Annotated in this window: 51 protein-coding genes and 11 tRNA genes (1 of these 62 cut by a window edge); 60 read left to right on the top strand and 2 right to left on the bottom strand. The window is 53.8% G+C overall.

Translation table 11 applies throughout. From position 1 onward, the window contains the following. Positions 1-191: 191 nt before the first annotated feature. The 39 genes from yfcE (at position 192) to L2W48_RS10405 (ending at position 27,550) form a co-directional block, all read left to right on the top strand. Positions 192-716, top strand: coding sequence for a phosphodiesterase (yfcE, locus tag L2W48_RS10595; protein WP_236099720.1), 525 nt, complete (start codon positions 192-194; stop codon positions 714-716). A gap of 38 nt (positions 717-754) precedes the next feature. Beyond that, the gene (locus L2W48_RS10590; protein WP_236099721.1) at positions 755-1,279 is read left to right on the top strand and encodes a chemotaxis protein CheW; all 525 of its coding nucleotides are present in this window, start codon (positions 755-757) and stop codon (positions 1,277-1,279) included. A gap of 5 nt (positions 1,280-1,284) precedes the next feature. Beyond that, positions 1,285-2,112 (top strand): PHP domain-containing protein, encoded by an 828-nt coding sequence (locus tag L2W48_RS10585; protein ID WP_236099722.1) that lies wholly within the window; start codon positions 1,285-1,287, stop codon positions 2,110-2,112. Positions 2,113-2,213: 101 nt separating this feature from the next. Continuing rightward, positions 2,214-3,257: a threonine aldolase family protein gene (locus L2W48_RS10580; protein WP_236099723.1), complete on the top strand. Its 1,044-nt coding sequence runs from the start codon at positions 2,214-2,216 to the stop codon at positions 3,255-3,257. Then, positions 3,254-4,612, top strand: coding sequence for a TldD/PmbA family protein (locus L2W48_RS10575; protein WP_236099724.1), 1,359 nt, complete (start codon positions 3,254-3,256; stop codon positions 4,610-4,612). The genes L2W48_RS10580 and L2W48_RS10575 overlap by 4 nt, the downstream gene beginning before the upstream one ends. Next, positions 4,590-6,119 (top strand): N-acetylmuramoyl-L-alanine amidase family protein, encoded by a 1,530-nt coding sequence (locus L2W48_RS10570; protein ID WP_236099725.1) that lies wholly within the window; start codon positions 4,590-4,592, stop codon positions 6,117-6,119. Before L2W48_RS10575 ends, L2W48_RS10570 begins: the two co-directional genes overlap by 23 nt. A 14-nt stretch (positions 6,120-6,133) precedes the next feature. Continuing rightward, entirely contained in the window at positions 6,134-6,820 is a 687-nt protein-coding gene (locus tag L2W48_RS10565; RefSeq protein WP_236099726.1) for a GerMN domain-containing protein, read from the top strand. A gap of 29 nt (positions 6,821-6,849) precedes the next feature. Next, positions 6,850-7,623, top strand: coding sequence for a ribonuclease PH (gene rph, locus L2W48_RS10560; protein ID WP_268906549.1), 774 nt, complete (start codon positions 6,850-6,852; stop codon positions 7,621-7,623). Then, positions 7,610-8,203, top strand: a complete 594-nt coding sequence (rdgB, locus tag L2W48_RS10555) for an RdgB/HAM1 family non-canonical purine NTP pyrophosphatase (RefSeq protein ID WP_236099727.1) — start codon at positions 7,610-7,612, stop codon at positions 8,201-8,203. Before rph ends, rdgB begins: the two co-directional genes overlap by 14 nt. Before the next feature lie 45 nt (positions 8,204-8,248). Continuing rightward, the gene (gene secG / locus L2W48_RS10550; protein ID WP_236099728.1) at positions 8,249-8,473 is read left to right on the top strand and encodes a preprotein translocase subunit SecG; all 225 of its coding nucleotides are present in this window, start codon (positions 8,249-8,251) and stop codon (positions 8,471-8,473) included. A gap of 11 nt (positions 8,474-8,484) precedes the next feature. Beyond that, positions 8,485-9,525: a nicotinate phosphoribosyltransferase gene (locus L2W48_RS10545; protein WP_236099729.1), complete on the top strand. Its 1,041-nt coding sequence runs from the start codon at positions 8,485-8,487 to the stop codon at positions 9,523-9,525. A 227-nt stretch (positions 9,526-9,752) separates the two neighbouring features. Beyond that, on the top strand, positions 9,753-10,181 hold the full coding sequence (gene rplM, locus L2W48_RS10540) for a 50S ribosomal protein L13 (protein ID WP_236099730.1): 429 nt from the start codon (positions 9,753-9,755) through the stop codon (positions 10,179-10,181). Between the two features lie 25 nt (positions 10,182-10,206). Beyond that, positions 10,207-10,599: a 30S ribosomal protein S9 gene (gene rpsI, locus L2W48_RS10535; protein WP_005659233.1), complete on the top strand. Its 393-nt coding sequence runs from the start codon at positions 10,207-10,209 to the stop codon at positions 10,597-10,599. 124 nt (positions 10,600-10,723) lie between these two features. Next, positions 10,724-12,511, top strand: coding sequence for a GGDEF domain-containing protein (locus L2W48_RS10530; protein WP_236099731.1), 1,788 nt, complete (start codon positions 10,724-10,726; stop codon positions 12,509-12,511). 181 nt (positions 12,512-12,692) lie between these two features. Next, complete coding sequence (mgtE, locus tag L2W48_RS10525) at positions 12,693-14,051, top strand: magnesium transporter (protein ID WP_236099732.1); 1,359 nt, start codon at positions 12,693-12,695, stop codon at positions 14,049-14,051. Positions 14,052-14,077: 26 nt separating this feature from the next. Beyond that, the gene (locus L2W48_RS10520; RefSeq protein ID WP_236099733.1) at positions 14,078-15,466 is read left to right on the top strand and encodes a TolC family protein; all 1,389 of its coding nucleotides are present in this window, start codon (positions 14,078-14,080) and stop codon (positions 15,464-15,466) included. 39 nt (positions 15,467-15,505) lie between these two features. After that, positions 15,506-15,581: transfer RNA gene (locus L2W48_RS10515), tRNA-Thr, on the top strand. 14 nt (positions 15,582-15,595) lie between these two features. Next, positions 15,596-15,681 (top strand) — tRNA-Tyr (locus L2W48_RS10510). Positions 15,682-15,696: 15 nt separating this feature from the next. Next, a tRNA-Thr gene (locus L2W48_RS10505) sits at positions 15,697-15,772 on the top strand. A gap of 251 nt (positions 15,773-16,023) precedes the next feature. After that, positions 16,024-17,223: an elongation factor Tu gene (gene tuf, locus L2W48_RS10500; RefSeq protein ID WP_236099734.1), complete on the top strand. Its 1,200-nt coding sequence runs from the start codon at positions 16,024-16,026 to the stop codon at positions 17,221-17,223. 72 nt (positions 17,224-17,295) lie between these two features. Beyond that, entirely contained in the window at positions 17,296-17,445 is a 150-nt protein-coding gene (gene rpmG, locus L2W48_RS10495) for a 50S ribosomal protein L33 (protein WP_005659223.1), read from the top strand. Positions 17,446-17,466: 21 nt separating this feature from the next. After that, positions 17,467-17,543, top strand: a tRNA-Trp gene (locus L2W48_RS10490). A gap of 37 nt (positions 17,544-17,580) precedes the next feature. Beyond that, positions 17,581-17,763 carry a preprotein translocase subunit SecE gene (gene secE / locus L2W48_RS10485; RefSeq protein ID WP_005659221.1) on the top strand — a complete coding sequence of 61 codons (183 nt, stop codon included), beginning with the start codon at positions 17,581-17,583 and terminating at the stop codon, positions 17,761-17,763. Between the two features lie 89 nt (positions 17,764-17,852). Then, complete coding sequence (gene nusG, locus L2W48_RS10480; RefSeq protein ID WP_236099735.1) at positions 17,853-18,407, top strand: transcription termination/antitermination protein NusG; 555 nt, start codon at positions 17,853-17,855, stop codon at positions 18,405-18,407. Positions 18,408-18,464: 57 nt separating this feature from the next. Then, positions 18,465-18,890 carry a 50S ribosomal protein L11 gene (rplK, locus tag L2W48_RS10475; RefSeq protein ID WP_005659218.1) on the top strand — a complete coding sequence of 142 codons (426 nt, stop codon included), beginning with the start codon at positions 18,465-18,467 and terminating at the stop codon, positions 18,888-18,890. 69 nt (positions 18,891-18,959) lie between these two features. Continuing rightward, positions 18,960-19,667, top strand: coding sequence for a 50S ribosomal protein L1 (gene rplA, locus L2W48_RS10470; RefSeq protein ID WP_236099736.1), 708 nt, complete (start codon positions 18,960-18,962; stop codon positions 19,665-19,667). A gap of 195 nt (positions 19,668-19,862) precedes the next feature. Beyond that, positions 19,863-20,396, top strand: a complete 534-nt coding sequence (gene rplJ, locus L2W48_RS10465; RefSeq protein ID WP_236099737.1) for a 50S ribosomal protein L10 — start codon at positions 19,863-19,865, stop codon at positions 20,394-20,396. Positions 20,397-20,467: 71 nt separating this feature from the next. After that, the gene (rplL, locus tag L2W48_RS10460) at positions 20,468-20,842 is read left to right on the top strand and encodes a 50S ribosomal protein L7/L12 (protein WP_236099738.1); all 375 of its coding nucleotides are present in this window, start codon (positions 20,468-20,470) and stop codon (positions 20,840-20,842) included. A 172-nt stretch (positions 20,843-21,014) separates the two neighbouring features. Continuing rightward, entirely contained in the window at positions 21,015-21,389 is a 375-nt protein-coding gene (locus L2W48_RS10455; protein ID WP_236099739.1) for a rhodanese-like domain-containing protein, read from the top strand. 129 nt (positions 21,390-21,518) lie between these two features. Continuing rightward, entirely contained in the window at positions 21,519-22,361 is an 843-nt protein-coding gene (locus L2W48_RS10450) for an amidohydrolase family protein (RefSeq protein WP_236099740.1), read from the top strand. 54 nt (positions 22,362-22,415) lie between these two features. After that, positions 22,416-22,490 (top strand) — tRNA-Val (locus L2W48_RS10445). A gap of 19 nt (positions 22,491-22,509) precedes the next feature. Continuing rightward, positions 22,510-22,586 (top strand) — tRNA-Asp (locus L2W48_RS10440). 7 nt (positions 22,587-22,593) lie between these two features. After that, positions 22,594-22,669: transfer RNA gene (locus L2W48_RS10435), tRNA-Phe, on the top strand. Positions 22,670-22,680: 11 nt separating this feature from the next. Continuing rightward, positions 22,681-22,755, top strand: a tRNA-Gly gene (locus tag L2W48_RS10430). A gap of 4 nt (positions 22,756-22,759) precedes the next feature. After that, a tRNA-Cys gene (locus L2W48_RS10425) sits at positions 22,760-22,833 on the top strand. A gap of 6 nt (positions 22,834-22,839) precedes the next feature. Further along, positions 22,840-22,915 (top strand) — tRNA-Asn (locus tag L2W48_RS10420). 110 nt (positions 22,916-23,025) lie between these two features. Then, entirely contained in the window at positions 23,026-23,730 is a 705-nt protein-coding gene (locus L2W48_RS10415) for an aspartate/glutamate racemase family protein (RefSeq protein ID WP_236099741.1), read from the top strand. A gap of 180 nt (positions 23,731-23,910) precedes the next feature. Beyond that, positions 23,911-25,482 (top strand): flagellar assembly protein A, encoded by a 1,572-nt coding sequence (locus L2W48_RS10410; RefSeq protein WP_236099742.1) that lies wholly within the window; start codon positions 23,911-23,913, stop codon positions 25,480-25,482. 4 nt (positions 25,483-25,486) lie between these two features. Beyond that, the gene (locus tag L2W48_RS10405; protein ID WP_236099743.1) at positions 25,487-27,550 is read left to right on the top strand and encodes a hypothetical protein; all 2,064 of its coding nucleotides are present in this window, start codon (positions 25,487-25,489) and stop codon (positions 27,548-27,550) included. 12 nt (positions 27,551-27,562) lie between these two features. Here L2W48_RS10405 and phrB read toward each other — a convergent pair whose 3' ends face one another. Next, positions 27,563-28,909, bottom strand: coding sequence for a deoxyribodipyrimidine photo-lyase (gene phrB / locus L2W48_RS10400; protein ID WP_236099744.1), 1,347 nt, complete (start codon positions 28,907-28,909; stop codon positions 27,563-27,565). Positions 28,910-29,034: 125 nt separating this feature from the next. Between phrB and L2W48_RS10395 the strand changes: the two genes are divergently transcribed. From L2W48_RS10395 to L2W48_RS10385, 3 genes are read left to right on the top strand one after another with little or no spacing between them, the layout of a single operon-like run. Then, positions 29,035-29,877 (top strand): bifunctional methionine sulfoxide reductase B/A protein, encoded by an 843-nt coding sequence (locus tag L2W48_RS10395; protein ID WP_236099745.1) that lies wholly within the window; start codon positions 29,035-29,037, stop codon positions 29,875-29,877. A 34-nt stretch (positions 29,878-29,911) separates the two neighbouring features. Further along, positions 29,912-30,250, top strand: a complete 339-nt coding sequence (locus tag L2W48_RS10390) for a cupin domain-containing protein (RefSeq protein WP_236099746.1) — start codon at positions 29,912-29,914, stop codon at positions 30,248-30,250. A 2-nt stretch (positions 30,251-30,252) separates the two neighbouring features. Further along, positions 30,253-30,978 (top strand): acyl-[acyl-carrier-protein] thioesterase, encoded by a 726-nt coding sequence (locus L2W48_RS10385; protein WP_236099747.1) that lies wholly within the window; start codon positions 30,253-30,255, stop codon positions 30,976-30,978. On the opposite strand, the gene rarD is transcribed toward L2W48_RS10385, so the two are convergent. Then, positions 30,975-31,871 (bottom strand): EamA family transporter RarD, encoded by an 897-nt coding sequence (gene rarD / locus L2W48_RS10380; RefSeq protein ID WP_236099748.1) that lies wholly within the window; start codon positions 31,869-31,871, stop codon positions 30,975-30,977. The two genes, L2W48_RS10385 and rarD, sit on opposite strands and share 4 nt — an antisense overlap. A gap of 102 nt (positions 31,872-31,973) precedes the next feature. On the opposite strand from rarD, the gene tpx reads away from it, so the two are divergent. The 18 genes from tpx to ercA all read left to right on the top strand — a co-directional run. After that, complete coding sequence (gene tpx, locus L2W48_RS10375) at positions 31,974-32,492, top strand: thiol peroxidase (protein ID WP_236099749.1); 519 nt, start codon at positions 31,974-31,976, stop codon at positions 32,490-32,492. 119 nt (positions 32,493-32,611) lie between these two features. Continuing rightward, complete coding sequence (locus L2W48_RS10370; protein ID WP_005659196.1) at positions 32,612-32,770, top strand: tautomerase family protein; 159 nt, start codon at positions 32,612-32,614, stop codon at positions 32,768-32,770. 121 nt (positions 32,771-32,891) lie between these two features. Further along, complete coding sequence (locus tag L2W48_RS10365; RefSeq protein ID WP_236099750.1) at positions 32,892-34,598, top strand: PEP/pyruvate-binding domain-containing protein; 1,707 nt, start codon at positions 32,892-32,894, stop codon at positions 34,596-34,598. 22 nt (positions 34,599-34,620) lie between these two features. Next, positions 34,621-36,378 carry a PEP/pyruvate-binding domain-containing protein gene (locus L2W48_RS10360; RefSeq protein ID WP_236099751.1) on the top strand — a complete coding sequence of 586 codons (1,758 nt, stop codon included), beginning with the start codon at positions 34,621-34,623 and terminating at the stop codon, positions 36,376-36,378. A gap of 83 nt (positions 36,379-36,461) precedes the next feature. Further along, positions 36,462-36,537: transfer RNA gene (locus L2W48_RS10355), tRNA-Asn, on the top strand. Positions 36,538-36,674: 137 nt separating this feature from the next. Continuing rightward, positions 36,675-36,815 carry a hypothetical protein gene (locus L2W48_RS10350; RefSeq protein WP_005659192.1) on the top strand — a complete coding sequence of 47 codons (141 nt, stop codon included), beginning with the start codon at positions 36,675-36,677 and terminating at the stop codon, positions 36,813-36,815. Between the two features lie 96 nt (positions 36,816-36,911). Then, a complete protein-coding gene (locus L2W48_RS10345) occupies positions 36,912-38,105 on the top strand; it encodes a tRNA nucleotidyltransferase/poly(A) polymerase family protein (protein ID WP_236099752.1) in 1,194 nt (397 codons plus the stop codon). Between the two features lie 150 nt (positions 38,106-38,255). Then, positions 38,256-38,771 (top strand): Na+/H+ antiporter subunit E, encoded by a 516-nt coding sequence (locus tag L2W48_RS10340; RefSeq protein WP_236099753.1) that lies wholly within the window; start codon positions 38,256-38,258, stop codon positions 38,769-38,771. Next, the gene (locus L2W48_RS10335; RefSeq protein WP_005659187.1) at positions 38,768-39,025 is read left to right on the top strand and encodes an MrpF/PhaF family protein; all 258 of its coding nucleotides are present in this window, start codon (positions 38,768-38,770) and stop codon (positions 39,023-39,025) included. Before L2W48_RS10340 ends, L2W48_RS10335 begins: the two co-directional genes overlap by 4 nt. Then, positions 39,022-39,363 carry a monovalent cation/H(+) antiporter subunit G gene (gene mnhG, locus L2W48_RS10330; RefSeq protein WP_236099754.1) on the top strand — a complete coding sequence of 114 codons (342 nt, stop codon included), beginning with the start codon at positions 39,022-39,024 and terminating at the stop codon, positions 39,361-39,363. The genes L2W48_RS10335 and mnhG overlap by 4 nt, the downstream gene beginning before the upstream one ends. Then, positions 39,360-39,632 carry a Na(+)/H(+) antiporter subunit B gene (locus tag L2W48_RS10325; protein ID WP_236099755.1) on the top strand — a complete coding sequence of 91 codons (273 nt, stop codon included), beginning with the start codon at positions 39,360-39,362 and terminating at the stop codon, positions 39,630-39,632. The genes mnhG and L2W48_RS10325 overlap by 4 nt, the downstream gene beginning before the upstream one ends. After that, positions 39,629-40,363, top strand: a complete 735-nt coding sequence (gene mbhE, locus L2W48_RS10320; RefSeq protein WP_236099756.1) for a hydrogen gas-evolving membrane-bound hydrogenase subunit E — start codon at positions 39,629-39,631, stop codon at positions 40,361-40,363. Before L2W48_RS10325 ends, mbhE begins: the two co-directional genes overlap by 4 nt. Before the next feature lie 4 nt (positions 40,364-40,367). Beyond that, entirely contained in the window at positions 40,368-40,712 is a 345-nt protein-coding gene (locus tag L2W48_RS10315; protein ID WP_005659177.1) for a sodium:proton antiporter, read from the top strand. Next, positions 40,709-42,172 (top strand): complex I subunit 5 family protein, encoded by a 1,464-nt coding sequence (locus tag L2W48_RS10310; RefSeq protein ID WP_236099757.1) that lies wholly within the window; start codon positions 40,709-40,711, stop codon positions 42,170-42,172. Before L2W48_RS10315 ends, L2W48_RS10310 begins: the two co-directional genes overlap by 4 nt. Positions 42,173-42,201: 29 nt before the next feature. Continuing rightward, entirely contained in the window at positions 42,202-43,515 is a 1,314-nt protein-coding gene (locus tag L2W48_RS10305) for a complex I subunit 5 family protein (RefSeq protein ID WP_236099758.1), read from the top strand. 19 nt (positions 43,516-43,534) lie between these two features. Next, positions 43,535-44,929: a proton-conducting transporter transmembrane domain-containing protein gene (locus L2W48_RS10300; RefSeq protein ID WP_236099759.1), complete on the top strand. Its 1,395-nt coding sequence runs from the start codon at positions 43,535-43,537 to the stop codon at positions 44,927-44,929. Between the two features lie 75 nt (positions 44,930-45,004). Further along, the gene (locus L2W48_RS10295) at positions 45,005-45,259 is read left to right on the top strand and encodes a DUF5320 family protein (protein ID WP_236099760.1); all 255 of its coding nucleotides are present in this window, start codon (positions 45,005-45,007) and stop codon (positions 45,257-45,259) included. 120 nt (positions 45,260-45,379) lie between these two features. Further along, positions 45,380-45,569, top strand: partial view of an alcohol dehydrogenase-like regulatory protein ErcA gene (ercA, locus tag L2W48_RS10290; protein WP_236099761.1) — the beginning only. The gene runs 962 nt beyond the window's last position; 190 of the gene's 1,152 nt are visible here — the first part of the coding sequence; it begins with the start codon at positions 45,380-45,382; its stop codon lies beyond the right edge, outside the window.

Raw genomic sequence — 45,569 nt, 5'->3', positions numbered from 1 at the left:
GCAGTTAAGCCCTCCAGCGCCGATGGTACTGCGATTCGCTTCGTGGGAGAGTAGGTCGCTGCCAAGAGTCTTTTCCTTTTTTTCAACTACCAGCCCCGATCATCTTCCGATGGTCGGGGCTGGTCGCGTTATCACGCTTCCTAGATGGGCTTTCTTCCGTTAGAATAAAGCGGATAAGGAGGTGGATACAGATGGCCAAGATAGGCATAATATCGGATACCCACGGTGATCTTCACTCCTGGCAGAAAGCCTCCTCTCTTTGGGGCAAGGTGGAGTTGGTGTTGCATTGCGGCGATATCCTCACCCATCCCGAGACTTTGGCCAGTCGCCATCTCGCGGAGGAGATGAGCCTTTCTCAGGTTCCCGTCATGATCTCTCGCGGAAACTGTGACAGGGATTGCGATCAGAATCTTCTGGCGTGGCCGATTTCGTCTCCTTATGTCTCCCTGTTTTGGAAGGATCGATTTATCCTCATGGGACACGGACATCGATTTTCCGAGCTGAGAGATCTCTCCAGGAGGTGTCGACCTTCGATGGTGGTGACGGGGCATACTCACGTTGCCTCTTTGGTCAGGGAGGACGGCATAGTCTACCTGAACCCCGGATCGGCTAGTGCCCCGAGAGGGAGGGATCCGGCAAGCTTTGCGATAGTGAGCGAGGACGATATAGAGATCGTCACTCTGGAGGGTTTACAGCTATACAGGGAAAGATGGTAATATGGATCTATATAGGTTGTCAGAGGAGGTCCTGTTAAATGAGCCCAACTCAGGAGAAGCAGAAGATCAACGAAGCGGATATGTACGCAGAGGGTATCAATAAAGGAGAGGAAAAGATAATCCTGGTCTTTGGATTGAACGAGGAGAATTTCGGTCTGGATGTCCAGGATATCAGGGAGATCGTCAGGGTCCCTCCCATCGTCACCAGGGTTCCCAACGCTCCGTCTCATATCAAGGGAGTTATCAACCTAAGAGGGACCATCGTGCCGGTCTTGGATATATCCATGCGCATCGGGGAAGGCTCCAACGAGGAGACCTCCGAGTCCAGGATAATAGTGGTCGAATACTCGGACGTTTTGTTCGGCATATTGGTGGACGACGTCAAAGAGGTCAACACGATTTACGAGTCTCAGATCGAGCAGGTTTCCGATCTCGATTCCGCTGTGGATCAGGAGTTCATGAGGGGAGTCGCAAAGATGGAGGACGGTCGTCTGATAGTTCTTCTGGATCTTCCCGCTCTTTTCCAGATTGAGGGACTTGTAGAGGACGAAGGCAAGGAATAGATTTTATGATCCTCGTCGACCTTCACACCCATAGTAGCTGTTCGGATGGGACGGTCCCTCCGGATAAGCTGGCTAAACTGGCACATAGATCCGGCATTTCGGTTGTAAGTCTTACGGATCACGATACAGTCGATGGGGTCCCCGTTTTCACGAGGGAATGTCGTAGGCTGGGGGTAAAATCGCTCTCCGGGGTGGAGCTGTCTGCCGATTATCCGACTACCATGCATATCTTGGGATATGGTTTCGACCTAGCTTTTCCCGAGCTGGTGGAGGTATTGCAGGACCTGAGGGATCACAGGGAGAGGCGCAATCTGGAGATCATCGACAGGCTTCGCGACGTCGGAGTGGAGCTTACGTTGGACGATGTCCTTTCCGAGACTCACGGTAACGTCGTCACGAGGCCTCATGTGGCTAAGGCAATGATGAAAAAGGGCTATGCGTCTTCCATCTCCGAGTGTTTTCAACGTTATCTCAAAAGGGGGATGCCCGGTTACGTTTCCCGGAAGAGGCTTTCTCCCGAGATGTGTATCTCCTTGATAAAAAAGGCCGGCGGAGTGGCTTGTCTGGCCCATCCGATACAGACCTCCCAGGATCCGGTAGAGCTGAGGTCTATATTGAAGGAGCTGAAGGCACTGGGGCTGTGGGGGCTCGAGTGTATATCCAGACATCATAATTCGGAGCAGATATTCAACTATATGAGGTTGGCCTCCGAGCTTGAATTGCACTGTACCGCTGGTTCCGATTTTCACGGTTCCAATCGAGTAGGCGTCTCCATGGGCGTTCCCGTGGCCGAAGATTTTCTTCCTTGGGCACGTCTCGGAATCTCGCTTTAAATCAGTTCTCGGCTGTATAAAAAGGGGAGGGCCGTCGCCTTCCCCTTTCTCTATGCTATCATAGGGGACCGAGAGATAATGTCCTAGAGGGAGGATCACAGATGAAAATCGTCGATTTTAGAAGCGATACGGTAACCTGTCCTGGCGATGAGATGCGAAAAGTCATCTTCGAGGCGTCGGTCGGAGATGCCGGGTACGACGACGATCCGTCGGTCAACGAATTGGAGTCTTTGGCTGCGGAACTCGTAGGACAGGAGGCAGCTTTATTCGTGTCCTCCGGGATAATGGGAAATATTGTGTCCACCTTAACCCATTGTAGGAGGGGAGAGGCTATCCTAGTAGGAGACAAGGCCCATATTTACAGGTACGAAGGCGGCGGTTTTTCCGCCATAACCGGGGTGTTGCCCTACGTGTTGGACGACGAAACCGGAGTTCCCTCTCCGGAGAGCGTCAAAGACGCCTGTCCGATCAGAAACGTCCATTTTGCCCAGCCGTCCCTTCTGTGTCTGGAGAACACCCATAACGATAGAGGCGGTCTTGCGGTTTCACCAGTAGAGTTTCAGAAGACCGTCGAGATGGGCCGTGATATGGGACTCGCAGTTCATCTCGATGGAGCGAGAATCTTCAACGCAGCAGCGGCGTGGGACGTGGACGTGAAGGAGTATACTGCGTCGGTTGATTCGGTTCAGTTCTGTCTTTCCAAGGGTTTGGGAGCCCCTATGGGCGCTCTGCTTTGCGGATCGGAGGAGTTTATCTCGAGGGCCAAGTTCGCCAGAAAGATGGTGGGCGGAGAGCTTCGACAGGCTGGTTTCATGGCCGCCGCCGGGATCTATGCGTTAAAGAAAAACGTCGATCGTCTCGTAAAGGATCACGAGAATGCCTCGATAGCGGAGGGTCTTCTCTCTTCCGCCGATCTTATAGTGGAGTCCGTGCCGGAGGGAACCAGAGCGACCAACATGATATATTTCCATCTCCCCGAATCCGGCCCGGATAGCGAAGAACTTTCCCGAAGATGTCTCGATAAAGGCGTCCTCCTCAACGCTATGGAGCCCAGACGCATAAGGCTGGTCACCCATCTCGACATGGACGAAAAGGATCTCCGCCGTGGTGTGGAGGTAGTTCTGGAGGAGGTTAATAACTCTTGAGCCTGAAGAGGGAAGAGGTAGAGAGGATAGTTTTTTCCGTCGTCGAGAGGTCCATCGAAGGTGGAGCAGCCATGGCGGACGTGGTCTACGGCGATTCGGTCTCCCGTTCCGTCTCTCTCAGGGATGGGAATGTGGAGAATGTCAGAAGTTCCCAGTCCGGGGGCATAGGCCTCAGGGTGGTGGATTCGAGAGGTGCCCAGGGTCTTGCCAGCGTAAACTCTCTCGATCCCGACGGTATATCCCAGATGGTCTCGTGGGCTTTATCCAACTGCTCTCTGGGAGAGCCCAACGATTCGGTGGATATGTCCAGGAAACAGCCTGATTCTGACGAGTCCGATCTGGATCTATGGGACGATGAAATCCCCTCACTTGCCAGGGATGATCGTCTTCAGAGATGTCTGGAGATGCATAATAGGGCTTCCGATGCCGACGGAAGGATCCTGTCGATCCGTAGTTCGTCGTGGAGCGATGGATACGGCGAATCCTTTTACGCTAACTCCTTCGGTGTCTCTAGGTGGCACAGGGGAACCATCGTGTCCGCCGGTATGTCCCTCGTTACGGAGGACGGAGATTCCATGGAGATGGGTGGTTTCGGAGACGAGAGGAGATATCTTGAGGATCTGGATCACCTTCATATAGCCGATCGTGCCGTCGTTGAATCGGTTCGTACTCTCGGAGGAAAACCTCTTACGACGGGGGCATACGATCTCGTTCTGTCTCCCGATGCAGCCTCCTCCCTCCTATATGCCATTTCGGATATGTTTTTCGCGTCGTCGATACAGAAGAACCGCTCTCTCTTGAGAGGTCGACTTGGATCTAAGGTGGGAGCCTCTTGTCTCAATCTGGTGGACGACGGAAGACTGGTCAGAGGTATAGGATCGTCCGCGGCGGATGGAGAGGGTGTCCCCTGCGGGAAAACCTCTCTTTTGAGAGAGGGACGGTTGGAGTCTTTTCTCTACAGCTTGGAATACGCCAAGAAAGCGGGAGTTTCCTCTACGGGGAACGGTTTCCGAGGGGTGGCTACCGTTCCGGACGTGGATTTATCGAACATGTATCTGGAGCCGGACCTTTCCTCCCCCTCCTCCTTGATTCCCCTGGTCTCGAAAGGGCTTTATGTTTCCGATTTCATGGGACTTCATACCGTCAACTCCGTGACGGGGGAGTTCTCCCTCGGAGCAAAGGGCACCGCCATAGAGTCGGGGGGGCTGCAGGGGCCCGTCTCGGGAGTAACTGTAGCGGGCAATCTGATCGATCTCTTGATGAAGGTTTCCTCGGTAGGTAGGGATCTCACCTTTTTCGGAGATGTAGGTTCTCCTTCTCTGGTGGTCAGAGATGTTACGTTGGCCGGGTCCTAAAATACTGATCACGGCCCTGTGCGTCTTTCTTTTGGCTGGAAGTGCCTGGGCCGGGTGGCTTCTCTCCGAAAACGGAAATCCCGTAGGGGATATCCCCGTCAGAGAGCAGGGGAATGACGTGTTTGTATCCATAGGAGAGATGGCTCGCCAACTGGGTTGCTATCCTAAGACCCTAAACGACGGTTTGCTCATTAGAAAGGGTTCGGCCAGCATTCAGGTGGTTCCGAACGCCGCCGCCGTATGGCTCGGATACGAGATAATTCCGCTTCGTCGAAAGGCCTTCCTGGCTGACCAGAGATGGTGGATGGATTCAGAGTCGGCTCTTTTGGTGATGGAAAAGCTCCTGATAAAATCCGGCGAGAAGGCACGGCTTAAATGGAACGGCGTCGGAGACGGCGGCCCCGCTCCGTCCGAGGAGGAGCCTCGGCCTGTGGCGATAAAACCAGTCCTACCTGAGCCTAGTCCGTCCGATAAAGTCGTTGGCACCGCGGGAAACATCTCCGTGAGATGGGGTAACCACGAGGATCGGGTCAGGATGGTCTTGGAGTACTCTGGGAAACTCAACTATCGAAACGTTTCCGGAGGGGTTGAAATCGAGACCGACGGCAGGCTATCGACCGTTCCTCCCGACTCTTCAATATCGGTGAAAACCGTCAGCTTCGGAGGGCGATGGCGTCTGTCTGCCGTGGCCTCCGGATGGATCAGCAAGTCCTTCGAGCTGGAGTCTCCCAAGCGTTTGGTTGTCGATTTCATGCGCCCCTCCTCCTCAGTGACACCGGAGAAGCCGGTTCAGGCCGGTCCGAAACCGGCTCCGATTTCCCATAAAAAGCCGCCCCGTAAGGGGAAACCCTTGGTGGTCATCGATGCGGGGCACGGAGGGAAGGATCCAGGCGCAGTAGCAAACGGATACAGGGAAAAGATCGTTGCCCTTCAGATAGCGAAGAGGCTGGCCTCTCACGTCAGGGCATTGGGAATGGATGCCAGGCTGACAAGGGATGACGACAGATACCTGAAGCTCAATACCAGGACCACCCTTGCGAACCGATGGGACGCCGATGCCTTCGTCAGCGTGCATCTGAACGCTCTGCCTAAGGGCCGCCATGCCAAGGGGGTAGAGATATATATCATGGCCCTGCCCACCGATAAAGACGCAATGGCCCTGGCAAAGATAGAAAATGCGGAGATCGTCAACGGATCCAACGGTAACGGAGGGGACAAGACCGACATTTTGCTGAGCATTCTCGGCGATATGCAGCAGAACAACAAGATTCAGGAGAGCACCAGCTTCGCCGAGGCTCTTTTCGCTTCGGGGAAAGGCGGGGGATTGCCTATGAGACGGGTAGCTCAGGCTCCTTTTTACGTTCTCAGAGGTGCGGCTATGCCTGCCGTGTTGGTCGAAACTGGATTTATATCGGAAAAATCGGAAGCCAGGCTTTTGGCCAATCCCTCCTATCAGGAAAAGTTGGCCAAGGCTCTGGCCAAGGGAATAGCGGCATATCTGAAATGAAAGGAGTCGGTTTTATGAGAGACGACGATAGAGTTCGCCGCTCTAACCGAAGGAGTCGACTGGACAGGGACCGGGAAAGCTCCGGTGGAATCGTAAAATGGGTAGTCCGTCTTATAGCCTGGGGGGCCGTTGCCTCTATTTTCTTCTGCCTGGGCTATCTTTCCTCGGGGTGGCTCTTGAACTATCTTGACGGCCGGGGAATGGGAGGCCAGCCCGATGTGGTGGCCTCCAAGGAACAGGCGGAGCAGCTGCTGGATTCCTCTTCCGGAGATGGTATCCAGACCCTGGTCGATATGGGACGTCACGTGGCTTTTCCCATATATGTACCGGACGGCAAGGGCGGGTTGGCCAAAAGAGAGGTCAAAATAGTGTCTGGGCTCATGGAGGACGACCTGTCTAAGGTCGTAAATGCCCTTCTGGATGGACTGGTCGAGAAAAAGGTGTTGGCCTCGGACGTGGGGTTGCTTCACGTCTTTAGAGATGGAGAGACGCTTTTCATGGATTTTAATGACCCATTTGAGATAACTCTTTCCAAGATGTCCGCCTCTGAGGGAAACCTGCTCATGACCGGCATAGTCCGTTCGGTGGTAGAGAACTTCATGCCTGTTACGAGAGTTCAGTTCATGGTTGAGGGTAAGATCGAGAAATCCGCTGGAGAGGTCCCATTGTCTATGCCATGGGAGCTCAGACGGAAGGGTTGATTTCATAACGTGATCGAGAGGCTTTGAGAATGGCGAAAAACTGCGTTTTGGAAAGCAGGGCGGACGGAAGATCCGGCTACGATATGAGGGAGGTCTCCTTCCAGAGAGATTTTTCCTGTTACGCCGAGGGGTCCTGCCTGGTCTCTTTCGGAAAGACAAAGGTGCTGTGTACCGCTTCGGTCGAGGAAAAGGTCCCCCCTTTCCTGAGAGGGTCCGATAGGGGATGGGTCACAGCGGAATACTCTTTGCTGCCCAGATCGACCTCGACTCGGGTGTCAAGGGATATCTCCAGGGGAAGGTTGAACGGCAGAAGCAGCGAGATTCAGAGACTGGTGGGCCGGTCCCTGAGGGCTGCCGTAGATATGGAGTCGCTGGGAGAGAGGACTATCTGGATAGATTGCGACGTCCTCCAGGCCGACGGAGGAACGAGATCCGCCGCAGTCACCGGGGGGTTCGTGGCCTTGGTTGACGCTCTGCGTCATCTGTGGAGAATCGACAAGTTAAAGTCGATTCCTCTCAGATCCTACGTGGCTGCCGTAAGCGTAGGAAAGATCTCCGGAAAACTCCTGACCGATCTGTGTTACGACGAGGACAGCCGTGCAGAGGTCGATATGAACGTCGTTATGGACGGTCTAGGACGTCTTATAGAAATACAGGGCACAGGCGAGAAGGATACCTTTTCTCGGGATGAGATGAACGGCATGCTGGACCTGGCTTCTAAGTCGGTGGAAGAACTGATAGCCCTTCAGGAGAGGGCCCTGGAGATGGACGGAGAGGAGATGGAAGCGATTGCGTCTTCGTAAGATGGTAATAGCCAGTGGTAACAGAAATAAGTTCGAGGAGTTTCGGGATCTTCTGGCTCCTCTCGGAGTCGATCTGATTTTCGGTAGGGACATCTCGTCGCTTGACGTCGAGGAGACCGGCACTTCCTTTCTTGAGAACGCCTCGTTGAAGGCCAGATCGTGGGCTGAGGAAACCGGATTTCCCGCTCTTGCCGACGATAGTGGCATAGAGGTGAATGCCCTCGACGGTAGACCGGGCATATATTCCGCCAGGGTAGCCTCGGACGACGAAGGCTGTCGTAACTGGCTCTTGGAGTCCCTTCAGGGCAAATCCAACAGAGGTGCTAGATATACCGCTGCTCTAGTCTTGGCCTTCCCCGACGGGAAACTATGGTCGGTGGAGGGGCACTGTTATGGCACCGTAGCTCAGGAGCCCCGGGGGGCCAACGGTTTCGGCTACGATCCCATATTCGTGCCGGAAGGCTACGATATGACCTTCGGCGAGCTGGACCCGTCGATAAAGGCTCGCATATCTCATAGAGCGAAAGCGAGTGCGAGTTTTTTAAAGTGGCTTGCTTCGGCCGAAAATATGGTACAATAACCCGGCTATGACCTGGGATTTTCAACCTATCGGGAGGTGCAGAGGATGAAAACCACATTGGCTATCGTCCACATATTACTCTGCCTTGTGCTTATGGCGGTCGTTTTGATGCAGCACAGGAAACAGGGCGGATTTGGCGGGATCTTTGGAGGCGGCAGTCAGGCCGACATGGGGCCCAACCAGTGGCAACGTTTCACCGGATTAACTAAAATCACCGTGGTCGTCACCACTCTCTTCATGGTGACCTCGGTCGCTTTGGTTATACTCTAGGTCCCCGGGATATGGGCGATCGGGGCATATCCCGGCTCCGGGACGTAGCCGGTCTTTCCGTGAACAGGGATAGATTGGCCAGCGCGACCCACGAGGAGATACTAAAGGGAGAGACCACTGACATCTACTTCGTCAAAACCAGAGATGTCCTTGCGGCCGGAGGAATGTTGGAGACTCCGGTTGTCGCGGAGATCTTTACCAGAAAACCCGGTATCTTCGCCGGGCTTTCGGAGATGCTGCGGCTTCTGGAGGGGCAGAACCTGGAGATCTACGCTCTGGAAGAGGGGGATGCCTTCGATTCTAGGGAGGTTCTCGTTAGGGTTCACGGTTCCTATGGTTCTTTCGGGATGTTGGAGACGGTCTACCTCGGAATGTTGGCCAGCTCCACCGCCTGGGCGACCGCAGCCAGGGAATGCGTCGATGCTGCCGAGGGAAAACCGGTACTCTGTTTTGGAGCCAGGCATGTTCACCCGGCAGTTGCTCCGGTAATGGAGAAGGTCGCGGTCACGGTAGGGGGCTGTAAGGCAGCCAGCTGCATACTGGGAGCTAAACTGGCCGGTATGGAGCCCTCCGGAACCGTTCCCCATGCTGCCATACTCATAGCGGGGGATACCGTAAAGTTGGCGAAGCTATATGATGGAACCCTTTCTTCCGAGGAGCCGAGGCTCGTTTTAGTCGATACCTTTAAGGACGAGACAGAGGAAGCTCTGAGGGTCGCTAAGGCCCTGGAAGGGCGCCTTTCCGGTGTTCGTCTGGATACCCCTGGAGAGAGAGGCGGAGTCACTCCTGAGCTAGTAAAAGAGCTCAGATGGAGGCTGGACAAGGCGGGATTTCCCGAGGTCTCCATCGTTGCCTCCGGTGGACTTAATCCGGATAGAATAAGGGTTCTCTCCCAGGCGGGGGTGGACTCTTTCGGGGTGGGGAGCTATATCTCCAATCCCTCTCCTATGGATATGACAATGGACATCAAAGAGGTAGACGGGGTCCCTATCGCCAAGAGAGGCCGACTTCCTGGTATAATGGATAACCCAAGACTCAAGAGAGTTCTATAAGCTTCAGAACTCAAAGGGGTAATTTTATAGATTAAATTTTCCCTCCGAAAGAGCGCCTTCGAGGCCGGGTAACGATAGGGCCGCCACAGCCCCCCTGAGATAGACCATCGACCCGTTATCGATGTGGTTCCCCAGAACCCTGAGCGATTCTCTCGGAAGAGGAATGACGGAACATAAAATTCGATAAGATAAACAGGATATCTACAACTATAAGGAGAGTGTTGGTAATGAGCGACCACCGCACCTTCATGGCAAAAAAGGGCGCCTTCCAGCGTGGCTGGTACGTCGTAGACGCCACCGATAAACCTCTCGGACGTCTTGCCGCCCAAATAGCCATGGTTCTCATGGGCAAGCACAAGCCCACCTATACGCCTCACGTCGACACCGGCGATTTCGTGATAGTCGTAAACGCTGAAAAGGTAAAACTTACAGGACGTAAGGTCGATAAAAAAGTCTATCGCCATTCCGGTTATCCCGGCGGTCTCAAGGAGACCACCTACGGCGAGATTCTTGCGAAGCATCCGGAGCGCCTGATCGAGAAAGTGGTCAAGGGCATGGTCCCGAGGAACAAGCTTCAGTTGAGCCGCAAGCTCAAGGTGTATGCCGGACCCAATCATCCCCACGCGGCTCAGAAGCCCGCGGAGATGGAAGTTTAGTTTGTGATATGGAGGGAGATTGAATATGCAGACTTCATTCACCTGGGGAACCGGTAGGCGTAAGAACGCCATCGCTAGGGTTCGTATCGCTTCCGGCGAGGGAACCGTCAGGATAAACGACAGAGAGGTGGAAGAGTACTTCCCCAGGCTCTGTTGGATGGCTCAGGCCCTTGAACCCCTCAAGACGGCGGGTATCGAGGGGAAAGTGGATGTTTTCGTTAACGCTCACGGCGGCGGGTTGACCGGTCAGGCCGGAGCTGTGAGGCTCGGAATTGCGAGAGCCCTCATAAAGATGAACCCCGAGCTCAGGCCTATACTCAAGAAGGCCGGTATGCTCTGCAGGGACTCCCGTATGGTCGAGCGTAAAAAGTACGGCCAGAAGGGTGCCCGCGCGAAGTACCAGTTCTCCAAGCGTTAAATTACAAATCAGATCTCTGTGGAGCCGATTTTCATCGGCTCCTTTTTTTTGTCTTGAGCTTCCCTTCGGTGTAGTGATAAACTTGATCGGTATAGATTCATACGATTATGGAAGGGGAGAGGGCATGAAATACGATAGACGTAAAGGCTCTTTCCTGTTTCGTCTCTTCCTGGTCGCGACATTCTTGTCTCTCGTTGCGGTAGTGCTTTATTTCGGCAGGTCTTACGTTGAATACAGCAGGTACAGACGGGAGCGATTCGACTTCGTATGCGATGTTCAGGAAAAAAATCTGATAGAACAGGCTAGGCTCGTCAGCAGCGGCCTGTTTCTAAAAGATCAGGTGGTAGACGGCTCCATAAGGATGGCTCTTCGTAAGTACGGTGAACACTACGTTTCCTCCGGTATGGACCCGGAAAAACTGGATCTCCAGGAGGTAAGGGAAGCCGTTTCCTATGTTTTGGGACGTCCCATCTCCTCCATAAGTCTGGGGCTTATAGATAGAGATGGAGTCATGATCAAGGGGATCGGAGGAGCTACCGTAGGTCTGGATTTCAAGAACTGGCCGCCCTTCTATAAACAGATCATGGTTATGTTCGAGATGAAGGAACCTAGGGTCGATCCATGGAGCCGTAAGTTGAGCTCTCCCGAGCAGGTCTTCAAATATGGATACTATCCTACTTCCGATGGCAGGTATCTTTTGGATTTAGGTGTCGCAGGAGAGAGAAGCTACGAGCTTGGAGACGATACATTTTCGTTCGAGGCCGTGTTGAAAAGGGCTTCCGAGAAGGATCCCGACCTGAAATTCGTGGCTTTCATCAATAGATCCTTTAGCTTTTTGGGAGCGGAGAAACTTGATGTCGATGTACAACTGGATCAAATGGGGCTGGACTCGGAGTTGATCCGAAATACGATATCCTCGGTCTTCAGAAGCGAAAGCGACATAGAGATAAAGAGTCCCGACGATCTCCTTCTTAGATTCACCTATGTTGATTTCAATAACAAGGCTTCAGCCTCGGGAAAGAATCTCAATATGGTGCTTTTCATGGTTTCGTCTATGGAGTCTTTGCATAGGGACATAGCGCTCAAGCTCAGGGAATGCGTGGCGTCGGTCATAGTGGCCTTCTCCATATCAGTTTTAGGGGTCTTCGCTCTCTACAGATATCTTTTCTGTCAGGTGAACGTTATACTGGAGGATCTGGAGATTATCGCTTCGGGAGACCTCGATCACAGGATAGAGACCGGCGCCATGGTGGAGCTTAGGCGACTGGAGAAAAGTGTCAATAAAATGGTCCGACGTCTCAAGAGGAATATCGATGATCTCAAAGAGGGATCGCTGAGATTGGGCCGAGAGTTGGAGCTTAGAAAAAAAACGGAAGAGAAGTTAAGAGGGGCCAACGAGGCCCTCTTCGTCCAGGCCAACGTGGACGAGCTTACCGGGATTTTTAACCGTCGTAGGATAATGGATCTTCTGGCTCGGGAGATAGCGAGATGTTACGAGGACGGAGGAACCTTCGGGATCATCCTTTTCGATCTCGATAAGTTCAAGGAAGTCAACGATGTCATGGGCCATCTTTTCGGCGACAAAGCACTCTCCAAGATCGGGGAACTGATGAAAGATCGTCGCGGAGTCGGTTTCGAGGGGCGTTACGGAGGAGACGAATTCATCATCCTTTTGCCCGAGATGGATATCGAAGAGGCTGTAGAGGAAGGGCTCGCTTTCTGGAAAAAGGTCTCTGAAACCGATTTTGACGGAGTAAGCATAACCGTCAGCATGGGGGTTACCTCCTTTTCCGCCGGTGACACGATAGAGAGCCTATTAAACAGGGTGGACGGTCTGCTTTACGAGGCTAAAGACAGAAGAGATCGAATATGCAGCGATGTTGACCGTAGAAAAGACCGAGGGTTATCATAGGCTAGGTACGTTTTTAAAATCGAACGCAGTTACGAGGAAGGGGATGACCATGGATCAGGGAGCGGTCCCTTTAGGACCACCGTCGAAACGGATTCACATATATAACAAGAGACGTCCCTGATGTCGGATCGCCGCCTTTGGGATCGACGTCCTGATAGACGTCTCGGAGGAGGCGATCGTAATGACCGGAAAGAACCGATTCGAAGAGGACTTTCCTCTCATAGAGTCGTTCCTGGAGGAACGTGCCTTCCTTAAGGCTAAGGAAGAACTGTCGTCCATGGAGCCGGCCGATATTGCCGAAGGGCTGGAGGATCTGTCTCCTGCTCGAATGGTGTTTTATTTTAGACTTTTATCGAAAGACCAGGCCATAGAGGTCTTCGAGCTCATGGGGTCTGACGAGCAGCAGAGGCTGATAGAACACGTCACGGATAAAGAGGTGGCGGAGATCATAGAGGAGATGTCCGACGACGACAGGACGGAACTTCTGGATGAATTGCCGGCGAAGACCGTCAAAAAACTTTTGCTTCAGCTCTCACCGGAGGAGAGGAAGCTGGCCAACAAGCTACTCAATTATCCGGACTATTCTGCGGGCAGGATAATGACGCCGGAATTCATAGATCTAAAAGGCAATATGACCGCCGAGGAAGCGGTCACCAGGATTCGCTCCATAGCGAGGAAAAAGGAGACAATCTACACCTGTTTCGTCATAGACGAGGCTCGACATCTCCAGGGAGTTATCGAGCTGGAAGACCTCATCATGGCGGAGTCTCATACCAAGGTTGAGGCCATAATGGACGACGATCCGGTCTTTACACTGACGACCTCTGACCAGGAGGAAGTGGCCAGGATCATGTCCCGATACGACCTTCATACCATACCGGTCACGGATAAAGAGGACCGTCTGGTCGGGATAGTGACCTTCGACGACGTCCTGGATATTCTGGAGGAGGAGGCCACTGAGGACTTCGAGAGGATGGCCGGTATACAGCCGGTGGAGGACAGCTATCTGGACGTCAACCTCTTCACCATGGTTAGAAAGCGTTTCTTCTGGCTGGTGATATGCATAATGACCGAGGCTTTCACTTCCTCGGTCTTGAAACACTATTCTTTCACTATCCAGAGCGTGGTTTCTCTGACCTTTTTCATCCCCCTGCTTATAGGAACGGGAGGAAATGCCGGAACACAGGCGTCTACCTTGATGATCAGAGGAATGACCGTTGGGGACATCGACTGGAAGGATATAGGGCGTATTTTGTTTAGAGAGACGCTGTCGGGACTCCTCCTAGGTGGGGCATTGGCGGTATTGGGATTTGCTAGGGCCTGGATGTTGGGCACCGGACTTGGAGTCAGTCTGACCCTTACGTTTGCCATCGTGGCGGTCGTCTTGATGGGGAATCTTGCCGGGACCGTGCTTCCACTTATAGCAAGGGCTCTTAAGCTAGATCCTGCGATAATGTCCGGGCCATTCATAACGACGATAGTGGACGTGTTTGGCCTGGTGGTGTATTTTGAGATAGCTCGGGCGGTTCTTAAGACCTGATCCCGGAGCGAAGGGAGATAGAACGTATGTCCTTAAAACACAGAGTCGAATTATTGGGACTGGTGGTCGCCGCCCTGGCGGCGGTGACTATTCCAGCTTGGGGTCAGGAGATTCTAACGGTGGATCAGGCGTTGCAGCTCGCATATGACAACAATCCCACCATCATGGCTTCCTCCGCCAAAGAGGAGCAGGCCAGACAGAGAATAAACGAGGCGGAGGCCGCCAAGCTGCCCCATCTGGGGGCGTCTCTTGCGGCCCAGTTCTCAAAGGATGCTACGACATATCCCCTTATCGATAAAGCTACAGGACTTCCCTATGCCAATAAGGATTTTGCAATGGCAGGTTATCGGAACGCCTATCAGGCCGCCCTTACCTTGAACTGGCTTCTCTACAGCAGCGGTTCCGTGTCCAACACGGTGCGCTCCAGGGAGCTGGCCTTTTCCGGCGTAGAGGCCCAGTCGGTTAGAACAGGCCAGTCTGTGGAGAACGGCGTCAAAAAAGCCTACTATGATCTTCAGAGGTACAGGGCCAAACTGACCGTCGCTCAGGAGTCTCTGGAGTTGGCCAGGGAACATCTCTCACAGGTCGAGTCTTTCTATAAATACGGTGTGGTCGCCAAGGATCAGGTGCTCAGGGTTCAGGTGGACGTTTCGGACGGAAAACTCAACGTCATAAAGGCGGAGAACGCCGTGGATGTTGGGTGGAGGGCTTTGGAGAGAGCGGTTGGAACCTCTCTTAGGGATGTTTTCCTCCTTCCTGAGCCCGAGACGTTCGTTTCGGATCGTTCCGTTCCGGAGGATCCCGTCGCATCCGCCATGGTCCATAGGCCCGAATTGGCCTCGTTGGAGTATTCGCGCAGAGCTGCCCTTTCCCTGGCGAGGGCTGCGGCGGGCTCCAGAGGCCCTCAGGTGGCCTTTCAAGGCCAGCTTCAGAACGTGGACGATAGCTTCTTCCCCGGTGGAAACGACGATTGGAAGGTAACCCTTTCCGCCACATGGGAGTTTTACGACGGTGGAGCCAGTATCGCTCAGGAGCGCCAGGCTAAGGCCTCGGCGCAGGAGCTTCTCTATTCCATAGAGGATCTCAAGAAACAGATAGTTCTGGAGATATCCTCGGGCAAGCTCAACCTCGAGTCGGCCCTTCAGAGGATAGAGGTCGCCCAGGATCAGGTGGCCAGTGCGGAAGAGGATTACAGAATGGCCCTCAAACGTTACACCGCCAACGTAGGGACCAATATAGACGTGCTTGACGCCAGAGTGGCTTTGTCGAACGCCAGGACCCAGCTGGTGGACGCGGTCTACGATACTTACACGGCGAGATCCGACCTGGAGTACGCCACGGGGGCTTCGGAGAATTTCGTCCTGAAGACCGAAGAAACTCAAAAAGACGAGATCAAGGAAGAAGAGAAGAGTTGACATAATCTCATTTCCCTGTATAATACGTTCTTGTCGCAGGCCGGCGTAGCTCAGTTGGTAGAGCAGCTGATTTGTAATCAGCAGGTCACCAGTTCGAGTCTGGTTGCCGGCTCCAGATACCAATTACGTGGTAGTGTGGCCGAGTGGTCAAAGGCAGCAGACTGTAAATCTGCCGGCTTTCGCCTACGGTGGTTCGAATCCACCCGCTACCACCATTTAATTTTTTTGATGCCGACTTAGCTCAGTAGGTAGAGCACATCCATGGTAAGGATGGGGTCCCCGGTTCGAGTCCGGGAGTCGGCTCCAGAGGTTCCAGGGGCCCGGATTTTTATCCGAGCCCCTTGTTTTTTCTGCCCCCCTTGACATCAAGGTCAGTTATATCGTATCTTTTCGCATTAGGGTTGTCCATAACCGGCTGCGGCCGACTGTAAGCCGTATTTTTTGGCCGTTACGGTATAGGATAATCTCGAAGGTATGGTACAATCTCATATGCTGGATGGAAAATAAAGCACGTCCCTCTAGGGGCGCACTTAAGTAAATGGGGAGGTCTTACTACCATGGCAAAAGAGAAATTTGAAAGGACAAAACCGCATCTGAACATAGGGACCATCGGTCACATCGACCACGGCAAGACGACCTTGACGGCGGCTATCTCGAAATCGCTTTCGACTGAAGGCTATTCGGATTTCACCAAATTCGAGGATATCGACAAGGCCCCTGAGGAGAGAGAGCGCGGAATAACGATCAACATCGCTCACATCGAGTATCAGACGGACAAGCGTCACTACGCTCACATCGACTGCCCCGGACACGCCGACTACATCAAGAACATGATCACCGGAGCAGCACAGATGGACGGAGCCATTTTGGTGGTTTCCGCCGCGGACGGCCCGATGCCTCAGACGAGGGAGCACGTTCTTCTCGCCCGTCAGGTGAACGTTCCCGCCCTTGTGGTCTTCATGAACAAGGTCGACATGGTCGACGACGATGAGCTTCTGGACCTCGTCGAGATGGAGATCAGAGAGCTTCTGGATAAATACGAGTTCCCCGGAGACGACGTGCCGATAGTCAGGGGTTCCGCCCTGAAGGTTCTCGAGGAGAGCGACGGCGGCAGGGAGAGCGAGTGGAGCAAGGACATCTGGGCGCTCATGCAGGCCTGTGACGACTACTTCCCCGATCCCGTTCGCGAGACCGACAAGCCCTTCCTCATGCCCATAGAGGACGTCTTCACCATCACCGGTCGCGGAACCGTCGTAACCGGAAGGGTAGAGCAGGGAGTCATCCACTCCGGCGACGAGGTTGAGATAGTCGGAATCAAGGATACCCAGAAGACCGTGGCGACCTCTCTCGAGATGTTCCGCAAGATCCTGGACGAGGCTCTTGCTGGAGACAACGTAGGAGTTCTCCTTCGCGGAACCGGCAAGGACGATGTCGAGCGCGGCCAGGTACTGTCCAAGCCGGGATCGATCAAGCCTCACACCAAGTTCAAGGCAGAGGTCTACGTCTTGAAGAAGGAAGAGGGCGGACGTCATACGCCGTTCTTCAAGGGCTACAAGCCTCAGTTCTACTTCCGTACCACCGACATAACCGGAGCCATCGAGCTTCCCGAGGGAGTGGAGATGGTGATGCCCGGAGACAACGCCACCTTTAAGGTTGAGCTTATCCACCCGATCGCCATGGATACCGGTCTTCGCTTTGCTATCCGTGAGGGCGGCCACACTGTAGGTGCCGGCGTCGTCACCGAGATTCTCGAGTAGAAAAATAAAACGTTCGGTCCGCCCCTGCTGGCTCGACGGCGGGGGCCGACCCCTCTTAAGGGAGTGAGAGATATGGCGGATCAGATCGGCCTTCAGTGCACCGAGTGCAAAAGGCGGAACTACATCAGCTCTGTGAACAAGAAGAACATGAGCGGTAAGCTGGAGCTGAGCAAGTACTGTAAGTTCTGCAAAAAACACACCTTGCATAAAGAGACCAAGTAGTGTAGAATACTTTCTTGGCGCAGGTCCGTAGCTCGAATTGGCAGAGCACCGGACTCCAAATCCGGGGGTTGAAGGTTCGAGTCCTTCCGGGCCTGCCATTTTTTTTACTATCAATGACGATTGGAGGCCAGGGTCATGCAGAAAGTCTTCGGTTTTATTCGAGAGGCCAGAGCAGAGCTCAAAAAGGTAACTTGGCCCGGTAAGCAGCAGGTTTGGTATTCCACCCTGGTCGTCATATTTGTGACCCTACTCGTAGCTGTCTACCTCGGGATCGTCGATATGGCATTGACCGGTATTTTTTCGAGGGTTATTGGATAGCCTTCCATATGGTGATCCAGTGGAAGTCTCCAGTATCTAAGAACAGGGAGGTTTAAGGGGGCCGAAGATGTCGGGTCCCTTTTTTTATCATGGCGACCACTAATCAAAAAAAATGGTATATTGTTCAGACCTATGCGGGATACGAAAACAAGGTTAAGGCTAACCTCGAGCAGAGGATCGCCACAATGGGCATGGAGGATAAAATCTTCGATGTCTTGGTCCCCGTAGAGGAAAAAGTGGTCGTCAAGGACGGTAAGTCCAAAAAGGTGACTAAAAAACTTTTCCCTAGCTACGTTCTCGTAGAGATGGTCATGGAGGACCAGCCTTGGTATGTCGTGAGACATACCCCCGGAGTTACCGGTTTCGTAGGTTCAGGTAACCACCCAATTCCCCTCTCCAATAGAGAGGTGGACGATATCATGAGCAAGATCGGTCTCTCCGGTTCCAAGAAGAACGACCGTCCCGCCTTCGAGATGAACCTTAAGAAAGGTGACGTCATCAAGGTCAAGTCGGGGCCCTTCGAGGGAGCGGTAGGACCTATCATCGAGGTCCTGCCGGAAAAGGGGAAGGTCAAGTTCAGCGTCTCCGTATTTGGAAGAGACACACTTGTCGAGATCGACTACGTCGAGATCGATAAGCTTTAGCCTGTATCGGCTGATAGAGACATCAGCTTCAACCATCAACGAGAGGAGTTTTATCGTATGGCTAAGAAAGTCATAGGACAGATCAAGTTGCAGTTGCCCGCGGGCAAGGCGACCCCGGCGCCGCCCGTAGGTCCTGCCCTTGGTCAGCATGGCGTCAACATAATGGAGTTCTGCAAGCAGTTCAACGCAAAGACCAGCGATCAGCCTGGGATGATCATCCCCGCTATCATAACGGTCTACGCCGACCGCAGTTTCTCCTTCGAGCTCAAGACACCGCCTGCAAGCGTTCTGATCAAGAAGCTTGTGGGAGTGGCGAAGGGGTCCGGTGAACCCAACAAGAACAAGGTTGGAACCATCACCAAGGCTCAGCTTCAGGAGATTGCCGAGATAAAGAAGCAGGATCTCAACGCGAATGATGTGGATGCCGCTATGTGTATGATCGCAGGGACCGCTCGTTCTATGGGGATTCAGGTCGTAGACTAACCTGTTTTCCCCTGTGGCAGGGATCTAAAAACCTGTCCCGCTACGACCACAAACAAGGAGGATATGTCGATGTCTAAGCAAGGAAAAAGATACGCTGAAATGGCAAAGAAGATCGATCTTCAGAGGTCTTACAGCCTGGAAGAAGCGATCGCGCTTGTAAAGGAAAACGCTAAAGCTAAGTTCGACGAGAGCATCGAGGTCCATCTTCGTCTCGGCGTCGATCCCCGCCATGCCGATCAGCAGGTGCGTAGCACTGTGGCTCTTCCTCACGGTACCGGCAAGACCAAGCGGGTACTGGTTATCACTACCGGGGAGATGGGGGAGGAAGCCAAGGAGGCCGGCGCGGACTTTGTCGGTGGAGAGGACATGGTCCAGAAGATCCAGGGTGGTTGGCTGGATTTTGAGTCCGTAGTCGCCACACCGGACGCTATGAAGTTTATCGGTCGTCTAGGTAAGATCCTCGGGCCCAGAGGGCTTATGCCCAGTGCCAAGGCCGGAACAGTGACCACCGATATCGTGAATGCCGTCAAGGAAATTAAGGCCGGTAAGGTAGAGTTCAGGGTGGACAAGTTCGGAATCGTCCATAACGCCGTCGGTAAGGCCAGCTTTTCTAAAGAAGACCTGTTTGCCAACCTCAAGTCGTTTTACGGAGCTATACTTAAGGCCAGACCGGCTGCGGTTAAGGGAACCTATGTCAAGAGTTTTTCCCTCACATCTACCATGGGGCTCGGCATAAAGGTGGATCCCTCCGCTGCACAGAAGGAGATTTCCGACTAAAAATTAGACATCCCACTGGTGTGGGAGTATAATCGCTAATCGTTGGAACTTAAGACAGTGGGTCCTCGTGAGAGGGTAATGGTCGTGTACCACCCACCGAGGTTCGGAGCGTTTTTCATGTCTCTCAGATCATGGAATCTAGGCTTCCGATCCTCGGTGGATCGGAAGCCTATCTTTTTTTGAGGAGGTGAAAATATGCCCGCATCTATAAAGTTTGAAATGGTATCGGAGCTCAAGAAAAAGCTCGAAGGTGCCGAAGCCGTGTTTGTCTGTGAGTATCGTGGCCTTACCGTCGCTCAGGCGACGGAGTTCAGACGTCTCGTCAGGGAAGCCAGCGGAGAGGTGAAGGTCGCCAAGAACACCTTGGTCAGACTCGCTCTTGGAGAGGTCGGTATGGCCGTTCCGGAGGATATCACCGTCGGCCCCAACGCCTATGTAATCGCCCATGAAAACAGCCCGGCAGTTGCCAAGGCCATGAAGGAGTTTGCCTCCAAGAAGGAAAACAAGGCTATGGTCATCAAGGGAGGTCTCATGGGAAGCGACATTCTGAGTCTGGATCAGGTCATGGCTCTGGCCGATCTTCCTTCCAGGGATCAGATGCTCGCCCAGCTTGTCGGTACTCTGGCAGGTCCTATCAGAGGACTGGTCACAGTGCTTTCCGGCCCGTCTCGTGGATTGGTTACCTGTCTCTCCCAGCTTGCGGAGAAGAAGGGATCCGACGCAGCTTAAATTCAGTCGCTTAGCGGCTTAATTAAAATAAGGGGAAGATTCCCCGTTAGAATTCTGAGGAGGAAAAACAAATGACCCGTGAGGATATCATAAAGGCTATTGAGGAAATGTCCGTTCTTGAGCTCTCCGAGCTCGTCAAGGAACTTGAGGATAAGTTCGGCGTATCAGCCGCCGCTCCCGCCATGATGATGGCCGCTCCCGCTGCCGGTGCCGCCGGTGCTGCCGAAGAGGAGAAGACCGAGTTCAACGTCGTACTTAAAGAGGCCGGTTCCCAGAAGATCAAGGTCATCAAGGTTGTTCGTGAGATCACCGGTCTTGGCCTTAAAGAGGCCAAGGAGCTTGTCGACAACCCTGGAAAAGCTATCAAAGAGGGCGTTGCCAAGGACGAGGCCGAGAGCGTCAAGAAGCAGCTTGAGGAAGTCGGAGCTACTGTCGAGCTGGCCTAAACAAGGCTGTATCGACCATATCTATAACTTTAAAGGATGTCGTCTTTTGACGATGTCCTTTTTTTATAGTTACTATGTCATTTCTAGTGATTGACCGTACTTTGTTTTCATGGTATATCTTTTGATAGAGAGATTCGTTATCTTTTGAACGAAGTCGAAGGAGGCTTTTTTTATGCAGGAAATAAGAGCAGCGGTTGACGCTTTCTGGGCCGACCTGAAGAAGGGGTGTAACAATATCATCAGTTGCGATCAGCTTCAGGAGCAGATCGAGAAGAAATCTCCTCTCTATATCTTGGACATCAGAAAGCCCGAGGATTACGCCGAGGATCATATAGACGGAGCGATAAACATCCCTTGGGGCGAGGTCGGAGACTATCTGGACGATCTGCCTAAGGACGAGAAGATAATCGTGGTATGTTACACCGGCCAGACCGCCGGTCAGACGGTCGCTCTTTTGAAGCTCCTGGGCTTTGACTGTTGTTCTCTCAAGGGTGGTATGAGCTGCGATAAGGCTCATCTGCCCCTTGCCGCTTCCTGTTCCTCCTGAATGTAGCCTAAAATCCTCTGGCAGAGGGTCTTATAGAAAAGCCCCGGTTTTTTCCCCGGGGCTTTTTGTTTTCTCCTTCGAGGAACGAGATTATAATGGTATCGTTTCTTTAAGAGAGGAGATGAGCCGATGGTAGTGGATGCTCACGTTCACGTTTACCCCGAAGTCCTTTTAAGGGATCAGGAAAGGATATCCGAGAAGGAGCCTCACTTCGATCTTCTGACCAATAACAAAGTTCATAAGTGGGGAACCGTGGACGATCTGATCGTCAGGATGGACGAGACCGGTGTGGACCAAAGCTGGATATTCGGCTTTGCCTTCAGGGATATGGGGCTATGCAGGTTGTGCAACGATTACATCGTCGAAGCGGTCAAACGATGGCCTGATCGCCTGAAGGGGTTTGCTGTAATACCTCCTCTAAATCCGGAGATGGAGAGCGAGATAGAGAGATGTCACGATGCCGGATTGATCGGAGTAGGAGAGCTTTTTCCCCAGGGACAGATGTTGGACCTGGACGATGTCAGACAGACTTGGAGACTCGTAGGAGCCTGCCACGAAAGGGATATGGTTATATCGATACATACAGCAGAGCCCGTCGGTCACGATTACGACGGCAAGGGAAATGTCGGGCCCAAAGAAGCCGCTCAGTTTTGTCTCAATCATCCGGAAGCCAAGGTCATATTCGCCCATTGGGGCGGAGGGTTGTGGCTCTATGAGTCCATGCCGGAGATGAAGGAAGCGTTGAAAAACGCCAGATACGATACTGCTGCCTGGCCTTGGTTGTACGATGAAAAAATTCTTCCCGCTGCTTTCGCTGCCGGGGTGGGACATAAAATACTCTATGGTTCCGATTGGCCTATATTGTCCTATCCCAGATACGATGCACTGCTCTCAAAAACCGGATTATCCGAGGAAAGGCTGGATATGGTGCGGTCGAAAAACGCGTTGTCCTTTTTGGATCGAGTCTGTTGACAATATCGGCTTCCCAATATATACTACCTCTTGCGTTGGTTCGCTGAGGCCGTTGGGCGGTTAGCTCAGCGGAAGAGCATCTGCCTTACACGCAGAGGGTCACAGGTTCGAACCCTGTACCGCCCACCATTTTTTTTCACGACCATGCGGGGTCGTAGCTCAGTTGGTTAGAGTGCCGGCCTGTCACGCCGGAGGTCGCGAGTTCAAGTCTCGTCGGCCCCGCCATTTTAGTGGCGAGATAGCTCAGTTGGTAGAGCAGCGGACTGAAAATCCGCGTGTCCCCAGTTCAATTCTGGGTCTCGCCACCATCTGTATTTGTGCGGAAGTAGCTCAGGGGTAGAGCACAACCTTGCCAAGGTTGGGGTCGCGGGTTCAAATCCCGTCTTCCGCTCCATGAAGGCGGCATAGCCAAGTGGTAAGGCAGAGGACTGCAAATCCTTTATCCCCGGTTCGAATCCGGGTGCCGCCTCCACTTTATTCCTCGGTAGCTCAGCTGGCAGAGCGGGTGGCTGTTAACCACTAGGTCGCAGGTTCGAGTCCTGCCCGGGGAGCCAGAAATCATAGAATGACCCTTGATTCGTCAGGGGTCATTTTTTGTTTTTCTCGTAGGCGTATAATAGATCTCGGGTTTTACACAGTCTGATTTGTCTGGAGGTTTCCCGAGATGGAAAAAGCTAAGATTCCCGAGATGGTTCTAGGGGTTTTGGGAGGCATGGGGCCGGCTGCTTCCGCCGAGTTCATGAGGTTGATGACCGACCTGGCTCCCGCTGAATGCGATCAGGAGCATCCAAAGGTATTCTTATACTCAAATCCTCAGATTCCCGACCGTAGTTCCGCTATCATCGGTAAAGGGAGGAGTCCCGAGGCAGATCTTAGAGATGGGCTGGAGACCCTGATCGATTGGGGAGCCGATCTGTTGGCCGTGCCTTGCAATACAGCTCATTTCTTCATAGACGGATTTAGAGATGAACTGTCTGTCCCTCTGATTCATATAGTGGAGGCTACCTTGGAGCTTGCCGTTCTAAACAGCCCCTCCGGGGCTTGGCTTCTCTCGACAGAAGGAACACTGAAAAGCGGTCTATATCAAAAAGAGGCGCATAAAATAGGTTATAGACTGTTGCTGCCTCCTGAAGAGGTGTCGACCGATATCATGAGGAGTGTTCATTCGGTTAAAGCCGGAGATCTGCCTCTTTCCGGCGAGATGATCTCATCGGTAGTGGAAGAACTTCGTTCCATAGATGATCTGCCGATGGTGGCTGCCTGTACGGAACTTCCTTTGGCCTATAGCGCTTCAGGTCTCTCCGAAGATGGCATGATATCCAGCCTGATGGCTTTGGCTAAAAAATGTATAGATAGCCTTTATATCTGACTTTTAGGGCTTGAGGCTCAGTTAAACTGGGGCCTTCAAGCCCTTTTTCCATGTCTATTTCCCTTGAGAAAGCAATCTTTATGGTAGTATTGAATGGATCTTTTTCGGACTATTATAACTATGCTGTAAGGCCCTTCTCGTTATAACGAGTAGGAGCTTTAAAACACTGGAGGGACTGTCATGGATGAGTGTCTCGTTTTGGAAAGATCGGAAGTCTTCTCGCTGTCCAGGCGTGGAGCAATTCTTTCCATGGAGGTCTACAGCCCCCCTGTTGCGGTGCTGGAACTCTTGGGAACCCTCAATAAATACGTAGATCCCAAGGATGTGGATCTAGATCGTGTTCGAGAGATAGCGATGTCAGGAGGTTCGGGCGAGATCGGCCGTGTCAAAGATTTGGAAGATATATCCGGACCAAGCATCAGGATAATGGACGGAGGAGCCCGTTGTCTTGTCTCCTTGCCGCCCGGTTTCGACGATCTCGAGATGTTGGAATCCCTGTTGGCATCCAAGGGGGTCGTCCATGGAATCGATCTCGAAGAGATGAAGAGGTTGGTTTCGATGAGTTCAGAGGGAGACGCGGTCTCGGATGCCTTGATAGCTCTTGGAACCCCGCCGTCTCACGGGAAGGACGGCTGGATAGAGTACATGAAGGAAAGGCCCTCTGGGGCGCCTCGAACGGATGATTCCGGTCAGGTGGATTTCTACTCTCTAGATCTGGTCGTTCAGGCCCATAAAGGAGATGTGTTGGCGGTTCGTCATGATCCTATTCCCTCGGAGGAGGGGATTACCGTCACAGGCGAGCCCATTCCGGGTAAAAAGGTCAAGGGTGTTCGAATTTCCTTCGGGAAGGGAATCGAGATGGACGGTAACTCCCTCGTAGCGTCGGTGGACGGTCAGGTGATATGGAAGGGCGACAGAATGTCGATAGAGCCCTTACTCGTCATATCCGGTAACCTTGGGCCGGATACGGGGAACGTCGATTACGATGGTCCCGTATTGGTCAAGGGAGACGTTCAGGACGGTTACAACCTCAGAGCGGGGGGAGATGTGGAGATACAGGGGTGTGTGGAAAGGGCTTCGGTAAAAAGCGGAGGCTCGGTCTCCGTCCTTTACGGCATAGCCGGTAAGGGCTACGGAGCGGTAAAGGCAGATGGAAATGTGTGGGCTAAGTTCGTTCAGGAGGCAGAGGTCCACTGTTCTCAGCTGAAGGTCAACGAATACATTCTCCGGTCCAAAATCTTTGCCAAGAGCGGAGTTTTCGTGGAGGGTCGAAACGGAGTCGTGATGGCCTCCAGGATAGAGGCCGCGGCCTACGTGAACGTCAGGTCAGTGAAGGTCTTTAAAAAAGACGACACGGCCATATCCATAAGCGGTATGTCCAGAGTTACCCTGTTCGATCAATATAGAAAGCTCCAGGACGAGAGTGCAGAGGCAAAGGATGAGATGATAGCCCTGTCTAGCATGATAAGGACTTTATCTCAGAAGGGGCTCTATAGGAAGGCGAAGACTCATCTATCGAAGTTCATTGATTTGGAGGAAACTCAGTCTCTTCGAACTAACAAGCTTCACGCTTTCAAAGAGACTCTCATGAATCTAAAGGGCGACGCCACCTTCAGCCTGATAGGAAACGCAACGGGGGATGTTTCCGTGAGATTGAAGAACGTACCGTGCAGGGTAGAGAACGGCGCTAGGTGGATGACCATGTATTACGACCCCGACTCTAATGAGGTTCGGGTTGTCTCGAGGAGTTGAATCGATGACACTTTGTTCTCTTTACGAACAGGCCACCTTTCTCCTTGGGGGAGGTGTGTTGGAGCTTTTAGTGAAGTTTCTTGGAGAGAGAGTCGGACGTATGGCGATTCTTCAGCCCGACGGTGACGATCTCTCCTTCGTGGACGGGGTTGGCATCGCCTCCAGTGGGGCCATACTGCATGGAGGGATGGATCATATCCGAAGGCTTTTGGCCCAAAAGTCCGACCAGGGGGTAACGGTTCTGGAGATCGATGGAGCCATGGATTCGGACTTGGAGGAGGATTGGAGCCATATAGCGCTTCTAGGAGGTTCCCCTTGGGTAGTAGCCGTCATGTTGCCGGAAGATCCGGACGAAGAGACTATCCGGCTTCTCGAGGGAGCCGACGGTTTGGTGCGTATATGGGACAGACATCGTTCCATCGAAGGCATAGAGAAGAATATGGCCTCCCTGTCCTATCTCCTTTACGCGGTCAAAAGCGCCCTGCCGTCCATCTTCGAACCATTCCCTCCTGAGTTTCTCGCCACTTTTCTGGTGGATGTAATGAGGGAGAGTTTCTGCCCCGAGAGGATTTCCCTGTTGCAGGATGATGGAAAATCCCTTAGCCATCTGGCTGGAGACGAGTGCACGTTATCGGACAGAGGAGGCATTTTCTCTAAAGAGTATCTTTCTCCCGTTCCTGTGCCGATGGACGAGCTTCATCGCTTTGCCGTGGGGTCGGATAATCTCGACCGTCTTGGAGAACTTTATTCCGTGGTGCTTCCGGTTATCTCCGGATCAGACCGTTATTTCTATCTCATAAAATGGGGTAGCCTTCGTTCCGGCGAGGTCTCCGATGTCCTCGAACTCATCGGTGGGGTTACAGTTAAGGCCATGGCAATGAGCCGCCTCAGAGAGGAGGGGGCCTCTCGTGTAAAGGAACTCTCCCGAAGGGAGTTCGCCCTGAGAGGACTCCACCGGGCCATACTTTCCCTTATGGAAAACGACAGGGAGGATGAACTCCTATCCAGGGTCCTTGATATATTCGGAGAAATGACCCAGAGTTCCCGTTGTTTCGTGGTCGTGTACGATAAATCCGTTCCGGGGTATATAAAATGGGGAGACAGGTCGGACGGTGTGGTAAAGATGGCCAGACACATTCTGGCTTATCGTGAAGAGCCTTTGATACTGGAGCCCCTCCACGGTGTGTTATCTGTGGACGAGGCGGTCGGGATCCTTCGGGATCACGATCTGTACTTCGACGACGAACTATATTCCGACCAGGGGGCGATGGAGCTGGTTTTTCCCCTGAGATATTGGAAGACCTTTGTCGGTTTTATCGCCGTCTCCTCCTCCGTAACCGGAAGCAGGTACGGAGATATGGACGGGCTTGAGACCCTGGCCGCCAGCTGTGCCGTGGCTATCCGTAGATGCCGCCTATTTGGAGAGGTATCCATGCAGAGGGACCTGCTGGACAGACAGATTCGAGCCAGAGATTTTCTGAGAGATCTGGCTGGAGAGATACAACAGATCCGTTCGGTCGATGTACTGAAGGAGTCGCTGCGTGCCACCCTTCCTTTGGCTCTGGATGTCGAAAAAGCCGATCTGGTATGTGGTGTCGAGGGTTTGGCCGAGATATCGGATAGAATTCGTCCGGACGAATCGGTGATTTTTTCCGATAGGTCCGTATGGGTTCCTCTTAGGTCTGGTGGAACGTTGCACGGAGCCCTGAAGCTGACGGTGGAGGATCCGAGGTCGATAGGGGACGATCGCCTGGAGCTGATGTCCTTGGTGGGGGCTTTTCTGGCTCCCAGGCTGGAGGCGATGAGAAGTTGTCACCGTGATAAAGTCATGGATGTGGGCAGAATGGTGGAGCACCTCGTCAAGGATTTTGCGGAGGAACTGGCTCTAGATGGCTTCGAGCCCTCTGTGATCCATGGAACTATCTCTCTATCGGAGGAGCAGGAAAGGTGCTGCTTCAGGGTAGTGAATGATCGTAGCCGGACGATAGCGGTTCTCCCCTTTTCCTGGGAAGGGGAGATCCGGCAGCTTTTCCCCCCTTCCGACGGGTGGGCTCCGTTCGTGCTGTGAGCATGTAGTCCCTCACGGCACGAACAATTCGATATATCTCTTGACGTCGAACTTTCTAGCGCAGCCGGATAGAGCCATGGATCTGACGGAGCCGAATACCGGTCTTTTAGGCCAGGGTCTATCGTGTAGTCCACCTATACACCAGGCCACTCCGGTGTAGCCGTTTGGATCTCGACCGTCCAGGGCGTATCTGTCGTTCAGATACAGTGCTCTCAAAAAAGCCTCCTCCGGCGATGGAGACCACAACAGCAACATCTTTCCCCAGTACATTCTCAGATATCCGTGTATCCTTCCCTTTCTCAGCAGCGATAACTGAGCGGCGTTCCACAGCTCGTCGTGAGTGCCTGCCTCCTCGAGCTCGGAGAGCCCGTATAGCCAGGGCCTTTCGTCCGATCTGTGGTTGTCCAACGCCTTCCTGCCCCATTCAGGCAGGGCTTTGTATCTGTCGTACAGTGGTTCGTAGAGACAGAAATTCTCCGCCAGCTCCCTCCTGACCATGGCCTCCTCTACGAATGCGTCGCTTCCGGGAAGGTCGGCCAGGAACGCCTCCCTGACGACGGTCTGAGCCGAGATCTGTCCGAAGTGGATGTAGGGGGACAGTCCCGAGGTTCCGTCGAGGTTGGGATCGTTTCTGTCCCTGTCGTAGCCGGAAAGCCCTCGGGCTATAAAGGATCTGAGTCGCAGCTCTCCTGCCGCTGATCCCGGACTCTCGCCCTCTACGGGAAGGACCGAGCCGTCCAGCCTAAGCTCTTCTGTAGAGGGGACCCTGTCGGTCTCTCGATCTCCGTAAGGATGTCTCTTCATCTCCGGAAAGGGAGTGAGAAACTCCTGGAATTTTCTGTGTAGCTTAGGTCTTATCGTCCTGGCGGCGTACTCTCTTTTGTCCGATGTCTCCCAGGCCGGTACGACGTTATGGCCGTCCACCTGGTCGATGGGACAGGATAAGCTTTCGTAGACCGATTCGATCCAGCCTTTTTGGTGTCGAAGAGGTGAAAAGTCGGTCACCAGGACGGCGGGATCTCTCTCTTTCGCATATAGCGGCAGTTTTTCCTCAGGCTTCCCTAGGGGGATTCTGAAGGAGACGTTCAGTTTCGACAGTTCTGCGGCGGTTTCCGTCAGTCCTCGTAACATGAAGTCGTAGTGTCTCATAGGGGCTCCCATGAAATCTCGGGATAGACAAAACACGACCTCCAGGGGGCGATTCGCGGCCAGAGCCACGTCCTGGGCGTATAGAAGAGCCCAGTTGTCTCGAACCCTCTGGTCCCTGCTCATCCAATAGACCACCGGCCCCTCTCCAGGGCTACCTTTCCGAAGTCGTCTTATCCTTCTGGGGTCCACCCTCGTTCTGTATCCTGCCATAGGCTATCGTCTCCCTCCTATCTCCCAGTGTAACACGGCGAGATCCTCTCTTCCTCGTGATACCGTCTACCATCTTTTTCCTATCGTGATATCATGATAAAAGAACCGGAAAGGAGGTCTTTACGGTGGGATATAGAGAACTGACGCCGGAGGAACAAAAGGTAGTGGTAAATCGCGGTACGGAGCCGCCCTTCAGCGGTAGGTATTGTGAGTTTTTCGACAGAGGTGTCTATCTGTGTAGACGTTGCGGTAGGCCTCTGTATCTTTCGGAACATAAATTTCCCTGTTCTTGCGGGTGGGCTTCTTTCGACGACGAGATACCAGGGGCTGTGATCCGTCGTCCCGATCCGGACGGACATCGTACCGAGATAACCTGCGCTGGTTGTGCCGGTCACCTGGGCCATGTCTTTCAGGGCGAGAGATTGACGGTAAAGAACATCAGACATTGCGTAAACTCCCTTTCGTTGACCTTTGTTCCAAAGGAGGATCTTAAAAGGGGTTTGTTCGCAGGAGGTTGTTTTTGGGGCATTCAGCACATCATGAAGGATTTGCCCGGTGTAGTCCACAGTACCTGCGGATACTGTGGAGGGACGGTCGACTATCCGAGCTACGAACAGGTCTGTTCTGGAGAGACCGGCCATCTCGAGACGGTGGAGGTGCTTTTCGATCCGGAGAAGATATCCTATCGTGATCTGACTCGTTATTTTCTGGAGATACACGATCCAACCCAAAAAGGCGGTCAGGGACCCGATCTGGGAGACCAGTACAGATCGGCGATTTTCGCCGTCGACGAGGAACAGAGGAAGGCCGCCGAGGAACTTCTGGACGAGCTGAGGGATAAGGGACTGGAACCGGTAACGGAGATCCGGCCGGAGGCCAGATTCTGGCCCGCCGAGCCCCTTCATCAGCATTACTATCTCAGGACGGGAAGCGCGCCTTACTGCCACAGGAGGGTGGCTAGGTTTTAGTTTTTACATTTAGGAATCTGGAGGGATGATGGAGATGAAGGAATTATTCGTGGATTACTGCGAGGTGGAACCTCGTCTGGACAACGGAGACATGGTCCAGAAGGTCCTGGCGAGGGGTGGAAAGCTGATGCTGGCAGAGACGGCTTTCCCAAAAAAAGGGGCTGTTTTGCCCGATCACAGTCACGATCACGAGCAGGTGACCTATATGGTGAAAGGACGGTTGTTGTTCTCTGTCGAGGGGGTCAGTAGGGAGATCGGGCCTGGCGACAGCGTCTACATCCCGGCGAACGCCGTTCACGGAGCCCGGGTTTTGGAGGACGGAACTGTGGCGGTAGACGCCTTCACTCCTCAGAGAGAGGATTTCCTCGAGTGACGATGGACCCCTGGCTAGAGGATTTCAGATTGAGGATATACGAGGTTGGGCCTGACGGTCTCGCCACTGCTACGACCATGATGAACGTCTTCCAGGAGGCAGCCTCACACCACGCCGAATCTCTGGGTATGGGATATCCTCAGCTGTCCCCCAGGTCGATAGGGTGGGCTCTTACGAAGTTTCGTCTTACCATGGACCGTTATCCCCGCTATGGAGAGACCGTCACCATAAGAACCTGGCCTAGGGCGGGCAAGAGGATATTCGCCTATAGGGACGTGGAGTTTTCCGTAGACGGAGAGAGGGTCGGCATAGGTTCCAGCGTATGGTGTCTGTTGGATCTCCAGGCCAGAAAGGCTCTGTCCTTAGTCAAGGCCCTCGACGGTTTTCCCTGTAGGGATGAGAGGCTTTTCCCCGACGAGATTCCGTCGGTGCACTCCTGCGATGGAGCCTGGGAGTGGTGCTGGAGTACCACTCCCAGGTTTTCCGAACTGGACCTGAACGGTCACGTCAATAACTCGGTATATCTCGGATGGGCCGTAGAGCCCCTTCCGAGGGATTACCCTTTCTTACGTATGCCAAAGGAGATCCTTTTTGCCTTTAAAAAGGAGGTCTCCTCCGACATGGAGGTGTTCTCCAGGGCCTCCCGGATGGGAGATGATCTGACGGTCCACAGTCTGGAGGACCGAGATGGAGGAGAGCTGGCCAAGGTCTCCATAAAATGGCTTTAGTTCCTTGTCCCTCTTTTTTTTCTGATGACGTCGTTGACGGAGTCCACGGTGTATATGGTCAGGGCCGCCCATATGGATGTAAAAGTCACCATCTGGGCGGAGCTGAAGCTTTCCCCGTAGACCCAGTAGCCCAGCATGAACTGCAGTGTAGGAGATATGTACTGCAACAGTCCAACCGTCACAAGGCTTATGTCCCTGGCCCCCTGGACGAACCATAGCAGCGGGATAGAGGTTATAAGTCCGGTACCGACCAGAAAAAGGCTGACCCTTGTCCCCTCGGTCATAAAGGCTCCTCCTCCGTCGATTCCAGTCCAGGTCAGAAAGGCCACGGCGGGAAAGGCCAGAACGGCTGTCTCCATGAACAGGCCTGGCAGAGGGTCGACGTTGGCCAGTTTTCTGATCAAAGCGTACAGAGAGAAGGAGCAGGCCAGACCCAGGGCTATCCACGGAACCTTGCCGTACAACACTATCTGGTACAGCACTCCCGCGCCGGCCAGAGCGATGGCGCCCCACTGCACCGGTCTCAGCTTGTCCTTGAACACCACATATCCGGTTAGGACGTTTATCAGAGGGTTTATGTAGTATCCCAAGCTGCACTGGAGGACGTGGCCGCTGTTGACCGCCCATATGTAGAGTAACCAGTTGCAGCCTATGACAGCTCCGCTCAGAGACATCAAGGAGATGACCTTGCGGTCTCTCAAGGCAAGGGAGACCTTGCCCCAGCTGCCTCTGATAGAGAGGAACACAGCCGCTGCTACCAGGGACCATATGATCCTGTGGGAGAGTATCTCGTAGGCCGGGACTCCCGACATCTGTTTCCAGTAGACCGGCAGCAGCCCCCATATGGACATGGCGGCCGCCGCGGCTACGAAGCCTCTTTTAGCTTTATTCATCTGAAACTGCTCCTTCCGGGATAAACTTGACTATTTTTGTCGGTTATGTTAGGATCCAGGTGTGATGTAGATACTACAAACATTTATGGAGGTGCCGTCGAGATGGAGAGAAACAACGTAGTCACCATGAAGGGAAACCCTGTAACCCTGGTGGGCCCGGAGCTCAAAGTCGGAGACAAGGCCCCGGATTTCGCCGTTCTCGATAAAGGTCTGTCGCCTAAGAGTCTGTCCGATTATACCGGAAAGATCAAGGTCCTATCGGTAACTCCGTCGTTGGATACCCCTGTCTGCGATATGCAGGCCAAGTGGTTCAACGACGAGGCCACCTCTCTTCCGGGAGATGTGGTGGTCCTGAACGTGAGCATGGATCTGCCCTTCGCCATCGGCCGATTCTGTGCCGCCAACGGAGTGGACAAGGTCGAGGTCCTTTCGGATCACAGAGACGCTTCCTTCGGGGAGTCCTGGGGGCTTCTCATAAAGGAGCTTCGCCTCCTGACCAGAGCGGTAGCGATCGTTGACGATGAAGATGTGTTGCGCTATCTTCAGATAGTTCCCGAGGCCACCGACTCGCCCGATTACGATCCTCTCATGGAAGCCCTTAAATCGGTCGTTCAGAGATAAGCCCTGTTGAAAAGGCCTCCTTCGGGAGGCTTTTTTCATGGCTTTACATCTCCTCTACGAGGGGGTATAATTCTTTACCGAGGTGAAGTGATATCGTATTCTATCGAGGAGGTGTCTCTATGACTGTTATAAGGATGAGCGCGCCGGGGCTTTCGGTGGAGGAGAGGACCAGGCTCACCGAGAGGCTTACCGACGTAGCCTGCGACGAGATCGGTCGCTCCAAGGAAGACCTGACGGTGTACGTCTATGACTACCGTATGGACCAGCCCAGACACTGATGAGGTTCCCGGTCATCATAGGTATTTAGGCTTTGTCCTATAAAGACGATCGTTCCGGATTGGACGGTCGTCTTTTTTTCGTGTTTCTTTTCTGCTAAAGTTCTATAGAGGAGGTGGCGCCATGGACCATAGGGAGGCTTACCGTTCCTACGATCCTTCGCCCTATTACAGAGAAAGAGGATGGGTCATAGGAGGAGGAAGCGTAGGCGGAAAGGGCAAGGGGTTGGCCTTTGCTCACGAATCGCTTTTGGAGGACGGTCTGGGATGCGAGATCAGACTGCCCGAGATTACCTTGGCCGTCGGGACCCATGGTTTCGAGGAATTCGAGAGGATAAACGGAATTTTCCCTCTGGTTGACGAGATTCCCTACGACGAGCTGGAGAGAAAGATATTGGACTCGCCTCTGCCTCCTTCCATATCAAGGGAGCTGGACAGGGTTCTCGATACACTGACCGGTCCTCTGGCTGTGCGTTCGTCTTCCCTGCTGGAGGACGATATAGAGTTGTCCTTCGCCGGCAAGTATGCCACAAGGTTCGTGGCCAATCTGGGAGATAGAAGCAGTAGGTTGGCCGAGCTGGAGAGGGCGATTAAGTCGGTTTTCGCGTCCACCTACAATCCGGCGGCTCGTGAGTACCAGAGAAAGCACAAAATTCCTCTGGGGCAGGAGAAGATGGCCGTCCTGATCCAGCCTCTACAGGGAAAGAGGAGGGGCGATCTGTTTTATCCCGAGATGGCGATAACCGCTTTTTCCTGTGTCTTTCGCAGGCCTTCTCCGAGGATAGATAAAAACGACGGGGTCATTAGGCTTTGCTTCGGCATGGGGACCCACACGGTGGGTCGTTCTTTCGCGAGGACCTTCTATCTGACCAATCCCCAGCTTAGACCCGAGGGGGGCAACGCCGAACAGATCTATCTTTACGCTCAGAAGGATTTCGACTACGTCGATATGGATCAAGGGCTCTTTATGACCAGCTCTTTGATCGATGGGCTTTCGCGGATAGAGAGATATCACAAGATGGCACCGGCCTTTGTGGAATGGTACGACGACGGTATGCTTTATTGGCTCCATACCGATCGATCCAATCTCAGGATGCCTATGCCCTGTTTCTCCTTTACCGATCTGCCCCGAAGATGTCACGGTTTTTTCGACAGGACCAAGAGGATGTTGGCCTTTTTCGAGGGGGCGATGGGCTTTCCTGTGGACGTCGAGGCGGTCTACGAGTCGGATGAGGATCTGTTGACCTTGGTGCAGTTGAGACCCTTGGCCTCTTACATGGAGTTCGGCCATGTGGATATCCCCGACGATGTCCCGGAGGAGAGGGTAGTGCTTAAAGGCAACAGAATGGTCACTAACCACGTCAGGAAGGGAATCCGTCGTCTGGTATACGTGGATCCCGACCTTTACGGAGAGTCCGGCGATTTCGCCGAGGTCGCCAGGGCGGTAGGGGTGGTGAACCAGGAACTGGAAGGGGAGAGATATATCCTGGTCGGACCCGGCCGGTGGGGAAGCACCAACCCGACCTTGGGAGTTCCGGTCGACTACAGCGAAATATCGAACTGCGGCTGTATGGTCGAGGTAGGCATTCCGAAAAGGGGTATGATACCGGAGCTGTCCTATGGGACCCATTTCTTTCTGGATCTGGACGTCGACGAGGTGCTTTATCTGCCGGTAATAGAGGGAGAGCACGAGAATCTTTTCAGCCGCGGTTGGTTCGAGGGAAGGCCCTTCGAGCCGGGAGGCCACCCTGCCGTTCGAATATACGAGGGAGTTTTCGACGTCTATCTGGACGGAGAGGACGAGATCGGCGTGGTCTTCGATATGTCCTGATTTTATCAAGGGGGATAGTAGGATGACTGAGAGAGAGAGTCGCATAGAGCGTTATTTTTCCTGGGATCCCAAGCACGACGACGAGTTTAACTCGATGATTCTCGGAGACAGGTCCATCGGTGGAAAGGGCAGGTCTTTGCTGTACGGAATAAGGGCCCTTAGGGACACCGGAGAGCCCGACCTCATGTCGGTGACTATGCCGAGGGCCCTTTTTCTCGGAAGCGACGTCTTCGATGATTTCGTAGAATCCCTGCCTGTAAGGGACGAGCTCATATCCAACGGGACACCTGATCGCATAGAGAGTGCGTTTTTGGAACACCCTCTGTCGGAGGCGGTCGTCGAGAGGGTGAGGGCCTTCCTGGCCGACATGACCGATCCCGTGGTCGTCAGGAGCAGCAGCATACAGGAGGATTCGCTCAAGTATTCCTTTGCCGGAAAATATCTGAGCGATTTTCTGGGGAACTTCGGGACTCTGGACTACAGGACCTGGGCTGTCTGCAGGGAGATCCGAAGGGTATATTCGAGGATATACTTCCCCAAGGCATTGGCTTACAGGTCCAGACACGGAATCGGCGACGATTCCATGGGGATAATAGTGATGCGAGTTTCCGGCAGATGGAGGGGAGACCTCTACTACCCGACCATAGGAGGAGTCGGGTTTTCCAGAAACTACCGTAGATGGACGAGCCGGGTCGCCATGGAGGACGGTGTCGTCCGTTTCGTCTTCGGCCTCGGGACCATGAGCACCAAGAGAGAGTACGCCAGGACCTGCTCTCTTTCCAACCCGTTTCTTAGGCCGGAGGGTCAGGATTCCTACACGATTCTCCGACACTCTCAGGAGCGATTCCAGGCCATATCCCGGAAACTTTTCGAAGGGGCCTCCAGAGAGAGACCCGATACACTGGCTACATTGAACGTGAACGACGTGTGGGAGGATATCTTCCCTTGGTACAGGGAGGAGATGTGTCAGTATGCACAGCTGTACAGAGGAGACGAGGGAGGAGGCTACTTCACCTCTCCCAACGCGACGCCTTCGGGGGACAGGAGCGTCAGTCGAATATGCTTTACCTTCGAGGACTTTCCCAAGAGGCATAGAAAGTTCTTCGAGAGGATGAGGAGGACTCTGTCTGTGTTGGAGGAAGCCATGGGGGTTCCGGCGGATATAGAGTTTGCCTACGAGCCTAGAGAGGAACATCTGGAACTGATACAGGCCAGGCCTCTTTGGGCCGGAAGCGGAGTTTCCTCCGAGGCATTGGAGTCGATTGACAGGGAACGGATAATACTCAAGGCGGATCGAATGGTCACCAACGGTTCTTTCAGACACATCCCCAGCCTGGTCTACGTGGATCACGCGGTGTACGGGGCTGCCGGGGATTTTAACGATATCGCCAGGGCGGTGGGAGCGGTTAACGACAGGCTCAAGGGAGAGAGGTTCATCTTCGTGGCTCCCGGAAGAATAGGGTCGAGCAATCCCCTCTTGGGCGTTCCGGTGCAGTACAACGAGCTGTCCAACTGTTGCTGTATGGTGGAGGTAGGGATACCCAAGATGGGCTATATGCCGGAACTCTCCTATGGTACCCATTTTTTCTCCGACCTGGAGGTGGACGGAGTTCTCTATATGCCCGTTTTCGAGGGGTATCAGAACAACCTGTTCCGTCAGGAATGGTTCGACGAAACTCCCTATGAGGCGGGACCTCATAGAGCCATCAGAATCTACCGAGGGCCTTTCTCCGTGTTCACCAGCGGCGAGAGGAATATAGGGATGGTGGTCACCGAATGATCCTGAGGATTTTGATCTTGTTGTTGCTTTCTGGTCTGTATATGGTATAATTCCTCTGTTCAGGAAGCACGGAAATATTCTATTCCTCGGTAGCTCAGCTGGCAGAGCGGGTGGCTGTTAACCACTAGGTCGCAGGTTCGAGTCCTGCCCGGGGAGCCAGATTATCCAAGTCACTCCTCGTTCTAAGTTGGAGTGGCTTTTTTTTTGCTCCTGTCCCCTTTGCGGTTCGTCTCCTCCCCCTCGACGGACCGGTATGGAAAAGGGAAAAATCCAAGAAGAAAGGGAGGGATGTTGCGATGGACGCCAAATTAGTTTCTATTTCAGGTGTACCTCACTGGCGTATGCCCGAGGGCAAGTTCGTTGAGGCCAGAGGTAACGAAATCCCCTGGGCTATACTCATCAAGACGCCCGAGGGGACCAGGCCGCTCAGGCGGTAGAAGTCCCCGAGGATAATACAGGACTCGACTTAACGGTCGGGTCCTGTTTTTTTTGTGTCGTTTAAACTAACATCGTCTATGAGGGGAGGTGCGGTTATGGAAGATGGCTCCCGTTTTTTCGGTCCCTTCGGGGGAAGAGGTCTGTCGGTCTGGCTTGTCGGTGGAGCGGTAAGGGATGCAGCCTTGGGCCTGGCCCCAGGCGATCTGGATCTGGTGGTGGATCTCCCCATGGAGGAGATCGCCGCTATATGCGGAGGGGCGGTGGTAGGACCTGAGGGGATGCAGGTCTGCATTACCTCCTGTGACGAATTCGTTATGGAGGTTTGCCCTCTTCGAGGGGGATCCATAGAAAACGATCTCTCGGTCAGGGATTTTACCGTCAACGCCATGGCATTGACGGAGGAGGGAACCCTGGTGGATCCCTTCGACGGTATGGAGGATCTCGGGTCCATGGTCCTCCGTTTCGTCGGAGATCCGTCCGAACGTCTGGAGGAGGACCCAATAAGGGCTTTGAGGATGTGTCGTTTAGCTTCCTCTCTGGGTTTGAATCCCTCTGTGGATTCATTGAAGGCGGTCAGGAATTTCGTCGCCACTGGGCCGGATAGGATAGAGGGCCTCTCTCGTCCAAGGGTAGGCAAGGAGATGGTCGTCGGGCTGGTCCGTCCTGTTACGTATCTCTCGACTATGATTAATGTCGGACTTATACGGCTTTTGATGCCTTCTCTGGATCATGGTCTGGCTTTGTCGGTTTTTTCCGTGCTGGCCGAGTCCAGAGGTGAGTTCCTGCCTCTCGAAATGGCTCTGGCGGTCTTGGCGGGACTCTCCCGGGATGATCGGGAAACCCCCTCGAAGAGATGGATCTCCTGGGGGGTAGCCAGATCGATTCGCAGGGAGGCGGAGAGGTTGGCCCGTTTCCGCTCCGTCGATCCCGATTCGTCTTTGAGAGACATGGGTGAGATGATACTCGATAACGGTGACGACATCGTCTTGAAGTTGTTCGAGCTTTCCTATGCTTGGGCCCAGGGGTGCGGTGTCGATGTAGGAAGATGGAGAGAGGGGCGTTCAAGGCTGGACGAGGCTATCGATCACGTTGCCCGGGCTTTTGAAAAGGGAATCGTTCCGGACGGTTCAAGGATCGGGGATCTGGTAGGGGAGGGACCTCAGGTCAAGCGGTGTATGGTGGAGCTCTACAGGTCACTGGCATCGGGGAATTGTTCTTCCGAGGAGGATGCCTGGGAGGCAGTGCTGACAGGGTGGTCCAATTTCAGAGAGTCGAACGTGTTTTTTTAGGATACATCTGAAAGCTCAAATCTCCGGAACGATCTTTTCGATGGAACTCGGACGTGAGTTTTAGAGGTTCACTTGGGAGTTTTGTACAGAGAGGCTTTTTATGGAGCTCGGTCTTTGTTAGACTTATTCCGAAAGGGGAGGTGGTTTGCCGTGTCGTACTTCAAGGCTGGGGCCCTTTGGTGTTCTCTGATGGTCCTTTGGATATCGTTGACCGGTCGTCTGGATTTCGGCTTTATGGCGGTGGGTGTCGCGGTAAGCACTGCGGTGTTTCGTCTGGTATGGCGGACCTTTTCTCCTCATCACGAAGGTGGTCGGCTCGGAAGTCCCCGTATCGGATTCGCTCGGCTTATGGCTTTTCTCTGCTTTGTCCCATGTTTTCTGTGGGATCTTCTGAAAGCTACCTGGGAAGTATCCCTCCTAGCCCTTGCCCCTAAGGTGGACCTTCATTCCGGGATAATAAAGGTGAACTCCGACGTGCCGGACAAGTCTTCCCTGGTCTTTCTTGCCAATCTGATAACCCTTACTCCCGGTACCCTCACGTTGGACGCCGATATGTCTAAGCACGATCTGTTCGTCCATGTGTTGGATCTCAGAGGGCTCGGGACGGAGGCGGTAAGGTCCGACATATCCGATCTCGAGGCCAGAATAGGGAGGTTGTTCTCGTGATCTATACCGTCCTTTGGGGACTGCTTTTCGCCGGTTTAGTGGGATTTTATCGGGTAGTCATGGGGCCTACCGTTCCGGACCGAATAGTCGCAGCCGATACGGTCTCCACCATATTGACCACCTTTCTGGCGGTCCTCTATCTACTCTTCGACGATATGGTCTTTCTGGACGTGGCTCTGGCTTTCGCCGTGTTGTCCTTCGTGGACGTCCTGGTTATGGCGAAGTATTTCGAGCATGGGGAGCTACATCTATGAGCGTCTTCATCCGCCTTTTGTCATCCTTCCTAATGGCTCTGGGGCTGTTTTTCGCCTTCGCCTCGGTGGTCGGTTTGATCCGCTTTCCCGACGTATACACCAGGGTTCACGCCGGCACTAAGGCTCTGTCCGGAGGGGCCATGCTGATATTGATAGGGGTGGCCGTTAGGGCTCCTTCCTGGCAGGGTGCGGTCAAGTCCGTTCTGATAGCCCTCTTTTTTCTGGCGACCAACCCTCTGGCGTCCCATGCCATATCTCGGGCCTGCTATCGTCACGGCATAGCACCCCACGGAACGGTGTTGGACGAGTACGGAGAGGCCATGGAGGATCGGTCATGACAGTCTATCTGGTGGGTTTTATCTGCGCGTTTTTGGTCTTCACCGCCATAGTGGCGGCAGAGGCGGAGGATATACTGAGTTCGGTAATAACCCTTTCCGTCTTCGGAGTTTTGCTGGCCATATTGTTCGCCCTTTTCAGGGCCCCCGACGTCGCCTTGACCCAGGCGATAATAAACTCCGGCCTCGTGACGTCCCTTTTTTTGGTCGCCTACAGCCAGACCGAAAAGAGGCGGGAGTTCGATAGCGATAGGAAGGACGATCTGAAATGAGATTCCTTCGGTCACGACTGCCCGCCGCAGCTCTGTGTATTTGCCTGGGATGGTGGCTTTGGAGGGGGCTCTTTTTCTCCTGTTGCGAGTTGGACGGCCCCGCCGCTCATTACGTGGCGAACACTGCGAGTGAAACCGGGGCGTCGAACATCGTTTCCGCCATTCTCTTCGATTACAGGGGATTCGACACCTTGGGAGAGGCCACGGTGATATACACCACGGTGTGCGGAGTCGCTTTGATGTTTTCCCGAAGTCGTTTTCGCCGTTCCGGCTGGGGGCTGTCCTTCATCGTCAGGAGGGGTTTGGGACTGGTCGTCCCGTTCCTGATGCTTTACGCCTTTTCCATAGTCATCATGGGCCATCTCACCCCGGGGGGCGGATTTCAGGGCGGTGCCGTCTTCGCCACGGTCACTATACTGTTCTGCATAGTCTACGGATCCTCCTTCGAGGCTTCCAGGATAAGCCCTAAGACCAAGGAAACCCTGGAGTCGTCGGGGGCCCTTGTCTTTACCCTGGTCGGGTTGTTCGGTCTGGCCCAGGGATCCGGCTTCCTCTCCAATATCGGAGCCGGTTTCCCCGCCGGTTCTCTTGGAAGCCTTATGAGCGCCGGATCTATTCCTCTTTTGAACTTCGCCATAGCCATGAAGGTAGGTGCCGGGCTTTCCACCCTTTTCTACAGCATGGTCAAGATACTGGAGGACCCGGTGGAGGGGCCTCCTCCGGAGGTGTGATGGGATGGAAATGATGTTTTTGGGATATGGATCGGCTATAGCCGTATTCTGTATCGGGGTCTACACTATCGTCACCAAGAAAAACCTTTTCAAGACGGTGGTTGGTCTCTCTCTGATGGAGGGGGGCGTTTTGCTGTTTATGGTGACCTCGGGGTTCGTCCCCGGCGGGGGCGCTCCTCTTCTGCCTCTGGGGCCCGGAGGTTCTGTCAATCCTCTTCCTCATTCCTTCACCTTGACCGCCATCGTTATAGGGGCTAGCGACGTCGCCTTGGCCCTGGCCTTTATCATAAAGATCCACAGGCACTACGGGACCGTGGACATAGACAAGATAAGGGGATTGAGAGGATGAGCCCGGTATGGGCCATTCTGGCGCCTCTTTGTGCCGGTTTTCTGCTCCCTTTGCTTTCCATCTTCAGGAAAAAGGCGGTTCCGGCCTTTACCGTCTCCATAGGGGCGGTTTCATCCCTGGTGTCTTTGTTCGTGGCCATGTCGGGCTGGAGCGGGCTGTCCATCACGTTGGGAGGATGGGGGCCAGAGCTCGGGATATCCCTGGTGGTGGATCGGATCTCCGGGGCTTTTCTGACCTTGGGCGCCATCGGTTTCCCTCTCTCTCTGGCGGTCTCTACCGAGCATTTTGGTCTCTCCCCCTGGCGTTTCTACGTGATCTTCTTCCTCTCCTGGGCGTCGGTAAATGGCATCCTGCTGACAGGGGATCTCTTCAATCTCTTCGTCTTCTTCGAGATATTCTCCGTCGCCGCCTACCTTATGGTCTCCTACCCTCCCAGATTCTGGCGAGCGGTGGAGGCCAGTCTGAAATATCTTATTCTCGGAACGGTGGGAGCTCTTTTTTTGCTTTTGGGCATAGCCTACTCGTTCATGGCTACGGGGCAACTGAATATGGCGGCCCTATCCTTGCTACTTCCTTCTGTGCCGTCGGCTACCTTGACCGTCATAGCGGGATGTATCTTTACGGGGCTGTTCGTGAAGAGTGGAACTGTGCCGACCCATTTCTGGCTTCCCGATGCCCATTCGTCCGCTCAGACCTCGGTGAGCGCGCTTCTCTCCGGGGTGCTGGTGAAGGTGTCTCTCTACGGGATGATCCGGCTGTCCTATCTGCTGTTTATGGATGCCGGCATAGGTATTATGCCTGTCATGATGGCGTTCGGAACTCTGTCGGTTATTTTGGGGCATCTGATGGCCTTCCAACAGGAGGACGTCAAACGTCTATTGGCCTATTCTACCGTCGCCCAGGTAGGTACCATATTGGTAGGCATCGGGTGTGGTTCGGCACTGGGGATGAGTGCTGCGATCCTTCACAGCTTCGTCCATATGGCCTCGAAGATGGGGCTTTTCCTGGTGGCTGGAGTTTTAGTGGAGGATAGAGGAACCAGAAAAATAACCGAGATGAGAGGGCTTTTCTTCCATAGGCCTCTGTTCGTGCTGCTCTTCTGTTTTCTCGCAGCTTCCCTGGCGGGAATTCCTCCTTTCAGCGGCTTTTTCAGCAAGTGGTACCTGCTGAGGGCGATCTCGGGGGCCGGATACGTAGTTCCTTCCGTGGCTTTGGTAGGAGGCACGGTCGTCTCAGCCGCCTATTATCTCAGGATAGCCAGGGCCTTTTTCTCCTTTTCCGACGAGGCCCCCGTCCACAGAAGGCCTCATCCCGTCACCTTCAGAGCGGTATTGTTCCTGTCGATCCTCTGCCTTGCCCTGGCCGTAATCCCTCTTATCCCCTGGTTCAGGGATTTTCTCGGCGATATAGGGATTTACGGAATGAGCGGCGACCTCTATCGAAATGTGGTGTCGCCGTGATCCCCTTTCCCGACAGGCTTTCGTGTCTTATGATCGCTCTCGCGGTTTTCATGACCCTCTGCATAGACCTGTACGTCAGGCGGAGATCTCCTATGCTGTATCTGTTCTGTTTTTTCGCCTGTCTAGCCGCTTTGGCCTCCTCGTGGTTTTCCTTTACCGTGTGGGTAGAGCTGTCCTCTATAGTCTTGGCCTTTATGGTGGGGAAAAAAGACCGTCCTACCGCTCGTTTCTATCTGTACTCTCAGCTTCTCGGAGGGGGCTTGCTTCTCATGGCTTCCGCCATGGGAAACCCTTCAGACGGTGGGTTACTGTCGATAGGCCCGGTTCCGTCTTCTCTGGTGCCTCTGTTCTATGTGGCCCTGGGAATCAAGGCGGCTTTGCCCCTGCTTCATTTCTGGCTTCCGAGAACCCACAGCAAGGCTCCTGTCGAGGCTAGCGTCCTGCTGTCAGGTTATGCCGTCAAGATGGGAATATACGGCATGGTTCGCATGTCTCTGGGGCCGTCCCACTGGTTGCTTTTCGCCGGGGTCTTTATGGCCCTTTACGGAGCCCTTCAGGGAGTAATGCAGAGGGATGCCAAGAGGCTGTTGGCATACAGCACCATGGGACAACTGGGGTTTATGGTGTCGTCTCTGGCGGCCGGAACCGATCTGGGAAGATGCGGCTGCGCGGCTCTCGTCTTAGGTCATGCCCTGAGCAAGGGACTTCTCTTTCTATCTGTAGGGGAGATAGAGAAAAGATACGGCACCAGGGATCTGGCGGAGCTTGGGCGGGGCATGAAGGATCTACCTTGGATTTTCCCGTTTTTCGCGGTAGGAGCCCTTTCCCTGGCGGGGGCTCCTTTGACCGCCGGGGGATGGGGGAAATCCATGGTCAAGGCTGGGGTGGAAGGGTCTCCTTTCGTAGAGGCGTGCCTTTTCCTCGCCGGATTGGGAACGGTCCTGTCTCTGTGTAAACTGGGGTATTATGCTTTTCTCCGCCCCTTCAAGAGTGATTTTCCAACACCTCCGTCCGTTTCTCCGGAAAAAGGCGTCGTCGGCGCTCTCTCCCTGTTCTGCGTCGCCATCTTGGCAGTAGGTGTGTTCCCGCCCTTCGGATCGGCGGAGCTCTCCCTTTATCCGTTAAAATCCCTTGCGATCGCCGTGGCGGTCTTCTGTCTTGTCCCCTGGCCTTTCGTCCCGGCATATAGCCCCCTGGACGTAGACGACCTTCTCCCTCTTTTGAGAAGTCTTTCTATGACGATAGCTAATCGCATCTTAGAGGCCCATTCGGGCAACCTGACGAGGTATCTTTTCTACCTCGCGGTCGTGGCCGTCTTTTTGATGGTAGCTATGGGAATCTGAGGACGGGGAGCTGGTGTATATGTCGTTTAGTGTCGATCCCCTTTCGTCCGTAATGATAGTCCTGGCTTTGTTCATGACCGGCTGTTCCTATGCCTACGGTAACTGGAAGACCCCAGCTCAGAGGTGGGCTCCTTGGTGTTTCTGTCTCTTTGCCTGCCTCTCAGCGATAGCCTCCGATTGGTTGGTCTTTGTCTTTTTCATGGAGCTTTCGTCATTTGCCCTGGCCGCCATGATCGGGAAGAAGGACAGACCGGCCGCCTGGATATATCTATATTCACAGCTTATTGGCGGGGCTCTGTTGTTGCTGGCTGTGGCAATAGGTTCGGCAGGAGGGCCGATACTTCCGATGGGACCGGTCCCCAGCGGCCAGTTTCCTCTGTTCGTGTTGGCGCTCGGTTTCAAGGCCGCCCTCCCGATACTTCATTTTTGGCTTCCGATCGCCCACGGTAGGGCCTCCGCCGAGGTCAGCGCCGTCCTTTCCGGCTACGCGGTCAAGATGGGGATCTACGGACTTCTCCGAGCTGCAGATGGGCCCTCGGTTTCTCTTTTATGCATCGGTGCCGTCATGGCCCTCTATGGGGTCTTTCAGGCCCTCATGCAGCACGACGGGAAGAGGCTTTTGGCCTATCACACCATGAGTCAGTTGGGTTTTATAGTGGCCGCCATCGGCAGCGGGACGGCTCTGGGGCGAGCGGCCGCCATGGCCCATCTGGTGTCCCATTGCCTTTTCAAGGGGTTGCTCTTTCTCACTGCCGGAGGACTGGAGGACTCCTACGGGACCAGAGATCTCCGTTACCTCGGGACGGTTGCGAGGGAGGTTCCGCTTCTATTCGCTCTGTTCCTGGTGGGGGCTACTTCCATAGCCGGATTTCCCGGGACCAGCGGATATGTGTCTAAATTCCTGATAAAGCTTTCCTTGGGCGACTATCCAGCGGTAATGTGGTCTCTCCAGATAGCCGGAGTCGGCACCGTCCTGTCTTTCTGTAAGTTCGGCATATACGGTTACCTTCGTACCGCCCGTCCCGGGGTGTCTCGGGCTCTTTTGGTGGGGAAACCGAGTTCGAGAAAATTCAAGGTCATGGTTGTGATGGCGGTCGCCACTTTGGGAGTAGGCTTCTTCCATCGTTGGCTCCCGTTTTTTCCGGCAGATGGTCCTTCGTTATGGAAGTTGGGAAAGGCCCTGTCGGCGTCCTATCCGATAGTCGTAGGTTCTGTCATCTTCGCCTCTTTCCCCAGGGTGTTTTCCCCTGGAGACGGACATTTTCCCGACGTAGAGGACTTTCTTCCCCGTTTAGGCTGTCTGTGTTTAGAGCCTCTTTCTCTTATGAGAGAGCTCCATTGCGGAAGGTTGAGAGCTTATCTGGCCGTCGCTATTCTCTCCGGTCTGTCGATCCTTTGGTTTTTGTCCTCTTAGTCTATCTGTGGGGCTTGACAGGGAGGGGCTAGAGCACTAAGATGATAATGAAAATCATTTTTAGGAGGTGTCGATATGCCTGGTAGAGATGCCACTGGTCCTCTCGGAGGAGGTCCCGGAACCGGAAGGGGTCTGGGAGGCTGTGTCTCCGGAGTCGCAGGTCGGGGTGCAGGTTTTGGCCGAGGCCGCGGTTTTGGGAGGGGCTTCGGGCGTTGTTTCGGTTTTATCGATCCCGGAGTCGTCGGGACCCAGGAGAGCGAGATGTCTCGCAGGATCGCTCTTTTGGAGGAGAAGATAGACAGGCTGATCGGGGAAAAAAGCGAAGATTAACCTGAATAGATCTGTGTCGCAAAAGGGGCGACGGGTGGATTATCCGCCCGTCGCCCCTTTTCAAATAGATGGAAAATAAGGTACAGTAGAACAAAGGGTTTTCCGGAAAGGGGGGAGTGTATGGAACGTTACGACGAGCTCAGAAGGTTCGTTATGCCAGAGGTGGTCTTCGGCCCGGGAGCGGTGGATTTGGTCGGATCCTGTGCCGCCAACCTCGGTTTGAACAGGGTCCTGTTGGTGACCGATCCGGGGGTACTGTCCACCGATTGGGTTCGAAGGGCCTGGGAATCTCTAGATAGGGAGGGAGTCG

The organism is Dethiosulfovibrio russensis, assembly GCF_021568855.1.
Classification (GTDB): Bacteria; Synergistota; Synergistia; order Synergistales; family Dethiosulfovibrionaceae; genus Dethiosulfovibrio; species Dethiosulfovibrio russensis.
This window is presented reverse-complemented; position numbering and strand designations above follow the sequence as displayed.

Bases quoted from the DNA above. Each gene is read 5' to 3' on its own strand.
- rph (WP_268906549.1), top strand. From the start codon at position 6,850: ATGGCGAAAAACTGCGTTTTGGAAAGCAGGGCGGACGGAAGATCCGGC.
- secE (WP_005659221.1), top strand. From the start codon at position 17,581: ATGCAGAAAGTCTTCGGTTTTATTCGAGAGGCCAGAGCAGAGCTCAAA.
- nusG (WP_236099735.1), top strand. From the start codon at position 17,853: ATGGCGACCACTAATCAAAAAAAATGGTATATTGTTCAGACCTATGCG.
- rpmG (WP_005659223.1), top strand. From the start codon at position 17,296: ATGGCGGATCAGATCGGCCTTCAGTGCACCGAGTGCAAAAGGCGGAAC.
- rplJ (WP_236099737.1), top strand. From the start codon at position 19,863: ATGCCCGCATCTATAAAGTTTGAAATGGTATCGGAGCTCAAGAAAAAG.
- L2W48_RS10385 (WP_236099747.1), top strand. From the start codon at position 30,253: ATGGACCCCTGGCTAGAGGATTTCAGATTGAGGATATACGAGGTTGGG.
- L2W48_RS10295 (WP_236099760.1), top strand. From the start codon at position 45,005: ATGCCTGGTAGAGATGCCACTGGTCCTCTCGGAGGAGGTCCCGGAACC.
- L2W48_RS10325 (WP_236099755.1), top strand. From the start codon at position 39,360: ATGACAGTCTATCTGGTGGGTTTTATCTGCGCGTTTTTGGTCTTCACC.
- rplK (WP_005659218.1), top strand. From the start codon at position 18,465: ATGGCTAAGAAAGTCATAGGACAGATCAAGTTGCAGTTGCCCGCGGGC.
- L2W48_RS10520 (WP_236099733.1), top strand. From the start codon at position 14,078: ATGTCCTTAAAACACAGAGTCGAATTATTGGGACTGGTGGTCGCCGCC.
- L2W48_RS10530 (WP_236099731.1), top strand. From the start codon at position 10,724: ATGAAATACGATAGACGTAAAGGCTCTTTCCTGTTTCGTCTCTTCCTG.
- L2W48_RS10300 (WP_236099759.1), top strand. From the start codon at position 43,535: ATGTCGTTTAGTGTCGATCCCCTTTCGTCCGTAATGATAGTCCTGGCT.
- L2W48_RS10315 (WP_005659177.1), top strand. From the start codon at position 40,368: ATGGAAATGATGTTTTTGGGATATGGATCGGCTATAGCCGTATTCTGT.
- rplM (WP_236099730.1), top strand. From the start codon at position 9,753: ATGAGCGACCACCGCACCTTCATGGCAAAAAAGGGCGCCTTCCAGCGT.
- rarD (WP_236099748.1), bottom strand. From the start codon at position 31,871: ATGAATAAAGCTAAAAGAGGCTTCGTAGCCGCGGCGGCCGCCATGTCC.
- rplL (WP_236099738.1), top strand. From the start codon at position 20,468: ATGACCCGTGAGGATATCATAAAGGCTATTGAGGAAATGTCCGTTCTT.
- yfcE (WP_236099720.1), top strand. From the start codon at position 192: ATGGCCAAGATAGGCATAATATCGGATACCCACGGTGATCTTCACTCC.
- L2W48_RS10585 (WP_236099722.1), top strand. From the start codon at position 1,285: ATGATCCTCGTCGACCTTCACACCCATAGTAGCTGTTCGGATGGGACG.
- tpx (WP_236099749.1), top strand. From the start codon at position 31,974: ATGGAGAGAAACAACGTAGTCACCATGAAGGGAAACCCTGTAACCCTG.
- L2W48_RS10360 (WP_236099751.1), top strand. From the start codon at position 34,621: ATGACTGAGAGAGAGAGTCGCATAGAGCGTTATTTTTCCTGGGATCCC.
- L2W48_RS10310 (WP_236099757.1), top strand. From the start codon at position 40,709: ATGAGCCCGGTATGGGCCATTCTGGCGCCTCTTTGTGCCGGTTTTCTG.
- L2W48_RS10410 (WP_236099742.1), top strand. From the start codon at position 23,911: ATGGATGAGTGTCTCGTTTTGGAAAGATCGGAAGTCTTCTCGCTGTCC.
- rplA (WP_236099736.1), top strand. From the start codon at position 18,960: ATGTCTAAGCAAGGAAAAAGATACGCTGAAATGGCAAAGAAGATCGAT.
- L2W48_RS10365 (WP_236099750.1), top strand. From the start codon at position 32,892: ATGGACCATAGGGAGGCTTACCGTTCCTACGATCCTTCGCCCTATTAC.
- rpsI (WP_005659233.1), top strand. From the start codon at position 10,207: ATGCAGACTTCATTCACCTGGGGAACCGGTAGGCGTAAGAACGCCATC.
- L2W48_RS10345 (WP_236099752.1), top strand. From the start codon at position 36,912: ATGGAAGATGGCTCCCGTTTTTTCGGTCCCTTCGGGGGAAGAGGTCTG.
- L2W48_RS10370 (WP_005659196.1), top strand. From the start codon at position 32,612: ATGACTGTTATAAGGATGAGCGCGCCGGGGCTTTCGGTGGAGGAGAGG.
- mbhE (WP_236099756.1), top strand. From the start codon at position 39,629: ATGAGATTCCTTCGGTCACGACTGCCCGCCGCAGCTCTGTGTATTTGC.
- L2W48_RS10580 (WP_236099723.1), top strand. From the start codon at position 2,214: ATGAAAATCGTCGATTTTAGAAGCGATACGGTAACCTGTCCTGGCGAT.
- L2W48_RS10570 (WP_236099725.1), top strand. From the start codon at position 4,590: ATGTTACGTTGGCCGGGTCCTAAAATACTGATCACGGCCCTGTGCGTC.
- L2W48_RS10455 (WP_236099739.1), top strand. From the start codon at position 21,015: ATGCAGGAAATAAGAGCAGCGGTTGACGCTTTCTGGGCCGACCTGAAG.
- L2W48_RS10545 (WP_236099729.1), top strand. From the start codon at position 8,485: ATGGGCGATCGGGGCATATCCCGGCTCCGGGACGTAGCCGGTCTTTCC.
- secG (WP_236099728.1), top strand. From the start codon at position 8,249: ATGAAAACCACATTGGCTATCGTCCACATATTACTCTGCCTTGTGCTT.
- L2W48_RS10590 (WP_236099721.1), top strand. From the start codon at position 755: ATGAGCCCAACTCAGGAGAAGCAGAAGATCAACGAAGCGGATATGTAC.
- phrB (WP_236099744.1), bottom strand. From the start codon at position 28,909: ATGGCAGGATACAGAACGAGGGTGGACCCCAGAAGGATAAGACGACTT.
- L2W48_RS10350 (WP_005659192.1), top strand. From the start codon at position 36,675: ATGGACGCCAAATTAGTTTCTATTTCAGGTGTACCTCACTGGCGTATG.
- tuf (WP_236099734.1), top strand. From the start codon at position 16,024: ATGGCAAAAGAGAAATTTGAAAGGACAAAACCGCATCTGAACATAGGG.
- mnhG (WP_236099754.1), top strand. From the start codon at position 39,022: ATGAGCGTCTTCATCCGCCTTTTGTCATCCTTCCTAATGGCTCTGGGG.
- mgtE (WP_236099732.1), top strand. From the start codon at position 12,693: ATGACCGGAAAGAACCGATTCGAAGAGGACTTTCCTCTCATAGAGTCG.
- L2W48_RS10405 (WP_236099743.1), top strand. From the start codon at position 25,487: ATGACACTTTGTTCTCTTTACGAACAGGCCACCTTTCTCCTTGGGGGA.
- L2W48_RS10565 (WP_236099726.1), top strand. From the start codon at position 6,134: ATGAGAGACGACGATAGAGTTCGCCGCTCTAACCGAAGGAGTCGACTG.
- L2W48_RS10390 (WP_236099746.1), top strand. From the start codon at position 29,912: ATGAAGGAATTATTCGTGGATTACTGCGAGGTGGAACCTCGTCTGGAC.
- L2W48_RS10450 (WP_236099740.1), top strand. From the start codon at position 21,519: ATGGTAGTGGATGCTCACGTTCACGTTTACCCCGAAGTCCTTTTAAGG.
- L2W48_RS10305 (WP_236099758.1), top strand. From the start codon at position 42,202: ATGATCGCTCTCGCGGTTTTCATGACCCTCTGCATAGACCTGTACGTC.
- L2W48_RS10415 (WP_236099741.1), top strand. From the start codon at position 23,026: ATGGAAAAAGCTAAGATTCCCGAGATGGTTCTAGGGGTTTTGGGAGGC.